Source organism: Pseudomonas sp. B26(2017) (assembly GCF_002113045.1).
Taxonomy (GTDB): Bacteria; Pseudomonadota; Gammaproteobacteria; order Pseudomonadales; family Pseudomonadaceae; genus Aquipseudomonas.
The window spans coordinates 170365-226023 of sequence record NZ_NEJJ01000010.1 but is presented as its reverse complement, the minus strand read 5'-3'; the positions used below and the strand labels follow the sequence as shown (position 1 = coordinate 226023).

Genomic DNA, 55659 nt, shown 5'->3' with positions numbered 1-55659 from the left:
TCACCCTGCTGGGGCTGGTGGTGAAACTGATCGGCGACCTCACCTACACCCTCGTCGATCCGCGCATCGACTTTGCCAGCCGGGAGCATTGAGATGAACCTGTCCCCTCTCAACCGCCGGCGCTTCGAACTGTTCAAGGCCAACAAGCGTGGCTGGTGGTCGCTGTGGCTGTTTCTGATCCTGTTCGGCCTGAGCCTCGGTGCCGAACTGATCGCCAACGACAAGCCGCTGGTGGTGCACTACGACAACAACTGGTACTTCCCGGCGATCAAGCGTTACCCGGAAACCACCTTCGGCGGCGAGTTCCCGCTGGAGGCCAACTACAAGAGCCCGTACATCCGCGAACTGCTCAAGGCCAAGGACGCGTGGGTGCTGTGGGCGCCGATTCCGTTCAGCTACCAGAGCATCAACTACGACCTGAAAGTCCCGGCCCCCGCCCCGCCATCGGCGGACAACCTGCTGGGCACCGACGATCAGGGCCGCGATGTGCTGGCGCGGGTGATCTACGGCTTCCGTATCTCCGTGCTGTTCGCCCTGACCCTGACCGTGCTCAGCTCGATCATCGGCGTCATTGCCGGCGCCTTGCAGGGTTTCTATGGTGGCTGGGTCGATCTGGCCGGCCAGCGCTTCCTGGAGATCTGGTCGGGCTTGCCGGTGCTGTATCTGCTGATCATTCTCGCCAGTTTCGTCCAGCCGAACTTCTGGTGGCTGCTGGGGATCATGCTGTTATTCTCGTGGATGAGCCTGGTGGACGTGGTGCGCGCCGAGTTCCTGCGCGGGCGCAACCTCGAGTACGTGCGCGCGGCCCGAGCGCTGGGCATGCAGAACGGCGCGATCATGTTCCGCCACATCCTGCCCAACGCCATGGTCTCGACCATGACTTTCATGCCGTTCATCCTGACCGGCGCCATCGGCACCCTCACCGCCCTGGACTTCCTCGGTTTCGGCTTGCCGGCCGGCAGTCCGTCGCTCGGTGAACTGGTAGCCCAGGGCAAATCCAACCTGCAGGCGCCATGGCTGGGCATGAGTGCGTTTGCGGTGCTGGCGCTGATGTTGAGTTTACTGGTGTTCATCGGCGAGTCCGCTCGCGATGCCTTCGACCCGAGGAAGTGACATGAATCAGGACAATCTGATCGAAATCCGCGACCTCGCCGTCGAATTCGGCCTCGGCGATCGCGTGCAACGGGTGGTCGAGGGCGTGAGTTTCGACATCAAGCGCGGCGAAACCCTGGCGCTGGTCGGCGAGTCTGGCTCGGGCAAGTCGGTGACGGCGCATTCGATCCTGCGCCTGCTACCCTACCCGCTGGCGCGACATCCGTCCGGCAGCATCAACTATTCCGGGCAAAACCTGTTGGGGCTGAGCGAAAAGACCATCCGTCACATTCGCGGCAACCGGATCGCAATGATCTTTCAGGAGCCGATGACCTCGCTCAACCCGCTGCACTCGATCGAAAAGCAGATCAACGAGGTGCTGGGCATCCACAAGGGCCTGACCGGCAAGGTCGCGACCAAGCGCACGCTCGAGCTGCTGGAAATGGTCGGCATCCCCGAGCCACACAAGCGTCTCAAGGCCCTGCCCCACGAATTGTCCGGCGGCCAGCGCCAGCGGGTGATGATCGCCATGGCGCTGGCCAACGAGCCGGAACTGCTGATCGCCGACGAACCGACCACCGCGCTGGACGTGACCGTTCAGCTGAAAATCCTCGACCTGCTCAAGCAATTGCAGGCCCGATTGGGCATGGCGCTGTTACTGATCAGTCACGATTTGAACCTCGTGCGAAGAATTGCGCATCGTGTATGTGTCATGCAGCGCGGTTGCATCGTCGAACAGGCATCGTGCGAAGAGCTGTTCCGTTCGCCGCAGCATCCGTACACTCGGGAACTGCTTGGCGCGGAGCCCAGCGGAGGCCCGGCAAGCAATAAAATCGGGGCGCCGCTGCTTGAGGTCGAGGACTTGAAAGTCTGGTTCCCGATCAGGAAAGGCCTGCTCAAGCGCACGGTGGATCACGTCAAGGCAGTGGACGGCATCAATTTCAGCTTGCCTCAGGGTCAGACCCTGGGGATTGTGGGAGAAAGCGGTTCTGGTAAATCCACCCTGGGTCTGGCGATCCTGCGGTTGATCGGCAGCCAGGGTGCGATCCGTTTTGAGGGCAAACAGCTGGATTGCCTGACGCAAAGCGAAGTCCGGCCGTTGCGCCGGGAGATGCAGGTGGTGTTTCAGGACCCGTTTGGCAGCCTGAGCCCGCGGATGTGCGTGAGCGACATCGTTGGCGAGGGTTTGCGGATCCACAGGATGGGCACCGCCGCCGAGCAGGAAGCGGCAATTATTGCGGCTTTGAAGGAGGTAGGTCTGGATCCGGAAACCCGGCACCGCTACCCCCACGAATTTTCCGGTGGGCAACGGCAGCGAATTGCCATAGCCCGGGCCTTGGTGCTCAAACCGGCGCTGATCCTGCTGGACGAGCCGACTTCGGCCCTCGACCGGACGGTGCAGCGGCAAGTGGTGGAGTTGTTGCGTTCACTGCAAGCCAAGTACAACCTGACGTATTTGTTCATCAGCCATGACCTGGCTGTTGTGAAAGCGCTGAGCCACCAGTTGATGGTGGTCAAGCATGGCCAAGTGGTCGAACAGGGAGACGCGCAAAGTATCTTTGCCGCCCCCCAACATCCGTATACACAGCAGTTGCTGGAGGCCGCTTTCCTGGCACCAGCCACTGCGCAATAACCTGAAAGAGGAGCAACACATGGGTTTTCTCGCCGGTAAGCGCGTACTGATCGTCGGTGTCGCCAGCAAGCTGTCCATCGCATCCGGCATCGCTGCCGCCATGCATCGCGAGGGCGCTGAGCTTGCCTTCACTTATCAGAACGAAAAACTGAAAGGTCGCGTGGAAGAGTTCGCACAGGGCTGGGGTTCGAGCCCTGAGCTGTGCTTCCCGTGCGACGTAGCCAGCGATGAAGAAATCGCCAAGGTCTTCGAAGAGCTGAGCAAGAAGTGGGACGGCCTGGACTGCATCGTGCACTCCGTCGGCTTCGCCCCGGGCGACCAACTGGACGGCGACTTCACCGAAGTCACCACCCGTGAAGGCTATCGCATCTCCCACGACATCAGCGCCTACAGCTTCGTCGCGCTGGCCAAGGCTGGTCGCGAAATGATGAAGGGCCGCAACGGCAGCCTGCTGACCCTGTCCTACCTGGGCGCCGAGCGCACCATGCCGAACTACAACGTCATGGGCATGGCCAAGGCTTCGCTGGAAGCCGGCGTGCGCTACCTGGCCGGCTCCCTGGGCCCGGAAGGCACTCGCGTCAACTGCGTATCGGCCGGCCCGATCCGCACCCTGGCCGCTTCCGGCATCAAGAGCTTCCGCAAGATGCTGGCCGCCAACGAAGCGCAGACCCCGCTGCGTCGCAACGTCACCATCGAAGAAGTCGGCAACGTCGGCGCCTTCCTGTGCTCGGACCTGGCGTCGGGCATCAGCGGTGAAATCACCTACGTGGACGGCGGCTTCAACACCACCGCCATGGGCAACATCGAAGAGTAATCTTCGCGCTGCCGATAAAAAGCCCGCCTGTTCAGGCGGGCTTTTTCATGCCTGCGATTCCAGGCAACGGGCAAACATCTGTTGAATCGGTTGAGAACGCTGACTGTAGCGCTGCAAAACCACCATCTCCCGATGAAACGTCAGTTCTCCCAGTTCGATCACCCTCACCTTCAGCGGATGCTCCAGCCATAGCCCGGCTCTGGGCAGCAACGAAACCCCGAGCCCGCACTCGACCATCTTCACGATCGCTTCCAGCTCATCCAGCTCCAGCGCTACGTGAACGTCTATCCGCTGCTCTCGCAGAAATCGCGTCACCAGCCTTCCGCCAAACGAATTACGGTCATAGCGGACGTGCGGCTGTTCTGCGAGCAATTGCAGCGGATCGTCGCCCTCGACGTCGGGCGGCACGATCAGCACAAACGGCTCGCGCCGGATCACCTGCGCCGACAACTCCTTGGGCAATTCGAACGGTGGCTTGATCATGATCGCCAGATCGACTTCCCCGGCATCCACCTGGCTCAACAGGTTCAACGACACACCCGGCACCAGCTTCGGCTCCACGCCCGGCGCCTGCTGGCGTAAACGCAGCAAGGCCTCAGGCAACAACCCGGTCTGCGCGGTGGCCACGGCACCGATTTTCAGCTCACCGCGAAACTCGCTGGCGTCTTCACTGATCGCCATGCGGCTGAAAGTGGCGAGCATTTCCTGCGCCATCGGCACCGCGCGCTGTCCGGCCGGATTGAGGATCGCCTGCCGCCCGGTGCGATCGAACAGTTTTACGCCCAGCGCCTGTTCCAGATTGCGAATCTGCGCACTGACCGCCGATTGCGTCAGGCCGACATGCAGGCCCGCCGAGGCAAAGGTGCCGTGCTGCGCCACTGCCAGAAAGGTTCTTAATTCACGCAGCATGGACACCTCGATTGATCGAAATAATTTGAGCTCGGCGCAAAAACTATCGTCTTTCAATCGAAATGCACAGCGTTAGACTCAGCCCATCCCAAACGCTGATCGAGACCAGCCCCATGCCACTCAGCCCCTTCCATCTGGCCATTCCCGTATACGACCTCGAAGCCGCCCGGCACTTTTACTGTGAAGTGTTCGGCCTGGAGGAAGGTCGTTCCAGCGATCACTGGGTCGACTTCAATTTCTTCGGTCATCAACTGGTGATTCACCTGGCGCCGAAAAACGCCTCACAGGAAGCCGCCCACACCAACGCCGTGGACGGGCATGACGTGCCGGTGCCGCATTTCGGTGTGGTGCTGGGCATGGAAGAATGGCACGCCCTGGCCGAGCGTCTGAAATCACTGGGCACGCGGTTCGTGATTGAGCCCGGCATTCGCTTTCAGGGTCAGGTGGGAGAACAGGCGACGATGTTTCTGTTTGACCCATGCGGCAATGCGCTGGAGTTCAAGGCGTTCAGGGATATCGGGCAGTTGTTTGCCAAATAGCAGCGTCTTCAAAGACGCTTCGCCAGCAGGCTTGCTCCCACAATCCGGGTGGCAGCGAGCCGGCTGGCGAAGAGGCCCGCACTAACAACGCTTCAATGCCTGCTTGTGCTCATACATCGCTGCATCCGCATCCGCCAGCAACTTGTCTACCGTTTCATGCCGTCGCGGGTCGTATTCGATCTGGCCGACACTGAAGCGAATCGCGTAACCCCGGTGCAATGTGGCATTGCGCTCTTCGAGAATGTCCTTGAGCCGCGCCATGATCCGGGTGGTTTCCACGTGACTTGAGCCAGTCAGCAGCGCCACGAATTCATCGCCACCCAGGCGCCCGACCACATCACTCTCGCGAAAGGCGATGCGCAGCACATCGGCGAAGTTCTTCAGCGCGCTGTCGCCCTCGGCATGCCCATAAAGATCGTTGATCTGTTTGAAGTCATTGAGATCGAAAAACAGCAGCGTCGCCGGTTTTTCCAGACGTGCGCAGGCGTCGAGCGCATGCTGGGCCAGCATCTTGAAGCCACGACGGTTGGACAGCAGCGTCAGCTCATCCATGCTCGCCATCTGCACGGCCATCAGTTCCTGTTCGGCCATGCCGGCCAGATCGCGCAACAAGGCGCGTTCCTCATCGTCAAGATCGCGGGGTTTGGTGTCGATCAGGCACAAGGTGCCCATCTTGTTGCCGTTGGGCACGGTCAGCGGATAACCGGCGTAGAACCGGATGTTTGGTTCCCCGGTAACCAACGGGTTGTCGTGGAAACGGTCGTCCTCTCGGGCGTCAGGCACCAGCATGAGCTCGTCCCTGAGAATCGCATGACCGCAGAATGAAACCGAGCGCGGCGTTTCGGTCGTGTCCAGACCCACGCAGGACTTGAACCATTGCCGCTCCTTATCCACCAGCGTGACCAGTGCGATCGGCACATTGAACAGGCGCTTGGCCAGTCGCGTCAGCCGGTCGAAGCGCTCTTCCGGTGCGGTGTCGAGCAGTTTCAGGTCCTGCAACGCTTGAATACGGACAGCTTCATTGGCGGGTTTGCCGGGTACCAGCATCACACACTCCTTTGACGTCGATGCAGTTGAGAGTAGCCCGAATCAGCGATCACTCAACCTCTCACCCGCCGACCACCGGACACGGCCCGCCCGCATCGGCCCACAGTTTGAACTGGGTCACGAAGATATCGTGCGGCACCGGAACCGGCGCGCGCCCTGCTCCGGGATTCCAGCCCCAGAGCACCAGTTTGTCCTCGCTGACGTGTTTGATCAGTGCGGCGAAATCCCGGTCGCCGTTGCTGGCGCGGTCCTTGATCATTGCGCACAAGCGGTCCGGCGGCAGACCGATCCAGGCCATTTTGTGGGCGGCGGGCGGCAGGCTCCAGTGCGGCGCGCCGGGTGGCGCGTGAGGACCGTAACTGGCCGGCGGATTGCTCTCGGCGTGGCAGGTGGCGCAAGGCAAACCAGCCGCGCCCTTGCCGTCCATGCCGCGCACCACGCTCATGGCGTGGGGAATGCCGGCGTCGAACTGCAACGGTGAATCGCCGGGAATGTGGCAGTTCTGGCAACGCGGGCTCTGGAAGACTTTCTGCACCGTGCCGAAGGCTTTCAAGGCTTCCTGATCGTCGGCAAACAGGTCCGACGCGTAACCGCCCAGTCCGACCAGCACCACCGTGCCCAACAACAGATGTCGTTTCATCTCACACCCCCGACAGTTGCAGCGGCAGTTCCCGCAAACGCTGCCCGGTCAGGGCGAACACCGCGTTGGCCACCGCCGGCGCGGTCGGCGGCACACCGGCCTCGCCGATGCCGCCGGGTTTGTCGGTGCTCGGCACGATGTGCACCTCGACCACCGGCATTTCATTGAGCCGCAACACTTGATAGTCGTGATAGTTGGACTGCACGACCTGGCCGTCCTTGAGCGTCAGTTTGCTGTGCAGCGCCATGCCCAGGCCGAAAGTGATGCACGACTCCATCTGCGCCGCGATGCTCTGCGGGTTGACCGCGACTCCGCAGTCCACCGCGCAGACCACGCGATGCACGCGGATCGCCAGATTGTCCTGGGACACCTCGGCGACTTGCGCCACATAGCTGCCGAACGACTCATGCACCGCCACGCCCAGCGCATGGCCGTCCGGCAGCGGCGCTTTCCAGTTGGCCTTCTCCACCGCCAGGTTCAGCACGCCGAGATGCCGGGCGTGGTCCTTGAGCAGCGTTCGTCGGTACTCCACCGGATCCTTGCCCGCCGCCGTGGCCATTTCATCGATCAGCGATTCCACGACAAACGCGGTGTGGCTGTGGCCCACCGAACGCAGCCACAGCACGTTGATCCCGGTGGTCGGCGAATGCAGATCGACCTGATGATGGGCCAGGCCCTTGATGTACGGGCTGTCCGAAACGCCTTCGACCGACGTCTGGTCGACGCCATTCTTGACCATGGTTTTCTCGAGCATGGTGCCGGCCATGATCGACTGCCCGACCAGCACATGCTGCCAGGCCAGCGGCATGCCGTCGGGGCCGAGGCCGATCTTCGCCTGATGCAGGAACATCGAGCGGTAATAACCGCCACGAATATCATCCTCACGCGACCACACGGTTTTCACCGGCATCGCGGCAGCCTTGGCCACTTGCACCGCTTCGGCGACAAAGTCCGAGGTCGGGTTGGCCCGGCGACCGAAACCGCCACCGAGGAACTCGGTGTGGATCTCGACCTGCTCCGGTTTAAGCCCGGTAATTTTGCCGGCGACCATCTGATCCAGCGTCTGGAACTGGGTGCCGGTCCAGATCTCGCACTTGTCGGCACTGATCTTCACCGTGCAGTTCAGCGGTTCCATCGGTGCATGGGCCAGGTACGGCACGCTGTATTCGACGTCGATTTTCTTCGCAGCCTTGCCGAAGTTGCCTTTGGCATCGCCAGCCTGCGCCGCCGAGGTGCCCGGCGTGGCCGCCAGTTTGCGGAAACTCGCCAACAGCTTTTCACTGCTCAGGTCAGCGCCAGGCCCAAGGTCCCAATCGACCTTCAGCGCATCGCGCCCGAGTTTCGCCGCCCAGTAATGCTCGGCGACTACCGCCACACCGGTCGGCACCTGCACCACTTTGTGCACGCCGGGGATCGCCAGCGCTTCAGCGCCTTCAAAGGATTTCACCGCGGCGCCAAACGCCGGGGCACGCGCGACCATCGCCGTCATCAATCCCTCAAACTGCACGTCCATGCCGAACTTCGCGCGGCCAGTGATTTTCTCCGGGGTGTCGAGGCGTTTGGTGGGTTTGCCGATGACCTTCCAGTCCTTGGCTTCCTTGAACGTGATCGACTTCGGATCCGGCACCGGCAGTTGCCCGGCGGCGTCCGCCAGTTCACCGTAGGTGGCGCGGTTGTCACCGGCAATCACCACGCCGGACTCGGTGCGGATCGTCGAGGGTGCCACGTTGAAACGCTTGGCCGCGGCCTCGATCAACATCTGCCGCGCCGTAGCGCCCGCGAGTCGGTAGCGGTCGAACTCCATCCAGGTCGAGGTCGACCCACCGGTGATCTGCATCCCGCCAAACGCGGGCATGCCGTAATCGGCTGCCGACGCCGGAGAGTGCTCGACACGAATCTTCGACCAATCGGCGTCCAGTTCTTCGGCGATCAACATGGTCAGGCCGGTCCAGATACCCTGACCCATTTCCGAATGGCCGAGCAGCACCGTGACGCTGTTGTCCGGGGCAATCCGCAGGAATGCGTTCGGCGCAAAGGCCTTGCCTTCATTTTCCGCTGCCGTGGCAAAGCGGTTGCCGCCGGGCACCACGAACACCACCACCAGACCACCGCCAAGCACGGCGCTGCCCTTGAGAAATCCGCGACGGGATACAGGACTGTTCATCACTCACTTCCCCTCGCTCAACCGATGTCGGCGGCGCGTTTGACCGCCACACGGATTCTTGGATACGTGCCGCAGCGGCAGATGTTGCCGGAGAGCGCCTGATCGATATCGCTGTCGGTGGGTTTGGGGATTTTCGCCAGCAACGCGGCGGCGGACATGATCTGCCCGGACTGGCAATAGCCGCACTGCACCACGTCCAGCTCGGCCCAGGCCTGCTGCACCGGGTGCGAACCGTCACTGGACAAACCTTCGATGGTGAGGATTTTCTGGCCGTGGGCCACGGCGGTGGCCGGCGTGATGCACGAGCGCAGCGGTGCGCCATCGACATGCACGGTGCAAGCACCGCACTGGGCCATGCCGCAACCGAATTTGGTACCGGTCAGGTGCGCGACATCGCGCAGAACCCAGAGCAACGGCATGTCCGCAGGGACATCGAGCTCCTGATCCTTGCCATTGATATTCAAGGTCAGCATCGGGGATTTCCTCAGACTCACGGTGTTCTGAAGGGCGCGGCTACAGCTTTCGATGGCTGCGCGCGCCTCGGCTTATCCCTTTGAGCTAAGCGCATTTTGACTCGACGACCAGTTGCCGCGACCACCGGTCATGGATCTACAGCATCGCGGCAACACGTTGCGCCGTAGCCTTGGCCGATTGCGGGTTCTGCCCGGTTACCAGTTTGCCGTCGGTCACCACATTCGACGTGAACGGCAGAAACGCCTTTTCGTAGCGTGCCCCGCGATCTTTCATCTGTTGTTCCGAGTCGTACGGTACTTTTTTCGCGACACCAGCCAACACTTCTTCCATCCACGAGTAACCGGTGACCTTGCGCCCCGCCACCAGCAGGCTGCCGTCCGATAGTCGCGTGTTGAGCAACCCGCAATAACCATGGCAGACCGACGAAACGATCCCGCCGCGCTCGAAGATCTCCCGGGTCAGCCGTTGCAGACCGGGGTCATCGGGAAAGTCCCACATCACCGCATGGCCACCGGTGAAGTAGATGGCGTCGAAATCCGCGCTGTCGATCTGTTCCGGGCTGGCGGTATTCGCCAGTAGCGCCATGCTGGCGGGGTCGTTCAGCCAGGCCTTCGCCGAGCGGTCGAGCATCGGCCACTTCAGCGCCCGTGGCTCCAACGGACTTTGCCCGCCCTTGGGGCTGACCAGTTGCTGCTCAAAGCCTTTTTCCGCGAACACCTGCCAGGCATGGGTCAACTCCCCCAACCACAGCCCGGTGGGTTCGGTCGGATCGGCATAGTGAGCGACATTGGTCACGACATGCAGGATACGGTGGGTCATTTGGCAGCCTCTCTCTGGGTAACACCGGCCTGACCGAACGCCGTCAGCGGCACCGGCAGGTTCAGCACGATCTGCGCGTCCTTGATCACGTCCAGCCGCAGGATCCGCGTAGCCCCGAGGCCATCGAGCAACTGGCTCAGCGGGCCGCCGTTGCGATCCAGCTGCACATCGCGGGGAAACAGGCGTTGGGCAAAGGATAGTGTGTTGCTCTGCACCACGCTCTGGTGCCACAGGCCATCGACCTGATGAATCATGGTGGCGGTGCTCATGCGCGATTGCGGCGTGACGTTTTTCAGGGTTGGCAACGGCGCTTTCAGCACCAGGTCCGGCAAGCCCTTGGGCCCGTCGATGTGGGCACTGACGCTGGTGCCGATGTTCACGTTGATGTCGGCGCGCCACTTGGGCAATTGATAGCCGTGCACGCCGCGCACCCGGGCGATTTCGGTGTTCACCGGCAGCGCCAGCACATGGGCGGTGAAACTGCGTCGGCGCATGGCGTCCATCAGTTCCCGCGCATGGGAGCCGCGGGCGCCGGGGCGACGCACGACAATCGCCACGGAGACTTCGTCGTACGGGTCGTTGTCGCAAACCGAATAGGAGAAAAACGTCAGCGCCACCAGTCCGTAACCGGGAAATGCCCGCAGCGGTTCAAGCGGCGCAGGCAAGGTGGCGCGCAGACGGTCCAGCGGCGCCAGGAACAGCAACTGCACGCTGCCGGAACGGTAATAGAAGTTCGGCGCCCAGGTCGGCCCGACTCTCGACGCGACCTGTAGCTTGGGAATGCGCCGGAAGAAGTCGATGTTGCCGGCTGCATTGTCCCGGGCCACTTCGTCGAGGTTGGGGTTCATCCGGAATCGGTCGTAGTAGCCGCCCTCCAGCACTTCAACCTTGTGCGTTCCGAATTCCACCTCTGTAAAGCGCTTGTTCATGTTCGCTGACCCTCTCGCTGATTGACCCGGCGAATGGCCGGTGAGCAAGAACTCTAAGGTTCAACCAAACTTTAAGGTCAAGCGCACAACGCCTATGACCCACCATTCACTCCAGCAATGACCGTTCGGAACTTGCTTGACCTTGAAGTGCACTTCAATCCTAGAGTTGATAACGCTTGTCATCACTCCCTTCGGGGTCACGTTCCGCATTTCCAGGAGTCGCAAACATGGGATTTGTCACAACGAAAGACGGCGTCGAAATCTTCTACAAGGACTGGGGCCCGAAAGACGCTCCGGTAATCCACTTCCACCACGGCTGGCCGCTGAGCGCGGATGACTGGGATGCGCAGATGCTGTTCTTCCTTGCTCAGGGCTTCCGGGTCGTGGCCCATGATCGACGGGGCCACGGGCGTTCGAGCCAGGTCTGGGACGGCCACGACATGGATCATTACGCCGACGACGTGGCAGCGGTGGTCAACCATCTGGGGACGCAGAAAGCCGTGCACGTCGGCCACTCCACCGGTGGTGGCGAAGTCATTCATTACATCGCCCGGCATGGCGAGGATCGGGTCTCCAAAGCCGCAATCATCAGTGCCGTGCCGCCGCTGATGGTGAAAACCGAGAGCAATCCCGGCGGCTTGCCGAAGTCGGTATTCGACGATCTTCAGGCGCAACTGGCAGCCAATCGCTCGCAGTTCTACCACGACGTGCCGGCCGGCCCGTTCTATGGCTACAACCGGCCCGGGGCCAAGGCTTCGGAAGCGGTGGTTCTCAACTGGTGGCGTCAGGGCATGATGGGCGGCGCCAAGGCTCACTACGACGGTATCGTCGCGTTCTCGCAGACCGACTTCACCGAAGACCTGAAAGGCATCTCGATCCCGGTGCTGGTGATGCACGGCGATGACGACCAGATCGTGCCGTACGAAAACGCCGGCGTACTCTCGGCGAAGCTGCTGAAGAACAGCACGCTGAAGATCTACCCGGGCTTCCCCCACGGCATGCCGACCACCGAGGCGCCGACGATCAACGCGGATCTGCTGGCCTTCATTCGCGGCTGATCATATCGGCCGGGGTCAGGCGCCCAGCCTGACCCCGCTTACTCTTCGGTTCGCCCCGTTCCCTCGCGATCACGCGCGTAGTGTCGGGCCAAAGGAAAGTCCGGCAGCCACGACTCGCGACGCACCGTCCAGAGTTCATAAGTCGGCTGCAACTGATCGGGCGCATCCAGCACACCCAGATTGACCTCGACTTCATCGCCACTGCGGCCGAACACCGAGGAGCCACAGCGCGGACAGAAATGTCGCCCCGCAAAGTCACGGGTTTCGCCGCTGATCGCCACCGCGTCCTCGGGAAAGATCGCCAACACGGCAAACAGCGCGCCATGGTGTTTGCGGCAATCCAGACAATGACAAACGCCAACCCTGTAGGGGCGCCCCGATGCCTCGATCCGCACTTCGCCGCACAGACAACCGCCGGTCACTCGGTCCATGGGACACCTCGTCTGAAAATGGAATATCCGGTGAGTGAAAATAGCAGCCCAATGGGGGGAACGCTTACAATCGTGGCCCATTAATACTACTCAGGCAGACCTGTTCTTTCATGGCGCTCGATCCTCTCACGATGCTCACCATTTCCACCGCCCTGGCCGCGGCGGCCGCCCTGTATCTGGCGGTCGAATGGCGCAGCATCCGCGAACCCTCCCTGCTGTTCTGGAGCGCCGGTTTCGCCACCATCACCGTCGGCTCGAGCCTGGCCCTGTTGCGCGCCAACGGTTATCCGCTGATCGGCATCTGGTTCGCCAACGGCTTGCTGGTGGTCGCGCACTGGCTGTTTCTGCTGGGGGTCGCGCGGTTTACCCAGCGCCGGTTGTCGCGAGCCTGGTACTTGATGTTCCTGCTGTGGCTGGCGTTGCTGCTGTTACCTGAAAGTCCATCGTGGTCAAAGATCATGCTGATGGCCAACTCGCTGCTGGTGGCCGCGTTGATGCTGCGGGCCAGCCTGTTACTGCGCCCGCATGGCAGTTCGCTGAGCATCGGCGCGGTGCAATTGCGTTATGTGCTGCTGATCCACGGCACGTTCTATTTCACCAAGGCGATCATCGCGGTAATTCCCGGCACGCTGATCGATCTGGCGTCGCTGCGCGGCGAGATCATTCAGATTTCCCTGGTCGAGGGCGCGATGGCGATCATGCTGATCGCGCTGTCGATGACCGGCACCGAGCGCTATCGTCGGGAAAAACAGATCGCCGAACTGGCCGCCCGGGATCCGCTGACCGCGCTGTACAACCGTCGCGCCCTGGAGGTCCGTGCACCGCGCCTGCTCGATGAAGTCTCCAACACCCGCCCCGGCGCCCTGCTGCTGATCGACATCGACAACTTCAAACTGATCAACGACCTGTATGGCCATACCGCCGGCGACCGGTTGCTCATTGCCCTCAGCGAAATGATCCGCGCGGTGCTGCCCAAAGGCGCGCTGGCGGCACGGCTGGGCGGTGACGAATTCGTGATGCTGCTGGGCGATGTATCCCACGCACAGATCATGCTGCTGGACAGTGCGCTGCGTGAGCAGTTTCAGCAGATGACGACCCAGACCTACACCACCCCGCAGGCCGTCACCCTGAGCATCGGCGCCAAGGTGTTCGATCAGCCGCCGGCCAGCCTCGCAGCGTTGATCGAGCAAGGTGACAGCGCGCTCTACGAATCCAAGCGCGCCGGGCGCAACCGCATTCAACTGGTCGACTACACCTGACCTATCCTTGCCTGCATCCCGCGATCCCGGAGTTTGTCATGTCCTCGCCTGAATCCACCCTCCTCCAGAGCTGGCACCACAACGCCCGGGCCTGGACAGAAGCCGTGCGCAGCGGCGCCATCGAGAGTCGCCGGCAAGTGACCGATCAGGCCATTCTGCTGGCGGTGATGGGACGCCAGCCCGAGCGCGTGCTCGATCTGGGATGCGGCGAAGGCTGGCTGTTGCGGGCGCTGGTCGAGCGAGGATTAGAGGCGGTCGGCGTGGACGGTGATGCGACACTGGTCGAGGCCGCGCAGTTGGCCGGTTCATCACCCGTGCATGTCGCCAGTTACGAAGATCTGGTTGAGGCGAAAGTCGAGATTGGCCGCGACTACGACCTGATCTGCGCCAACTTTTCCCTGCTACATCAGGACATCATCTCGCTGCTCGCGGCGATGAATGGCCTGCTCGCGCCGGGCGGTGCGCTGGTGATCCAGACGCTGCATCCATGGGCGGTGGCCGCCGGTGATTATCAGGATGGCTGGCGGGAAGAAACCTTCGACGGGTTCCAGGGCGAGTGGTCGCCGATGCCGTGGTATTTCCGCACCTTGTCCAGTTGGCTGAATGCGCTGGACATGGCCGGCCTGCAATTGACCGACCTGCGCGAGCCGCAGCATCCGCAAAGCCCGGTGCCGCAGTCATTGCTGATGATTGCCGAGCGTCGCGGGTAAAACGCTAGAGCCTTGGCTAGAGCAGGATCCCGGTGTAATGCCGTAAAAACAGCCCGAACCCCGCGCCCCAGAGCACCACGGACAAGCCGAGGCCAAGGCTGGAAAACGGCACCACCAACACCCGGCAACCCGCCGCGATCAACACCAGTGCAAACCCAAGCACCACGCCCGAGCAGCCAGACCGACACCAACGCGATCAATGCCCCGCCGCGTACGCCGGGAATGCCGGTCCAGTTGGGCACCGCAGTCAACAGGAATCCGCCAACAATCGCCGCCGCAAAACCAAACGGCATTTCATGCCGATGCCAGGCGAGCATGCCGCCCGTCGGTTGCAGATCGAACCAATGGCCGTAAAGCCACAGACCCCAGATCAGCACCGCCAGAGCGGCGAATCCGGCCCCGGCCAGAAACAGCGGCCGAAAGCCAAAGCTGAACACTGGCGCCGCCGCGAGTCTGCGCATCTCAGGCCACCGCCAGTGCGGGTGACTGGCCCAACCGATACTGCGACAGCAGGCGCATCACATAGCCAATCTTGATCAACGTCGGGCCGACGATGGTCATCGCATGCATCGCCACCAGCAACGCAATGGGCATGTGGCCCTGATACAGATAAGCGCCGTAGATTCCCGCCAGCAACATGACTAGACCGGCGACGAGCACTTTGCTCGACAGGTGCAGAACGTTCAGCGGATTCTCGAAGAAAGCGAACATGTTTTCGTACTCCTGAGCGGATCGGTTTGTACTCAAGACACTTCAACTTGCGTGCCAGATTATTCGCCCAGCAATATCAGTCAGTTGCGCAAACACGAGTCAATTTGACACAGACGAAAACAGTCGTTTTAACAAACAACAAGGTCAATACGACTACATCCCGTCCTCCTTGCATCCAACCATCGATCCGGGGCACAGCCAGCCGAGCACAGACTGGCTACGCTATTAATCCAGCGTGTCCAACCTGCCGAGGAAGACTGCCATGCAACGCTTTCAAAAACTCACGCCCTGCCTGTGGTTCGACGATCAGGCCGAAGCGGCGGCGAAGTTTTACTGCTCGATCTTCGACCACTCGAAAATCACCACCGTCACCCACTACGGCAAGGCCGGCCAGGAGTTTCACGGCCGCCCGGAAGGCTCGGTGATGACCGTCAGTTTCGAACTCGACGGCCAGACCTTCACCGGGCTCAATGGCGGGCCGATGTTCAAGTTCAATGAGGCGATTTCGTTTCAAGTCAATTGCCAGACCCAGGAAGAGGTCGACCATTTCTGGGGCAACCTCAGCGCCGGCGGGCCGGTGGAAGCGCAACAGTGCGGCTGGCTCAAGGACAAGTTCGGCGTGTCGTGGCAGATCGTGCCGGTAGCGTTGACGCACATGATGACCGATCCCGACCAGACCAAGGCGCAACGGGCGATGCAGGCCATGCTCGGAATGAAAAAACTCGACATCGCCGAACTGGAACGAGCCTTCGCCGGCAAGAGCTAATACACTCGGGCACTGGTCTGCCGAGAACCCCAACAATGAAAGCTGCCACCAAGAACCCCGAACAAGCCCCGCGCTTCTGGCGCGACGACGCCCTGCCCTTTATCGAAGCGCGGGCCATCGCCGACGGGCGTGAGGTCTGCTATTCACGGCACTCCCACGCGCACTTTTCCATCGGCGCGATCACCGCCGGGCGCAGCACCTATGTGCATGAGCAAGCCACGTTCGAAGTGGCGGCCGGTACCGTGGTGCTGATGAATCCGGGGGACGTGCACGCGTGTAATCCGATCGATGATCAGCCTTGGTCGTATTTGATGTTGTACGTGGAAACGCCGTGGCTGACTGATCTGCAGCATCAGTTGGGGTTCAGTGCGGAGCTTGAGTTTCGGCGGTTTTCCGATACCCACTTGAATGACGCCCGACTGTTTCGCGACCTGAATGCGTTGTACGCGGTACTGGTCGACGAGCAGCAAGACGTGCTGCGCAAACAGAGCGCGGCGGTGGAGTTTTTCAGTGACTTGCAACTGCGCCTGAACCCTGTCGAGCCATCGTTGCGCGAACCGAACTTCAAACTCGAACGCGCCGCCGACTTCATCCGTCAGCACTGCACCGATCTGCTCAGCCTCGACGACATTTGCGCCGCTGCCGAGCTGTCACCGTCCTATTTGATCCGCGCCTTCAAACAGCACTTCGGCATGACGCCCCATGCGTTTCTGGTCAACCAGCGTATTCAGTTTGCTCGCGAGTGTCTGCGTCGCGGGCAGTTGATTGCGGATGTTGCGCTGGAGGCAGGGTTTGCCGATCAGGCGCACTTTCAACGGGCGTTCAAGCAACATCTGGCGGCTACGCCGGGGCAGTATCGGGGATAACAACAAAACGGCCCGCGATGGGCCGTTTCGGTTTCAGCACTCAGACACGCGGCTCAGCCGCCACATCCAGATTATCCAGCACCCGGTTCACCGCCAGTTCCGCCAGCATGATCAGCTGCCCGATGCCCAACAGCACATGCCGCTGCGGCGCCTCGATCATCCCCGCGAAATCGCTGGCCATGGTTTTGGCCGAGGTCAGGGTTTCGCAGGCATCGGCCAGCAGTTCTTCGCTCGGGATGCCGGGGGCGATGAGGTAGCGAGTATTGGGTTTGAGGAGTGGTTTTCGGGGGAGCAGCGGATTGAGGTAATGATCGAGGGCGCGCTCGGCGGCTTCGTGGAATTTCTTGGAGTCGAGGGTTTCGTAGGGCGAGGTCGGGTCGGTTTCAGGCGGGTTTGGCGTTGGTTTGATCATGGTAAAACTCCTTGATTAATGGAGCTGCCAGGGTTCGCTGCGAAACGAAGAAAGGTGGCAGCTGTACGCGGGTTCGCAGACCGGGAATCAAGGAACCCGGCATACCCGAAGGTATCCCGCGCACAACCGCCATTACGCGATCAGCCAAATCAAGCTGAACGGAAACGGCGCGCTGGGCGCCTTGATTGATCCGGGCTGCGAAACCCGATCGCTGATTCGTCAGCGACCGACCCACAATAGAACCCGACCCCAAGGCCCACAAGCCGGCGGATTCTGGCGGATGCGTAGGCAAAGGCGCAAGGTTGCGTGGCTTTACGGACATAAACTTAAACACTCTTCAACGAGGGTTTCCGAAGGCCCGGAAACGACAAAACCCGCGCTCCCCGTTGCAAGGAGCTGCGGGTTTACATAGTGGGACTGGTAAATAAATGCGTCCCCTTTTTCCCCTCTTTTTCCTCCTTTTTCTCTCCTTTTTCTCTACTCAACTGTTTTGCCCAGCTGCCTTCCTGACTCTACACACCCGGAAAAATATACATATTTATCGCCCCCAACATCCCAGGCCTTTTAAATCAACCTTCCCCTCCAATCCGGACACCGTAAAGAAATACCTGGAACAGCAATCCCCACTAACTTTACGTTTTGTCGCCGTACTCTAAAAAGCCACTTTCACAAACACGACAATCAGAAAACGATCATCTATTTCTGTTTATTTCACTATTAGAGAATGGATTCCGAATCATGAAACCAACAGACAACTACGCTTACGATTCCACAGACTCACTTCAGAAAAAAAACGTAACCCAGACCATTACAAACTTTATCAGCGATGAATACGCCGCTGAACGCCTCGACTGGAAATGCAACGAAATCCTGGTTACGTGTATAGAAAACAGCGCACTCGACCGAGTTCATCGCAACGGTAAAGTGTCGCTTTCCATACTTCTGCGCCACGAGGATTTTCACTTTGTCCGCGCTCGGCGCCAGATTCCGGACAACGCGGTTTTTCTGCTGGATAAGCATGGGCGACTCTACTTCAGTTACCGAAACATGGTCGCCAGCAACAACCGGCCCGCGACCGTCTTTGTTTTTCCCCGTGATATCACCGCGGATGTCGCAGGGCTGGCGAGCTTTGACGACAGCCTCGAACTTCTGGCCAAGGTCGCGGAACTCACTGGCGGGTGGATCATTACGGGAAACGAAGTCACGGTCGGCCAGTGGCTGCGATTCAACGGGCTGCAAGTGCCGGATACCGAACAAGACACCCGCAACTTGCTCGATCTGTTGAACTTCTCGACATTGCCTGAGCCTCCGAAGTTCGGAAACTATTGGCAACTTCTGGACGCGCCCGACGAGTCGCCGTTCAAACTTGTGGGAAACAAGCGGGTCATGATTCTTGATCTGACACAAAGTTGCAGGCAGGGTTCTGAAGCCATCATCAATGGCCTCGGCAGACGTGTGCTGATTGAAAGCGTACCGGGCGACGGCGCTACAACCAGCACGGACTATCGCCTGCAGCAAGTGCTCGAAAGTGCGGCGTCCCGGCACGGGCAATATTACTTGTCGAAATTGGGCTGGCTTGATGAACCAGCAGCAACAAACCAAACGACTGAGCTGGCAGAACAACTGGCGGCTGCCGTGATCTTGCTGGACCTCGACCCGGGGCTCAATATCGCCAATACCCACTTCGCCGGCTTCGATCTGTATTCAAAAAGCTACTTCAAACAGCACCCCTCCCGGATTCGGGTCGACCTGGAAGCGCATCTGATCAAGAACCTGCACGTCGCCCCCCCACTCGCGCCGCTGGTGGCACAAATGATTTTGGCAGGCATGGCCCCCGAGTACCTTTTTCCAGACTGGCCGCCCAGCCTGCAGATGGGGACACCGGCCTGCGTGATCGCTACGCAGGCTATACATCTGGTTGAAGCGCTGGTTCCCGGCGCCAGCCGCAAAATGACCTATCAACATTTGATGGGGTTCAGCCAGTCGACTAAATCACTCGCGCCACTGGCGTCATTGCAGGCCGAGGGATCAGTGGATCCGGTGGTGACCTGGGCCTGGATGAACGGCCTCATCACACGCGATGCGCAAGGCAATCTCAAGCCCGATGACATCGAGCACGCCATACGCGAGTACGACCAGTACGTCGCCATAATGCTGGAAGCCACCGAACGTTTTTCCAGGCCATTGCCCGATCGCCGACAGCTCGCACTGCAAGAACTGAAGTCCCGCGAACCGGAATGCGACCCCAATGAACTGCTGGTCAAACATCGTGGCAGTGGCGGTGGCGCCGGTCGCAAAGTATCGGTGCTGGATCTCTACTTGGGTGACGAACTGCACACCCGGGACTGGGATCGCATCAAAGGCACCAGTATCTACAAGTCCTTTCCGAGGTTGCCCGATCTGTTTCCCGTTGCCGAGCTTTACGAAACGGCGACCGCCAGTCATTTCGACGCCGTCCTCGAAGGTCTGACGCGCAACATCCAGATCGCCATTTCACAGCTGTTTCCGGAAGATGCAGCGTCTATTGAAGATGGAGCGATCGGTATCTATTGCGTTCAGCAGATGAACTACAAACCGGCGAGAGTCACCGGTCGTTATGGCTTCAGCCCTGCCACTTACATCCCGGGAGAAACCGGCCGTTATGGCGTCATTCTCTGTGTACAGCATGGCTACGCCATCAAGTGTTTTGAGCTGTTTCCTCTGCGGATGGAGTGTCGGCACAACCCTGATCTGGAAACACTCTTCAATCCGCTGGTTTCCGGAAGCGTCTTCCAGCTCGACACTCGATTCACCGATCAGAAGCAACTCGAAAGAGCCCCCGTTGATCTACAGGCCTACCTGCAAAACGTCACCCCCAGGGCCAACGTCAAATCCAGAATCCAGGTGCGCAAGATTGGTGCGTTTGAAGCCCCCGACCCGTATAAAAACCGGGACGATCAAACACCCCTGTACCGATCCGCACGCGTGAAAGACCTGGGTTCACTGATCGCCAGAAAAAATCCGTATATCACCGAGCAGGAAATCCACCAACTGGGTCTGCAACAAACGGTACGGGAGAAGGCGATCGAGAAGACCGAGGCCATCTTCAACATGATTCTTAACCTGATCATCCCCTTCAAGAGCTGCGTCGAAGGACTGACGTCAGGGGATCCGAAGAAACAGGGTGGTGCAATTTTCGACTGCATTGTCGATGCCGCCGTTCTCGCAATGACCCTCTTCGCTGCGCCAGCGGCAATCGCTGCCGCCGCCAGTAAAGCCGCGAGCATCGCCGGCAAACTACTGTCGGCTTCGCGGGTTCTGGCCAGCACGGCCCTCAGTCTGTTCAACCCGTTATCCGGTTTGCCGCAACTGCTTAAGGTCGGTGGAAAACTGCTCGGCCGAGGTGTTGCGAAATTGAGCGGAAGTGCCCGCTCACTTGCGCACCAGGCGAAACAGCAACTGAGATACCTGACCGGCGCCAACAGTTATGACCTGCTCAAAGTCATTGATCACAGCGGCTCGGCAGCGCACGCGCGGATGTCGCTGGACACGGTTTCTCATGCTCGGGCACTGCTCAAAAGCGATGCCATCGAAACGGTACAACACGTCGTTACGCGTTTGAGCGACAAGAATTTCAAGCTGCCCAAAGGGGCAACTGAAACAGAATGGCGCCACCTCGCGAACAACGCCGTGAAGGAATCCGCTTACCAGTCGAAACAGGCAGGCGATCTGGAGTCGCTGATCGGTCGAGGGGCTTTGGAAGAACTGACAGAAGCATTCATCAAGGGCCACCCCGTCCAGCTCAACGATGCGCGCAGCACGGTGCAGGGTTACACCGAAACACTGGCTGTCCTCTACGAACTCGAGAGCAGAAAAGCCCGATACATGAAGGGCTATCAGCAAGACATTCTGAAACTGGATCTGGGCAAATCGCCGTACAACGACGTGATGCCGGAAGCGAGCTTCAATCCCCTTGGCTATACCGATCCTTCACAACGAGCCACCGCGTGGATGTTGAACGGCTCGAGCTCCAGCGGTAACGACTTCGACAATATCCTTGGGGTATTGCGCGATTACACCGCGAACAAGGCCCCCCTGAACGACCCGAACGTGATCAGGGAGATTCATCGAAAACTGGTACCGGATGCTTTCGGCAAAGTGCGCGATGCTGGTGCCCCTACCAGGTACGGCAGCAGCCCTACCGGGTTCGCGCTGCTCGAACAGCATCTGAAAAACCTGAACCCAAGCCATCCGCACTTCGATAAACAGGTATTGGGCGCGGTAGTCGGCTTTCAGGGCTTCGGTGACGGCAACGGTCGTACGGCCAGCGCGCTGTATTCGATCAGCCAACTGCGAAATAACCGATTTACGGCCATGCCGCCCCACGTTTTCCGGGAACTCAACGGCATTTTCTGACGATGCCCGATTGATCTGACTACAAGCTGATCCGTACTCCACTTGCCGGAGTACGGATCAGGGCAGCAGCAAATACCCCGCACTGACCGCCAACAGCAACGCCATCACCCGGTTGAACAAGCGCATCCCCGCCGGGTTGTGCAGATAGCCGCGCAAAAACGTCCCGGCGTACACCCAGCAACCCACCGACAGATAGCAGATCACCAGATACACCGCCGCAAACTGCCACACCAGCCGCGCCTCGCCATCGGCGACAAACGCGCCCATCCCCGCCACGCAGGCCAGCCAGGCCTTGGGATTGAGCCATTGCATCACTGCGCCGTAGAGCATCGATGGTGCTCTGCCTGATTCCCCGGCATTCAACTGTCCGTCATCGGTGGCCAGTTTCCAGGCCATGAACAGCAGAAACGCCACCCCGGCCAGTTGCACCACGCGGGTCAGCGACGGCCACAGCGCAAGCACTTCATGCAGCCCAAGCCCCATCAACACCAGCAACAGCACAAACCCCAGCGTCGCTCCGACTACATGCCGTTGACTGGCACGAAAGCCGAACTGCGCCCCCGAGCTCAACGCCACGATATTCACCGGCCCCGGAGTAATGGACGCGGCCAGGGCAAACGCCGCCATCGACACAATCAGACTCATCGCACACCTGCTTCAAATCGAGGAACAAGGCGCTCACGGTAGCCGGCGCACAGCAGGCGGTATTGAAGGAAATTACCCCCCCGCTCGCGCAGACCCACTACGCTCTGGCTATGCGATTACTCACGACCTGGAAGTCTGTCCTCGATGATTCTGATTCTGTTGCCCTGCGCCGATTACGACCCCACCGAAAGCAGCGTGCCCTGGCAGGTGATGCGTGATGCAGGCATTGAGGTGCGTTTTGCCACGCCCCAAGGCTTGCCTGCCCACGCCGACCCACGGTTGGTGGATGTCGGCTTCGGCCCGTTGAGTTCGCTGCTGATGACGCGCAAGGCCGATCTGGACAGTTACGCGAAAATGATCGAATCCGAAGCGTTCAGGCAGCCGCTGGCGTATGCCGATGTCGACACGAGCCGGTTCGATGGTCTGCTGATTCCCGGCGGACATGCCAAAGGGATGCGCACACTGCTGGAATCCAAACAGGCCCAGCAAATCACACTGCAATTTTTCAAAGCCGAAAAACCCGTGGCGGCGGTGTGTCATGGCGTGCTGTTGCTGGCGCGCACGCTCGACCCCGATACCGGGCGTTCGGTGTTGTTCGGGCGCAAGGTCACGGCGTTGCTCGCGGCAACCATGGAGTTGCCGGCGTGGCTGATGACCGCTGCCTGGCTGGGGCGCTACTACCGCACCTACAAGCAGACCGTCGAAGCGGAAGTGAAAACCGCGCTGGCCAGCAAATCCGACTTTGTACGCGGGCCGCTGGTCGCCAAACGAGATTGCGCGCAGGCACCACAAACGGGATTTGTGGTGCGCGACGGGCAACTGCTGACGGCGCGCTGGCCCGGCGATTGCCATCGATTCGCCGCCGAGTGGGTGGCCATGTTGCAGCCCCCCAAACGCCGATCCGCTTGATTAGTCCAGACGCGGCACGGTGAAACGGAACTCACTGCCCTGCCCCGGCTCGCTCTCGGCAACGATCTGCCCGCCATGGGCCTCGACGATGCCCTGCGTGATGTACAGCCCCAGCCCGGTGCCGGTCGGATTGCCTTCCTTTACCGTCCAGTAACGGTCGAACACGTGCGGCAAGTGATCCTTGGGGATGCCTTCGCCGCTGTCGCGTACCGTGAAGACGATATCGTCGCCGACCGATTTGGCATATACATCGACGGTGCCCAGGCGCGGGGTGAATTTGATCGCGTTGCCGACCAGATTCGACAACACCTGAAACAGCCGCTCGGGGTCGGCATGAATGCTCAGGTCGGGATCAGCCTCGAACGAGATGCTGATGTCTTTGTCCAGCGCCAGCGGCGCAAGCAGTGATTGAGCCTCTTCAAACATCTGCGCGACATCGAGTTTCTGCGGCGCGATGGTGTAGCGCCCGGCGTCGATTTTCGAGGTGTCGAGCAAGTCTTCCAGCAGCGTGTTCATGCGCCCGGCGGCTTGCTGCATGGTGTCGATCGCGGTCGAGATGCGCCGCGAAGTGTGCGGCCCGTCGGAGCTGAAGGCCTTTTGCATCATGCCGCACAGCATCGAAATGACCGTCATCGGGTTGCGCAGATCGTGGGACACCACCGCCACCAGCTCGTCGCGCGCACGCACCGCCTCCTGCTCGCGGCACACCTGGCGGGCCAGGTCGTTTTCCAGTGCCGAGCGACGCAGGTCGTTGGCCGCAAACAAATCGCCATGGCTCCACTTGGTGGAGATTCCGGCCATCTCGACCTTCCAGATTTCGAACGAGGTACGCGGCCGCAGGCGCAGGCCGGCGTCGGAGTTTTCCAGGTCCAGCGGCTTGCGTGGATCACCACTCCAGTTGATGTTCTCTTTGACTTCCGGACGGAACCACAGCACGCCGTTGTCCACCGGTTTTGGCAGGCTCATGGCCAGCACGCCGCTGGCGACCTGCTGATAGTGCGCGGCCGGCGGATAGACACTGGCCAGGTGATGACTGGCAAACACCGGCTCGCCGCGCTCCTGCAACCATTTGTGCAGCGCACGAATCTCTTCCGGCTCCGGGCAATTGCCGTAACGGTGCAATTGCTTGTCTTCGATGATCGCGATGCCGCCGGCATTGGCCAGCGCCATCAGGACCTGCGGCTGGTTGGCCAGGCCATCGAAGACATTTTGTGGCGAGTCGATCATCGCCTGATTGAGCAGCGCCAGCGCTTCGACCTTTTCCTCGCGTTGCCGGCTGACTTCCAGCGCTTCCATCGCACTGATCTGCAACGACAGCACCTGACCGATGGTCTGGCACGCGGTGCGCAACTCGTGCGGCACATGCAGCGGCTGGCGATTGCCGCAACTGATCAGGCCCCAGAGCTTGTCGCCCTTGAGCAGGGAAATGCTCATTGACGACAGCACGCCCATGTTCTTCATGTACTGGCAGTGGATCGGCGACACGCTGCGCAAGGTGGCGAAGCTCAGGTCCAGCGGGGTCTGGGTGTCCGGGCGCAGCTTGGGGACCAGCGGCACGGGTTGGTAATCAGCGTTCGGGATGATCCGCAACCAGTTGGTGCGATACAGCTCCCGAGCCTGCTCGGGGATGTCCGAGGCCGGGAAGAACAACCCGTTGAAAACTTCCATCGACGGATCGGACGCTTCGGCGATGACCTGGCCGTGGCCCTCCTCTTCGAAGCGATAGATCAGCACCCGGTCGTAACCGGTCATGGCCTGGATTTCCTTGACGCTGATGTCGTACAGCGCCTGCAGGCTCTGGGCTTTTTGCAAACGTGCGAGCATCCGCCCCAGGTGGGTTTCAGTACCGGCGACGTTGCGCGGCTGGAAGTTTTCGACGTGGATTTCCAGCTCCAGGATCAGCACATCCTGATGCCGGTGCAGCAAACCTTCGAACGCCGTGCCATTAAGGCGAAAGTGCAGCGGCGGCGCATCGGCCCAGGCCGGTTGCTGCAACGCTTCGCGAACCTGCGCGGCGTGGGCATCACCGATCAGGCTTTGCAATGGCTGGCCGATCAGCTCTTGCGCCGGGCGCGCGAGCAAGGTCTCGACGTTGGCGCTGATCTGGATGATCGAAAGCTCCGGCTCGCTCAGGGTCAGCAGCAGACCGTGCGGCTGGATCGCGCCGGGAAAGCGGATCGGCTCGTCGGCGCAGTTGGCCAGCAACTCTTCAAAGGCTTCTTTGTCTTGCGGGGTCATACCAGAACCTCCTGGCTTTCGAGCCAGCGCTCGAAACAGCTGAATGTCGTGTGGGCAGCCGCTACAACGGCTTCACGCTCGTCGGCGTCCATCGGGCGGCTGCCCAGGTATTCGATGAAGTTGCGCCAGCGTCGGCCGGTGGCAGCGCCGTAGATATCCAGAAACGCCGCGCCGTTGTTCGCGCCCAGATTAAGCCGTGTGGCGATTTCCCGGCGCAGAATCTGACCGCCGAGCGTCGCGCCTTCCAGCACGTACAGCACGCCCAGGCAGGCGGCGGTGGAGTCGATGGCGGGCAACTGGCGGCACAGCGAAAAGTCCCCGTCACTTGCGCCCAGCGCGTGCAGATCGCGTTTCAGGGTCGGCGTTTTGAGGCGCGAAACCAGATCGAAATCGGCGGGAAGTTGGCCACTGTCCTGCAATGCGCTTTCCAGTGGCTGGTAGAAGCCGTAATAGGCACGCATCAATCGCTCGAAAGCTTGCAGATCAAGGGTGTCGGAGAAAAAAGGAAGGCGTTTTTCCAGCGCAATGTGCAGTTCGGCCGTGCCAGCGCGCAGATCTTGCAACACCGGTGGCACATGAACCTCGCGAGCCTTTGCTTGCATGTAGTCGCTCGTACAGTGGGCCGCCTGCGGCCATGGGGGAATGGAAAAGCTTGGCGTGAAAGCTTACACGGCAATTGTCCTTTCTGACCCATCAGATGGTTTTTTCTGGCAGATTTATCACCCTGTAACGGTTTCAGAGTTGACGGTACGGTAGAAAGTTCGAATGGATTCACGCCCGTCCATCGCCAGTTTCGGACGGGCCTTTGAGTTCAACCTGATTGCCGTCCGGGTCGAAGCAGTAAAGCGACAGGCCGTTGCCCTCGGCACCAAAACGGGTGGCGGCCTTGTCGACGGTCAGGCCACAGGCTTGCAAATGGCTGATCAGCGCCGCTTCATCGAACGGTTCGATACGCAGGCAGAAGTGATCGACATTGCGCCGTTCACTGCCGGCAGCGGCGCCGCCCTTGCGGCCGATTTCGCCGTCGAGGTCGACCAGATCGATCATCGACGTGCCGGCACGAAGGTGCACCAGACCGAACTTTTCGTTGCGCTTGACCACTTCGGCACCGAAGACCCGGTCGTAGAAATCAATGCTGCGTTGCAGATCGGCGACGCGCAGCACGATGTGATCGATGTGTTTAATCGTGAACGGTGGCATACCTTTTTTCCCCCGAGTTGTAACGACCCGGACACTGTAGTGCAGCGGCCCGAAAATTCACTGTCGATTTTTCGGTGGAGCCATCGAATAACCGGTTTTATCCTCGGCCCATGAACATACAGACCGCTGTCCTGCCCCCTCACGCCGAAATGGTTCGCGCCATGCTCGAACGCGACACTGCCTATGAAGGCGTGTTCTTCACGGCCGTGAAAACCACCGGGATCTTTTGCCGCCCGACCTGCACGGCGCGCAAGCCGAAACCGGAAAACGTCGAATTCTTCGCCCACGCTGACGACTGCCTGTCCGCCGGTTATCGCGCCTGCCTGCGCTGCAAACCGCTGGACGCTGCCGCCATCGCCCCGGACTGGGTACAACGGCTGTTGAAAGCCGTCGACGCCGATCCGGAACTGCGCTGGAGCGATGCGCAATTGCTTGCCGAGGGCATCGAACCGCTGAAGCTGCGGCGCTGGTTCAAGCAGCATTTCGGCATGACCTTCCATGCGTGGCTGCGCACCCGCCGGCTCGGCATGGCGTTGGGCGGGATCAGGCAAGGCACGTCCATCGACCACGCCGCGTTCGATTCCGGCTATGAATCCCTCAGCGGTTTTCGCGATGCGTTTCAGAAGTCGTTCCACATCACGCCGGGCCGTGCAGCGGCCAGCGAACCACTGCTGTTCACCCGTCTGACCACGCCGTTGGGCCCGATGATCGCCATGGCCGAGCGGCGTGGGCTGGTGTTGCTGGAGTTTCTCGACCGCCCGGCGCTGACGAGGGAAGTCGAGGAGTTGCAGAACCGCTACGGCTACGTGGTCGCACCGGGACACAACGCGCATTTGCAGCAGATCGAAAACGAACTGGCGCTGTACTTCGCCGGCAAGCTGAACGAATTCAGCGTGCCCTTGCACCTGCCCGGCAGCGAGTTTGCCCGTCAGGTCTGGGCCCAACTGCGACTAATCCCCTACGGCCACACCAGTACCTACGGTGCCATCGCCGCCCGGCTGGGCAAGCCCGGCGCCAGTCGCGCCGTGAGCCTGGCCAACGGGCACAATCGGCTGTCGATCGTGGTGCCATGCCACCGGGTGATCGGTGCGGACGGCTCGTTGACCGGTTATGGTGGCGGGCAACCGCGCAAGGCGTTTCTGCTCCGGCTGGAGAATGCCGCCGTGCAACTGACGCAACCTTTGGCGTTCTGACACACCGACACTCACGCCTTCCCGGCTTTCAAATCAATGGATCACTGACGTTGCCGATACCCGATCCCTACCAACCGGCCAGCGCGTTTCTGGCCAGCCTCGACGCCGACTGGCAACGCCATATCGCTGCGGTCGGCCCATGTCTGCATCGGCCGCATCCGGCGCGTGATCCCTATGAATCGCTGGTGCGGGCCATCGCCTATCAGCAACTGCACGCCAAGGCCGGGGATGCAATTGTCGGTCGGCTGGTGGGGTTGTTTCCCGAACAGACGTTTCCACGTCCCGAGCAGATTCTGGCGACAGACTTCGAACGGCTGCGCAGTTGCGGGTTTTCGGCGGGCAAGATTGCGACGATTCAGGGGATTGCTCAGGCGACCCTGGACGGCGTGGTGCCGGATTACGCCACGGCACTGGTGATGGAGGATGAAGCGCTGATCGAGCGCTTGGTCAACCTGCGCGGGGTTGGGCGCTGGACGGTAGAAATGCTGTTGATCTACAGCCTGGAGCGACCGGATATTCTGCCGGCCGATGACTTTGGCGTGCGCGAGGGCTATCGGCGATTGAAGGGGCTGGAGGTGCAGCCGACGCGCAAGCAGATGATCGATATCGGGTTGGCGTGGCGCCCGTTTCGCACAGTGGCGGCCTGGTATTTGTGGCGGGTGCCAAAAGCGGTTTCAGCCTGATCCTCCCGCAATCTCGGGAAGGCTGGACAAGCGTATTCAGGTGCAATCCCCCGCCAGTTCTTACGGGAAAATCATTTTTATCTCCTTGTCCGAGTAGCTGTAGTTCCAACGCAACTCGGTTCCTGCCGGAATATCCTGTGAGGCAAACATCGCGTTCAGGACGTATGGCCGGTTGACCAGCCGGTCACCGATCAGAATGTCCGCTTCGACCTTGAAACCGACGGTCTGAACGTTGTAGCCGTCCGGCGATTGACGAACCGGCTTGCCCGAGGCGTCGTATTCAAAGTTCGTGTTGATTCGCGAAATGATGTTGTCGCCGATGACCACTACCGGCTCTTCAATGAACTTGCCCGGTCCGTAACGCAAGTACACGCCCGCCAGCATGGTGAATGTCTGCTCTTCGCGCCTTATCAGGCGCAGCGGGCTGAGTGTTCCGCCATAAAGGCCCAGCGCTTCGCCTTTGGCGATGCGCCGGTTGGCGACCACCATGTTTTGTCCGATGAGGGCTTTTTCGCCCGGAACCTTCACGTCGACCTCGGTAAAAATGCGCAGTTCGAGATTTTCTTCATAGAGCCTGGCCACGTTTTCATAGCCTTCAAACTGGATGTAAGGCTTGATCGGCCCCGAGCGAAATCGCTCACCCGTGGTCAGCGTGGCCAGGGTTTCCAGTTTGCGGATCCGCACCGGCCTGCCAAAGGTATCGCGCAACGGGTATTTACCATTGTTGGCGCGGTCGTAGGTACCGAGGCGATTTCCCCGCAACGAATAGCAAACCTCCTGGCGCATGGTGTCGAGTTCCTTTTCGGAGAAGGGCTTGATCGGCATGGATTCCGAAGCCAGCTCGAACTCGTCATCGGAAGAGTCATGGCGCGGCCGTCCTTCATCGCCCTCCGGGCGAGAAACGTTTTCCAGCGTCGCGTCGGCATCAGTGCGCGGATCGGGGATGCGGTAGCGCTCCGTGGCAAACTCCTCAAGCGGGTGCCAGACCCGGCCGTCGCTGTCGCGCTCCAGAACCGGGCCGGAGGGGTTGGTTTCGCTGGGCAGTCTGGCCCGGAACAGACCGGTCTGCGGATCGGCGCCCACCAGGACAATGCCCTGTCCTGGCAATTCGGCAAACTGACGCCCCTTGAAAGACCTGAAGCCTTCGGCATCGATGTCGGTCAGCCGGCCTGCTGCCGGGACGTGATACGCGTCCAACGATCGTTGACCTAGCTCGGGGCCCGGGCCGGAATCGATGACTGGCATTGCATCGCGCAAGCTGACCGATGGCACCGGGCTGACTCGCCCTCCACCACTGACATTCGGCGTGCTGACGACATCGGGGTGCACAGGCGGCGCGGGCGGGGTGACAGAGACCCCGGGCCTGATGGCCGGGCCCGGCGTAGCGGCATCGAGGGAAGGTTTCAGGTGTACATCACCCGGGCCGTTGCCCTTGGTTGGCGGTTTGATTGGCATGTTTTCTTCCTTGAATGATGGCCATCTCAGAGCCTGATATCAGCAACTGACAGGGCGTCCGGCGTCATTGCCGGTTCAAATCCATGGCGAAAAACCTATCAGACTGCCCGCAGCACACCCACGCCCAAACCGCTTCAAGATGATTCCAGGCGTCCGCTCACAGCCCTGACTTCAATCGGCCGAAGGCCCGGATCAACGCCCGGTTGAACGCCTTGCCATTGTCGTTCTTGCTGTACAGCGAAGCCTTCACCGCCGCCGGCGGATAAGTCCCCGGATCGTTGCGAATCGCCGGATCGACCAAGCCGTCCGCTGCCGTGATCGCGTTGGCGTAGTGAATGGTGTCAGTAATCGGCGCAATCACTTCAGGCGTCATCAAGTAATCCATCAGTGCCAGCCCGGCCTCCGGATGCGGTGCATCCTTGGGAATGACCATGGCATCGAACCAGATCAGCGTGCCCTCCTTCGGGATCCGGTAATTCAACTTGAAGGGTTTTTTCGCCGCTTCAGCCTGACCCGCCGCGATGGCAACGTTGCCGTTCCACGACATCGCCACGCAGGTGTTGCCGTTGGCCAGGTCGCTGATGTTCAGGTCGTTGTCGAAGTAGCGGATGTACGGGCGGATCTTCGCCAGTTGCTGCTCGGCGAGTTTCAGGTCATCCAGACTCTGGCGGTTGATGTCCAGACCCATGTACTTCATGACCGCGGCGAACACTTCGTTCGGATCATTGAGCAGGCTCACTCCGCAATCGGCGAATTTCGACACCACTGCCGGATCGAACAGCATCGCCCAGCTGTCCCGTGGTGCCTGCGGCAGGCGCTGCTGCACGGCCTCTTCCTGATAGCCGACGCCGGTGGTGCCCCAGGCGTAGATGCCGGCGTAGCGGTTGCCCGGATCGAACACCGCCATGTGTTGACGGAACTCATCGCCGACCCCGGCAAAGTGCGGGAGCTGCTGCTTGTTCAAGGTCTGGATCGCGCCGCTCTCGATAGCCCGTGACAGGTGCTGGCCGGCGGTCAGCACCAGGTCGTAGCCACTGCGGCCGGTGAGCAGTTTGGTCTCGACGGTTTCCAGCGAATCGAAGTGATCGGCGACCACCCGAATCCCGGTTTTCGCCTCGAAATTCTTCAGGGTATCCGGGGCCAGGTACTCGCCCCAGATGTACAGGTTGACCACCGGCTTCGCCGTTTCGGCGGCCTGCACACACAGGGGTGCAAGCACCAGCAATAACGCTTTACTCAGGTTGTGCAGGCCCATGCTCAGGCTCCTCTTTTCTGGCCGGCGTATTGCGGCATGGTGATGCACGCGACGTTACCGCCACCGAGCAGGATTTCCCGGGAGTTTTCGATGCCGACGATCTTGTGCTGCGGGAACAGTTCGGCGAGGGTTGCCAGCGCCACCTGATCGTTGCGATCACCGAACAACGGCACCACGATCGAGCTGTTGCCTGCGTAATAGTTGATGTACGACGCACAGATTCTGGTGCCGGCCTGACGGGTGTGGGTGCTGTCCTGCTGGTCGAGGCCTTCGGCTTCTTCGGCGGTCCACTCCAGCACATCCGGTTGCGGCAGTTTGTGCACGATCAGCTCGCGGCCCCGGCTGTCGCGGGTGCTGCGCAGGATGTCGTAGGCCTCCTGATAGATTTCCCATTGTGGGTCGTCGCGGTTGTCGGTCCATTGCAGCACCACTTCGCCGGGGCGCACGAAGCACGCGAGGTCGTCGACATGGCCGTCGGTTTCGTCGAACTTGCAACCGCGCGGCAGCCAGATCACTTGCTCGGCGCCGAGATAGTCGGTCAGGCGGCGGGTCACCTCGTCCTTGCCCAGGTGCTGGTTGCGATTGCGATTGAGCAGGCATTGCTCGGTGGTGAGGAGGCTGCCCTGGCCGTCGCTCTGAATGCCGCCAAGTTCGGCAATCAACGGCGCGCGATAACGATCGAAGCGTTCGATCTCGAGGATCTTGCTGGCGATCTGATCGTCCTTGTCCCACGGGTAGTAGAGCCCGCCATCGAGGCCGCCGTAGGCATTGAATTCGAAGTCGACACCACGCACTTCACCGCTCTGGTCGTTGACCACAAAGCACGGGCCACTGTCGCGGAACCAGGTGTCGTTGCAGGTCATCTCCACCACCCGCACCTGCGGCGGCAACTGGCGGCGGGCGGTGGCGAACTGGGCCGCCGAGGCGCACACCGTCACCGGTTCGCTGTGGGAGATCGCCGTCACGATCTGCACCCAGACTTTCTGCGCAGGCTTGGCGCCGTTGCGCCAGACATCGGTGCGCTCCGGCCAGCCGAGCCAGCAACCGGACTTGGCTTCAAACTCGCCGGGCAGACGGAAACCGTCCTGTTTCGGGGTGGTGTCGAGCAAACGTGCCATGGTCAAACCTCGTCATCGGGATGGGAATGACCTCAGGCTACGGTCGCGGGCCGTCACGTCGCCAACGATGATTATTTCGGAACAGTTGAATTCAACTCATCAATCCGCCAGCTGATCGTTGAACCACTCCAGCATCTGCGCCACCGCCGGACGCTCGAGCCGCACCCGCTCGCAAACCAGCGCGTATTGGCCCAGCGCGGTCATGCTGGAGGTGAACGGTCGCACCAGACGCCCGCTCTGCAAGTCTTCCTGCGCCGTGAGATTGTCGCCCATCGCCACGCCCTGCCCTTGTGCCGCCGCCTCCAGCGCCAGCCCGGCGTGGGCGAAATACAACTGACGCTCCGGACGCAAGTCGCCAGCATGGCTGGTAAGCCACGCGGTCCAGGTCTTGCCGTCCTGATCGTCGTGCAGCAGGCAATGGCGGGCCAGGTCCTTCGGGGTTTTCAGAGTGCCCTGGTTGAACAGGCCGGGGCTGCACACCGGGAAGAACTGCAACGCCGGCAACGGGCGGACGAAGTACGCGCTGCTGTCCACCGGGCCGGTGCCGTAAGTGATCGCCAGATCAATGTCCTCACCGGGCGCGGTGGCGTCGATCGGTTGTTCGTAAAGGTGCAAGGTGATGTGCGGATAACGCGCGTAGAAATCGGTGAGACGGTTCATCAGCCACTTCTGCGCCAGCTCCGCCGTGACCGCCAGCCGCAACACGGCGAGCGAGGACGGATCGCGCAATTCATCGCAGGCATCGCCGATCAGCTCAAAGGCCTGTTGCAGGCTCTGCATCAAGCGCCCGGCGGCGATGGTCGGGCGAATCTGCCGGCCTTCGCGGATGAACAGCGACACGCCCAGTTGCTCTTCGAGCTGGCGGATCTGGTGGCTGACGGCGCTGTCGGTGACGCACAGTTCGGCGGCGGCACGGCCGAAATGCGCGTGGCGGGCGGCGCATTCGAAGGTCCGCAGGGCGGCCAGGGAAGGTAGTCGGCGCATGGGTTGGGGTCCCTTTTTTTGCGGACATGCTGACCTTCGGATTCGTGGGCGTCCAGTTGTACCGCTTTATCGTTCATCGTGAGCAAGCTCGCTCCCACAGGTTTTGCGGTGTGCCCTCAATCTTTCAAACTCTGAATAACCCTGTGGGAGCGAGCTTGCTCGCGATAGCGGCGGCACAGGCGCGACATCTCTTCTAGGCTGAACCGCACCGACAAAAAATCCGGAGGCCACTCATGCACCTCGAAGGCTCCTGCCACTGCGGCGCGGTTTCATTCACCCTCGACAGCGCCCACCCCTACCCTTATCAACGCTGCTACTGCTCGATCTGCCGCAAGACCCAGGGCGGTGGCGGCTTTGCCATCAACCTCGGCGGCGACGCGGCCAGCCTCAAGGTGCGCGGGCGCAAACACATCACGATTTACCACGCAAAAATGAAAGACGAAGGCGATGCCCGCGCCCACCGCAGCACCGCCGAACGGCACTTCTGCTCGCTGTGCGGCAGCGGTCTATGGCTGTTCAGCCCGGAGTGGCCGGAGCTGATCCACCCGTTCGCCTCGGCCATCGACACGCCATTGCCGGTACCGCCGGAACACACTCATCTGATGCTCGGCTCGAAAGCGCCGTGGGTCGAAGTGCAGGCCAGCGCGAAGGATCAGCAATTCGAGGTCTACCCGGAAGAATCCATCGCCCAGTGGCACGAACGACTGAAATTGACCCGATAGCCGCCCCAGTCTCCGACAGATTGTTGATCGCGCTCAGAACAGCTCGCTGAAAGGAATGAAACGCAACGGATCACCCATCTGCAAGGTGCTGTTTTCGGGGATTTCCACCAGTCCGTCGGCCCAGGTTGCGCCGAGCAAAACCCCGGAACTCTGGTTCGGATACAGCGCCGCCCGCCCGCCTTCCAGGCGCACCCGCAGGTATTCGCGGCGGCTGCCGGGTTTCGGCCAGTCGAAGCCGGCGTTGACCGTGAAGCTCAGCGGCATCACCTCCTCCACGCCTTGAATGCGCAGCAGATACGGGCGCGCCAGCAGGCCGAAGGTCACCAGTGCCGAAGTCGGATTGCCCGGCAAACCGATCACCGGCACCGTGCCGAAATGGCCGACCGTCAGCGGTTTGCCAGGTTTGATCGCCAGTTTCCACAGCAGCGGCTTGCCGTTGTCGCGCAGCACCTGGCCGAGGCAATCGGCGTCACCGGCAGATACGCCGCCGGTGGTCAGAATCAAATCGGCCGCCACTTGCAGTTGCTCGAGTTTGAGCCGGGTCTGCGCCGGGCGATCGGGAAGAATGCCGGCGTCGATCACTTCGCAACCCAGTTCGCGCAACCAGTGGTCGAGCAAGGTGCGGTTGCTGTTGTAGAGGCTGCCGGGACGCAGCGGCTGCCCCGGCTCCACCAGCTCATCACCGGTCGACAGCAATGCCACGCGCGGGCGACGCACCAGCGGCAGATGAGTCATGCCCTGCCCCGCGGCGACAGCCAGTTCGAACGGGCCGAGGCGTTTGCCGGCGCGCAGCAGGGTGTCGCCAACGCGGTTTTCCTGGCCTTGGGCGCGGATGTTCTGACCGACCTTCAGCGGTTGCAGGAAACGTACGCGGCCGTCTTCCAGCACCTCGACGTTTTCCTGCATCTCCACGCAATTGGCGCCATTGGGCAAGGGCGCGCCGGTGAAGATTCGTGCGCAGGTGCCAGGCAACAGAGTGTCCGGCGCCAGCCCGGCGTAGACCCGCTGCGACACGCTCAACGGCTGGCGATGCAGGTCGGCGAGGTTCAACGCGTAGCCGTCCATGGCGCTGTTCGGCCATGGCGGCAGGTCGAGGGTGGCGACCAGATCGCTGGCCAGCACACGTCCGCGCGCGTCATTGAACGGCACGGATTCGCTGTCCGGCAGGCGTCGTTCATCGGCCATCGCCAACAGTTGGTCGAGGGCCTCCTCGACCGGCATCAATCCCGGCTTGCTCATCCGCGCGGCCCGCAGGCTTGCACCGGTTTGAGGTGCGGAACGAAGTTGCAGGGGCGGTGACGGTTATCCAGCTGTTCGGCGAGGATGCCTTCCCACGCGGTGCGGCACGCGCCGGTGGAGCCCGGCAGACAGCACACCAGCGTGCCGTTGGACAGCCCGGCCAGCGCACGGCTTTGCACGGTCGAGGTGCCGATGTCGAGAATCGAGATGGCGCGAAACAGCTCGCCGAAGCCGTCGATCTGCTTGTCCAGCAGGCAAGCCACGGCTTCCGGAGTGCTGTCACGTCCCGTGAAACCGGTGCCGCCGGTGATCAGCACCACTTGAATGGTGTCGTCGGCGATCCACTGCGCAACCTGGGCGCGGATTTTGTACAGGTCGTCCTTGAGCAGGTTGCGTTCACTCAAGGTGTGGCCGGCTTCCAGCAGGCGGCTGACCAGCAACTGGCCGGAGGTGTCGCTGGCGTAGTCGCGGGTATCGCTGACCGTCAGTACGGCAATATTCAGGGGAAGGAACAAGGCATCCGATTTAACACTCATGGCACTCTCCGACCGTCGTCAATTCAATGGATGACGAGCCTAAGTGCCGCTTGTGAGGACTGTCTAATCACTCTGGCCAACCACACTATCGACCTGCTCTATCGGTGATTTTTTTCAGCACTTCATTCCCTGTCCGGCCCAATGAAACCGGGCGTCATCGAAGCCCTCGATAAGCTCTTAAACACGGCCGATTGGACGAAAAAAGCCGTCGATGGGATCGTCGCTCCCTGCGCTTTCCGTGCGCCGTACGCATCTGCGTCAATACTCAATCAAAATTCCTTATCGAGCAGGTGCCGTCGTGGACATCAAACAACTCAAGTTCCTGATCGCGCTGGACGAAACCCGCCACTTCGGCCAGGCCGCCGCGCGCTGTCACATCACTCAGCCGACCCTGTCGATGCGCCTGCGCAATCTGGAAGACGAGCTGGATCTGGTGCTGGTCAATCGCGGTCAGCGCTTCGAAGGTTTCACCCAGGCCGGCGAACGCGTACTGGCCTGGGCCCGCACGCTGCTGGCGGCCCACGACGGGTTGTTCGCCGAAGCCGCCGCCTGCCGGGGGCAACTGGTCGGTAGCCTGCGTCTGGGTCTGGTGCCGCTGAGCAACTTCAATCCGGTCAATTACATTCAGGGTTTGTCCGGGACTTATCCGGAGCTGAAGTACAGCCTGTCGTCGCTGAGTTCGGACGAGATCATCGAAGGCCTGGGCAACAATCAGCTGGATTTGGGCGTGTGTTATCTGGACCACGTCAACCCGAACTATTTCGACTTTTTCGAGATTGGCGAAACCCGCGTCGGCCTGCTCTACGACACTCGCCACTTCCATTTCGAAGGCCCGGAAATGAGCTGGGAAGACGCCGCCGAGCTGCCGCTGGGAATGATCACCACCGGCATGCACTACCGCAAATCCATCGACCTGAGTTTTCGCAGTCGCGGGCTGAATCCACAGCCGATCATGGAAAGCGATTCGACCTATCAGCTGTTGCAGGCGATTCACCAGGGTTTCTGCTGCTCGATCATGCCGCTGGACAGCGGTCTGCAAGAGCCGATCGAACACCTGGCTTTCATCAATCTGCCGGACGCCAGCGTGCTCGCGCCGCTGGGGCTGGTGATGCGCAAGACCGAACCGCGTTCGGCGATTGCCGAGAAGTGTTTTGCCGAGGCGCGCAAGATGTTCGGGATCGAGGCGCCTGCCGATTAACGCCTCCAGTGATCGACCAATCCAATCACTGCATCGGAACAAGCGATTGGACGCCTTTTTCCCTGCCCCGTAGCCTGAAACCACTTCAGCGCTTCGGGGACTTTTCAGGATGCTGTGCCAAGTTGAACAACCCATCGAACCGGGCGACGCCAACGCCCCCGCGCCCCAACCGGCGCAAGTGGCGTACCGCGAATACCTCGACAACGCGCCGGTGTCCCACGCGGCGCTGGCGGCCGAAATCGCACTGGCCATCAGCTACAACGGCCTGAATCAAGCCGTGATGATGGTCTCGCCAGGCAACATCGAGGACTTCATTCGCGGCTTCAGCCTGAGCAATGCGATCGTCGACCGCCTCGACGATATCCATGACATTCGCCTGACCCACTTCGACCAGGCCTGCCAGGCCGACGTGCAGATTTCAAGCCGTGCATTCTGGGCCCTGAAGGATCACCGGCGGCAGATGGCAGGCACCAGCGGCTGCGGCCTCTGCGGCGTGGAAGCCCTGGAGCAGGCGCTGCCGCAACTGGAAATCCTGCCCCCGACACCGCTGCCACCGGCCGTGCATTTCGACGGTATCCGCCAGCGCATCGAACAGGCCCAGCAACTGGCCCGCAGCAGCGGTGCCCTGCACGCGGCGTTGTACTTCGACGCCGCTGGCGAAGCGCTGCTGTGTCGCGAAGACATCGGCCGCCACAACGCCCTCGACAAGCTGATTGGCGCCCTGCAATTCGAAGGCCTCGATGCGCGTCAGGGCTTCGTCGTGGTCACCAGCCGTTGCAGCCTCGAGCTGATCCACAAAGCCGTGCGCGCTCGCCTCGGCACCCTCGTCAGCCTGTCCGCCCCGACTGCGCTGACCGTGCGCTGGGCGCTCAAGCACCGCTTGAACCTGATCCACGTCCCGCACCGCAACGCCCCGCGAATCTACAGCCCGATCCAGGAGCCCACCCCATGAGCGACACCCTCACCCACCTCGATGATCAGGGCCGCGCCAACATGGTCGACGTCAGCGACAAAGCGGCGACCCGCCGCGAAGCCACCGCGCAAGCCTGGGTGCAGATGCGCCCCGAAACCCTGCAAATGATCCAGTCCAACGGCCACCCCAAGGGCGACGTGTTCGCCGTGGCGCGGATCGCCGGGATTCAGGCGGCCAAGCGCACCCACGAGTTGATTCCGCTGTGTCATGCGCTGCTGCTCAGTTCGATCCACGTCGAGCTCAAGGCCTGCGAACCGGACCGCGTGCAGATCACCAGCACCTGCCGCCTCACCGGCCAGACCGGCGTCGAACTCGAGGCCCTGACTGCTGCCAGCGTTGCCGCCCTGACCATTTACGACATGTGCAAAGCGGTGGACCGGGCGATGGTCATCGGCGACATCCGTCTGCTGAGCAAACAGGGCGGCCGCTCCGGCCACTTTCAATGGGAGAACCCGCAATGATTCTGATCAACTACTTCGCCAGCTACCGTGACCGCCTCAATCTGGGCGGTGAAAAAATCCCGGCCAGCGACACCCTCATTTGTGTCGAGGACGTGCGGCAAATGCTGATGCAGCGCGGCGATCTGTGGCGTGAAGTGCTCGGCGCCGGCAACCTGATGTGCGCGGTCAATCAGGAGCTGTGCCAGCCGGATCAGGCGATCGAGGATTTCGACGAAATTGCGTTTTTCCCACCGGTTACGGGGGGTTGAGGCATGGGCATTCATCATGGATGTGCTGAAGACCCGTGCGCCGTTCTGGAAGCGTGAGACTACGCCGCAGGGTTCACATTGGGTCGAGGCGCGGCAGAGTGATCGGAATGCGGCGGCTCGCTGGAGTTTGGCGCATGCCTGACGGGTCACTGTCGGCTGCAACAAAAGCCTGATTAGATAGCGGCTCCTGCCAACTCGACCGTGGAGCCGCATTTGAGCACAACGCCCCCCGAGGACTTGCCCCGCCCCCAGCCTGTCAGCCTGCGTCAGGCCTGGCCTTTCTGGCTCAAACTCGGCTGCATCGGCTTCGGCGGCCCCGCCGGGCAGATCGCGATCATGCATCAGGAACTGGTAGAGCGCCGGCGCTGGATCTCCGAGCGGCGCTTCCTGCACGCACTCAATTACTGCATGTTGCTGCCCGGCCCGGAAGCCCAGCAACTGGCGACCTATATCGGCTGGCTGCTGCATCGAAGCCGTGGCGGCGTGCTGGCCGGGGCGCTGTTTGTGCTGCCTTCGCTGCTGATTCTGATTGCCCTGTCCTGGGTGTACATCGCGTTTGGCGACGTGCCGGCGGTGGCCGGGGTGTTTTACGGGATCAAACCGGCGGTGACCGCGATCGTGCTGCACGCGGCCCATCGCATCGGTTCGCGAGCCTTGAAAAACAGCTGGCTGTGGGCGATTGCCGGAGCGGCGTTCGTGGCGATCTTCGCCTTCAACGTGCCGTTTCCGCTGATCGTGCTCGGCGCAGCGTTGATCGGTTATGTCGGCGGACGCTGGGCCCCGCAGCGCTTCAGCAACGGCGGTCATCGTGGTAGCGAAAAATCCTTCGGCCCGGCGCTGATCGATGACGACACGGCCCCGCCCGAGCATGTGCGGTTCAGCCTGCCGCGACTGTTGCGCCTGGTACTGATCGGCGCGCTGCTGTGGTGCCTGCCGATGGCATTGCTGACCGCGCTGTTCGGCTGGAACGGCACCTTCACGCAGATGGGCTGGTTCTTCACCAAAGCGGCGCTGCTCACCTTCGGTGGCGCTTACGCCGTGCTGCCTTACGTGTACCAGGGCGCGGTGGGGCATTACGGCTGGCTGACGCCGACGCAGATGATCGACGGCCTGGCGCTGGGCGAAACCACGCCGGGGCCGCTGATCATGGTGGTCGCGTTTGTCGGGTTCGTCGGCGCTTACGTGCAGCCGACGTTCGGCCCGCAACACGCGTTCGCCGCCGGTGCACTGGCCGCGACGCTGGTGACCTGGTTCACCTTCCTGCCTTCGTTCCTGTTCATCCTCGCCGGCGGGCCACTGGTGGAGTCGACCCACAACGAACTGAAATTCACCGCACCGCTGACCGCGATCACGGCAGCGGTGGTCGGGGTGATCCTGAATCTGGCGTGTTTCTTTGCTTACCACGTGTTCTTTCCCAAGGGTTTTGCCGCACAGCCTGATTTTTTTGTGCTGTTACTTGCGCTCGGCGCCACCCTCGCGCTGTTTGTTTTCAAGCGCGGCGTGATCGAGGTGTTGATCGTTTGCGCCCTCGTCGGGCTGGGGTTTCATCTGTTGCGCTGAGCCGGTGGCTTGCCGCGCCCATCGGAATCAGGCGTTTACTTATCCCGGACTTCCCCCTTACTATCCAGCCACACCGGCATGGCGGGACACTCCCGCCGCCGACGTTTTCCGCCAACGGAAACACGCGTCATGAGCACGTCACTACAACAATCGGAATCGCTGAACGTCTCTGCACTGTGCGCCCTCCTTCACAGGGGCCGCGCATGAATCGCATCGTCAATCTCCCCATGGCCCTGAGCCGTTCCAAGCTGCGTCACTCCGCACGCCCGCCGGATATCTGCCTGCACGTCTGATCGCGCCGCTAAAAATCGCGACAGCTTCCCCTCTTTTTTCGATATCCCTGCCAGGACGCCCGAGCCTTTTGCCGCGCTGCGTCCGGCCCGAATCTGCGCGCCTGTGCGGCGCCATCGTGAGTGATTGATTATGAAATTCGCAGCCATTGAAGACGCCCGTAACTTCCTCAAGCAGAACCCCGACATCGACATGATCGAGCTGTTCATCCTCGACGCCAACGGCGTGCCCCGCGGCAAGTTGTTGCACCGCGAAGAACTGCTCGCCGTGTACGAAAGCGGCCGCCCGCTGCCGAGCACCATCCTCGGTCTGACCGTCCATGGCGAAGACGTCGAGAACTCCGCTCTGGTGTGGGATGTCGGCGACATCGATTGTCGCGCCTACCCGCTGGAAGGCAGTCTGGTGCGCCTGCCGTGGCGGCAGATTCCGACTGCGGCAGTGCAGGTCAGCATGCACCCGGAACAAGGCATGCCGGCGAGCATCGCCGACCCGCGTCATCTGTTGATCAAGGTCATCGACCGCTTGCAGGCCGAGGGTTACCACCCGGTGATGGCCTGCGAGCTGGAGTTCTACCTGCTCGACGCCAAACGCGATCTCAACGGTCGCCCGCAACCGGCGCTGGATGCCGACGGTGGTCGACCGAGACACACCCAGGTCTACGGTTTGCGTGAGCTGGAGCAGATCGAACCGTTCCTCGCCGACCTCTACAGCGCCTGCAAACTGCACGGCATTCCGGCGCGCACGGCGATCTCGGAATACGCGCCGGGCCAGGTGGAAATCACCCTCGAACACGGCGATGCGCTGGAGGCGATGGATCAGGCCGTGCGCTACAAACGACTGGTCAAAGCCGTGGCGCACAAGCACGGGATGCAGGCGACGTTCATGGCCAAGCCGTTCGATCATCTGGCCGGCACCGGCATGCACATGCACGTCAGCCTCGCCGATGCCGAGGGACGCAATCTGTTTGCCTCCGAAGACCCGGCCGGCACCCCGCTGCTGCGCACGGCGATTGGCGGGATGCTCGCCTCGCTGCTCGATTCGCTGCTGCTGTTCTGCCCGAACGCCAACTCCTACCGCCGTTTCCAGGCCAACAGCTACGCGCCACTGGCGCCGACCTGGGGCGTCGACAACCGCACCGTCAGCCTGCGTGTGCCCGGCGGCCCGGCCCACACCCGGCACATCGAACACCGCATCTGCGGCGCCGATGCTAACCCGTATCTGGCAGCGGCCGCGATCCTGGCAGGCATTCATCGCGGGATAAAAGAAGACATCGATCCGGGTGAGCCGGTGGAGGGCAACGGTTACGCGCAGGCGAAAGAACTGCTGCCGACCGACTGGCTGACCTCGCTCACGGCATTGGAAAATTCGGCGTGGGCACGGGATGCGCTGGGGCAGGAATTCCTCGGGGTGTATCTGGCAGTCAAACGGGCGGAGTACCGGCAGTTCATGGCCGAAGTGGGTGAGCAGGACTGGCGCTGGTACCTCACAGAAGCCTGATTAATCACTCCGCCCCTTGTGGGGGCGAGCTTGCTCGCGAAAGCGTCGTCACATTCAACATTTCAGGTGACTGACACAACGCATTTCGCGAGCAAGCTCGCTCCCACAGGGTCCGTGCACCGACTCCCGAATCTGGACACTGAAATGACTGAACGCAGCAATTCCTACTACACCGCCACCCTCAACCGCGACACCGACTACCCGACCCTGCAAGGCCGGCACAAGGTCGATGTGGTAATCATCGGCGGCGGTTTCACCGGCGTCGCCACGGCTGTCGAGCTGGCGGAAAAAGGCCTGAAAGTCGCCATCGTCGAAAGCCACAAGATCGGCTGGGGCGCCACCGGGCGCAATGGCGGTCAGGTGACCGGCAGCCTGTCCGGCGACGGCGCGATGCGCAAACAGATGCGCAACACCTTGGGCGATGAGGTCGACGACTTCATCTGGCACCTGCGCTGGCGCGGCCACGAAATCATCCAGCAACGGGTCGAGAAATACGGCATCGATTGCGACCTCAAGCACGGTCATTTGCATGCGGCGTACAAGCCGAGCCACATGGACGGCTTGCGCAACGACTACAACGAAGCCGTGCGTCGCGGCATGGGTGATGAGGTCAGCCTGCTCGACCGCAGCCAGGTGCGTGACCTGCTGCAAAGCGACCTCTATCACGGCGCAATCAAGAACACCCGCAACATGCACCTGCACCCGCTCAACCTGTGCATCGGTGAAGCGCGGGCGGCGGAAAGCCTTGGCGCGCTGATCTTCGAAAACAGCGAAGTGCTGGAGATCATCCACGGCGTCAGCCCCGGCGTACGCACCGCTCACGGGCAGATCGACGCCAATCAGGTCCTGCTGGCCGGCGACGTCTACCACAAGCTCGAACCGGGCCAGCTCAAGGGCAAGATCTTCCCGGCCATGGGCGGCATCGTCACCACCGAACCGCTGGGGGATCTGGCCAAGCAGATCAACCCCGAAGACCTCGCCGTTTACGACTGCCGCTTCGTCCTCGACTACTACCGCCTCACCGCCGACGGTCGCCTGTTGTTCGGCGGCGGCGCCAACTACAGCGGCAAGGACTCACGGGACATCGCCGGCGAACTGCGGCCGTGCATCGAACAGACTTTCCCGGCGCTCAAAGGGGTGAAGATCGACTACCAGTGGAGCTGCGCGATGGGCATCGTCATCAACCGCATCCCGCAACTGGGCAAGCTCTCGAACAACGTCTGGTATTGCCAGGGCTACTCCGGCCACGGCATCGCCACAACCCACATCATGGGCGAGATCATGAGCCGGGCGATCACCGGGCAGATGCAGCAGTTCGACACGTTTGCCGCGTGCTCGCACATTCGCGTGCCGATGGGCGATCTGCTGGGCAATCCGATGCTGGCGGCGGGCATGTGGTACTACCAGATGCTGGAAAAACTGCGCTGACCGAACAGGCCCCATCGCCAGTGATGGGGCCTTTTTTTGCCGCAAAACCTCAGTCAGGCAACTGCTCCACCTCAATCCCCAACCGCTGATAATCCTCGACACTTCCTGACGCAACATGTCGTTCGGTGATCAGCGTGTGCAAGCGCTCGCACGGCGCCACCACAAACGGTTCCACCGCGCCGAGCTTGTCCGCCGTGGTCACGGCAATGACCCGCGCCGCACAGTCGAGCAGCGCCTGCTTGACCGGCACTTCATCGAAATGCAGCGAGGTGATGCCCACCTCCGGATGAATCGCGCAGACCCCGGTGATTGCCAGATCCGCCTTGATCCCCGACAGCAGCCGCAGCGCCTCATGACCACCGGCGGACATGGTTTTCGGATTCAACTGCCCGCCCGCCAGAATCACCTTGATGCCCGGATATTCGGACAACGCAATCGCCGTCATCGGCGATGCCGTGACCGCCGTAAGGTTGATATCCCTGGGCAACGAGCGCGCCACCTGCAACGCAGTGGAACCAGAGTCGAACACCACCGTTTGCCCGTTCCTGACCTGCTGCGCCGCCAATCGCGCCAGACGAATCTTCACCTCGTCGATCTCGTCCAGCCGGGTGAAGTAATCCTTGCCGGTGTCCTTGGGCCTCGGCAGCGCGCCGCCGTGCACCCGCTGCACCAGCCCGGCACTGTCCAGCTCGGCCAGATCACGGCGGATGGTGTCTTCCGACACCGCAAAATGCTGGCTCAAATCGGACGCCATGACCTTGCCGTCACGTTCGAGGATCAGGAGGATTTTCTGTCGGCGCAGGGAAGGAAGCTCGGAAGCGGAATGATCGTGCATGGTTTTGCCTGTTTGTGCTTGTCATTGCAGGTTTTTGCGAGCTTAGCCAAGCAAACAGGCAAACACAACGCCGGTATCAATGGCTTCGATCATTGGAATCACGAAGCCGAATTTTTTCTTTTGACCCGCCCCCGGCAGAATGGCCGCACTTTCAAAAGGACCAGGATGAACACCCCATGAACCTCAATTTCGCTTTTGCCTGCATGGTCGTCGTATCGTTTGCCATTGCGCTTGGGCATGCCTGATCGAAGGCGATTGCTGAAAAGTGCACTTTTATTCCGTAAACACCCGTGCCTTGCGCACGAACAACGCGTGCACCTTGTCCCAGAAATTGCCGCCCAGCACGAAAAAGCTGCCGACAAACATCAAGTCGCCCAGCGCCTGCATCTGCCAGAGGTTGGGCCGCACGCCTGGAAAGAAGTTGTCGAAATACGGTTCCAGGAAAGACGACAGCAGCGGCAGGCAGAACATCACCACGCCGATCTTGTGGCGCATCGGGCTGACTTCGGCCACCGGGGTCGGAATCACGCCGGAGATATAGCGGCCAATCGTGCGCTTGAGCTCGGCGAACCCGGCCTTGCCCATCACCGCAATCACCAGCAGCAACAGCACTTTATTGCTGATGAACAACACCCCGGTCAGCGCCGCGACTTTCGAGCCCGGTACATCGAGGGCGGCGGCAAGCGGCACCATCAACCACGAACCGAGCATCAGGCAGAGGATTGCCACGCCGACCTTGAAACGCCAATTGGCGCTGGCGGGGGCAAGCGGTTCTTGAGCAGTGTCCATGGTGTTTCCTACCTTTTCGTCGGGGGCGGTTCAGTGAAGTTCGCCTGAAAAAGCGTAGCAGCTGATTGCTTCGATCAACCTGCAATCTGCGGTCTATGCTCCAGTGACAATTCCCGTTGGGGCCACCCGGTATGCCTGCAACGCCAGCCCTGCTGATCCGTCCCGGCCACCTGTTGCTGCTCGGTGCGCTGAGCCTTGGTGGCTGCCTGCGGCTGGGCCCGGATTTCCAGCCACCGGCCGAGGCCTGGAGCAAGCAGTGGCAAAGTCCGGCGCTGGAACAGGCCAGCGAACGCGGGGCGGTACCGGACCTGCGTCAGTGGTGGCAGGTGTTTGCCGATCCGGTGCTCGACCGCTTGATCAGTGACGCCGAAGCCCGCAACAGCAGCCTGAAGATCGCCGGTCTGCGGGTGCTCGAAGCCCGCGCGCAACTGGGCATCGCCAACAGCGGTCGCTACCCGCAATTGCAACAGGCCAGCGCCGACAGCCTGTACATCGACCGCCACCAATCCGGTGGCAACAATCCGCAGGACTTGCACTTCTGGCAGCACAGCGCCGCATTCGATGTCGGCTGGGAACTGGATTTCTGGGGCCGTTTCAGCCGCGCCATCGAGTCCGCCGACGCCAGCTACTTCGCCGCCCAGGCCAACTACGAAGACGCCCTCGTTCTGTTACGCGCTCAGGTGGCCGACACCTACTTTGCCCTGCGCACCACCGAAGCCCGGCTGCGAGTCGCCCGAGAAAACGCCGCCCAGCAAAAGCGCAATTTCGAAATCACCGAAAAACTCTTTCGCAGCGGCCAGACCGCCGAACTCGACCTGCAACAAGCCAGAACCCAATACCTCGGCACCCTGAGCAGTATTCCAGCGTTCGAAGACCAGTTGCTGCGCACCCGTAATGCGCTGGCGGTGCTGGTCGACCAGCCGCCCGGTGGCGCGGCGTTTCTGGCGGAACAATCGGGGCTGATTCCGCTGGTGGATCGCGCCGTGCTGCAGGATGTCCCGGCCAACTTGCTGCTGCGCCGTCCCGATGTGCGTGCGGCAGAGCTGAACGTTGCCGCGCAATCGGCGCTGGTCGGCGTAGCTGAAACTGATCTTTATCCGTCGCTGACGCTGCTCGGCAGCATCGTCTGGTCCAGCGACACCCTCGGCGCCACCCCGCGCAGCCTCGACCTGATCGGTGGCCCGAGCCTGCGCTGGAACCTGTTCGACTACGGTCGCATCCACAACAACATCCGCGTGCAGGATGCGCGCTTGCAGCAACTGATCGAAGCCTATCGCGACAAGGTCCGCCAGGCTGCCCGTGAGGCCGACGATGCCGCCAGCGGCCTGACCAAAGCGCTGGAACGCGAGCGCATTCTCGGCGAGGCCGAACGTGCGGCGCGACGTTCGCTGGTGCTGGCCAACACCCAATATCGTGAAGGCTATTCGGACTTTCAGCGGGTGCTCGACGCCCAGCGCGCATTGCTGGAGCTACAGGACAATTATCTGGTCAGCCGCAGCAACGCCGTGAGCAACCTGATCGCTTTGTACCGCGCCGTCGGCGGTGGCTGGCAAAGCGCCGGGCCGCAGATTGATTCAGCGACCCGGCAGCAAATGCAGCAACGCACCGACTGGGGCGATCTGCTGAGCGCCCCGCCGCCCCAACCGACCTATCCGATTCCCTCGCAGGTAGACCGCCATGAGTGATGAAGCGCCGCCGGATCCGGCGAAAAAAGGCATCCGCTGGGTGCTGCTGGTGATTGTGCTGAGCCTGGTCTGGTATCTGCTGGCCGACCGTTCTACGCCCTACACCCAGCAGGCGCGGGTCGGTGCGTTTGTGATCCCGGTGGCGGCGGAAGTCGCGGGGCGGGTGATCAAGGTCAACGTGCGCAACAATCAGGACGTGCAGGCCGGCGACATACTCTTCGAGCTTGATCCGCAACCGCTGCAAATCGCCGTCGACCGGGCCCGCGCCGATCTGGAAAACACCCGTCGCACGGTCGGCGCCAGCACCGCCGGCATCGCGTCGGCCCAGGCGTCATTACGTGCGGCCCAGGCCAACGAGCTCAAGGCGCGCCAGGACAATCGACGGCTGGAAGGCTTGTATAAAGAAGATCCGGGCACGGTGTCCGTAAGGCTTCTGGAAGTGTCCCGGGCCAACCACGAAGCGGCGGTCAGCCAGGTTGCCGCCGCCCGGGCCGAAGTGCTGCGCGCCCAGGAGCAGGAAGGCGGCAACACCGACACCAACGCCAAACTGCTCAGCGCCGCCGCCACGCTGGCCAAGGCTGAACTGGATCTGGCCAACACCCGCATCGGCGCGCGCTCGGCGGGACTGATCACCGACCTGCGCACCGACGTCGGCCAGTTCGCCGCTGCCGGCAGTCCGGTGATGACGCTGATCACGATCCAGGACGTGTGGGTCAGCGCCGACCTCACCGAGAACAACCTCGGCCGGATCAAGCCCGGCACGCCAGTATCGATCATCCTCGACGCCCTGCCCGGCGAAGTGCTCGACGGCCGGGTGCGCAGCGTCGGTTATGGCGTCAGCGTCGGCCAGACGCCGCCGCCCGGCACCCTGCCGACGATCCAGAACAGCCGCGACTGGCTGCGTCCGGCCCAGCGCTTTCCGGTGATCATCGAGTTCAGCGAAGAGGCGAAAAAGCGCCTGTTCGAGAGTCGCTCGATTCGTGCCGGTGGGCAGGCGGAAGTCATGGCGTTTCCCAGCGAGGGCAGTCTGCTCAATCCGCTGGGTCGGGTGTTTGTCTGGCTGATGAGCTGGCTGTCGTATGCCTATTGAGCGCAGCGTGCCGGCGCAACGGGCCTTGCGCCTGGCTTGCGGCACGGCGTTGTGTACTGCCGCCAGTTATGGCCTCGCCTTGCCGCTGTCGTTTCTGTCGCCGGTGCTTGCGGTGTTGCTGCTGGCCAGCATGCCCCGGCCATTGCCAGTCAAAACTGCGTTGGTGTTGACCCTCGTCGCCGCGTTCACCACCAGTCTCGGTCTGTTGCTGGTGCCGTTGCTGCGGTATTACCCGGTATGCGGCGTGCTGCTGATCGGCGTCGGTCTGTTTCTGGTGTTCACCTACGGCTTGCGCGGCGGCAACGTGCTGATCATGACGTTCCTGGTGATCGGCATGACCATGATCTCCGCCGCCGGCTTCGCCTCATTCGAGCTGGCCATGGCGGTGATCGGCGCGCTGGTCAAAGGCCTGTTGCTGGCCGTCGTCATCGTTGGGCTGAGCCACGTCCTGTTCCCGGTACCGGCCAACAGCCCCGCGCCACCACCTGCTCCCGCTCTGCCCGCCGAAGACGTACCCCGCGTGGCACTGCGCGCAACATTGATCGTGCTGCCAACCTTCCTGCTGGTGCTGATCGACCCGGCCAGCTACCTGCCGATCATCCTCAAAGCCGTCAGCCTCGGCCAGCAGAGCACCATCACCCGCACCCACCACGCCGGGCGCGAACTGCTCGGCTCAACCTTGCTCGGCGGACTGCTCGCGGTGCTGTTCTGGTGCGCGTTGAGCCTGTTCGTGCACCTGTGGATGTTCTTTCTGTGGATGCTGCTGTTCGGGCTGCTTGTAGCGCGCAAACTCTATCGGCTGCACTCGACGCAACTGACGCCGGGGTTCTGGCTCAATACGCTGATCACCATGATTATCTTGCTCGGGCAATCGGTGGAGGACAGTGCGGCGGGTAAGGATGTTTACACCGCGTTTGCGGTGCGCATGGGGTTGTTCATTCTGGTGACGCTTTACAGTGGTGTGATGATGCATTTGCTTGTCGCGCACCGGGAAAGCCGTCAGGGCGTGACCTGATAACCACGCCCTTGCAGGCAACCGGTATAGGCGCTTGAACTGGCCGAAGCATCGGTCCGCCGCTGCTCACGCCGATCCTGCCGCTGCCGCGTACCACCGACTACCGCACCGGCGGCAGCCGTCTCTTTGGCGCGGTTCTGGCGGTAATCCTGCTTGCGGTCATCGTCCACGGCTTCGTAGAACTCGTCGTGCTGACGGCCGCGCACTTCAGCTGCGGTGGCGCCGGCAGCGGCACCCACGGCAGCGCCCTTCAACCGACCACCGGCCTGGGGTGTCGACGTGGTGGAGGTGGACGCGATGGAGTGGCAATCGTTGATGTCGATCTGGGTTTGCTGGGAAGTCTGGCCCTTGAGCGGGACGACGGATTCGGCTGAGGCTTGAGTAGTCGCAAGTGTTGCGAAGATGAAAAGGCTAAATATTGGTAAACGGTTCATGATGACCTCCCACAGGGCCTTTACCACAACAGACGGGGCTGCCCACCAGTGTAGTTCGCGTATCTTTTTCAAGCTTCCGCGTCCAAAATTCAAGAAATCAGAACCAGGTCAAAATCGCATGAAGTGGTTTAAACACTGAAGACATCTTTACACTCGACGAGACCAGCCAGACAGCTCCGCCACCAGCAATGAACAGGGACGCCAAAGCCACCCCTAATCGCCGACTACGAATGACATATTTCTGTTTATCTGTGTTAAGAGCACCGTAAGCTGCCTTCAGCCTGGTGAGGGCTTCCAGAATTTTTCTATGTTCGCCGTCCTTTTTTTCCAATGCATTTGAAAGACTCTCGATGTCACTTTTGAGTTTCAGATTAGCAACCTCTGCCTCAACAAGAAAATTCCTAACTATCACTAGTTTCCGCGAGGCCGTTTCGTGAGCATTACCGAGTGCATTCAACTGAAATTTCAAGTTTACGCCATTGGCTTCAGATGACTTGAATGCATCGCCAACTGCATCCAATCTCTTCGAAAGATCTGCGCGAAGCCCTTCCAACTCTTCATTTCGCTTTCGCAGTTCACTCAGGCTCCGCTGCTGAAGAACAACCTGCTCCTCCAAATAAGCCTTAGAACTAGGATTACTTAAAATCACACACTTCAGAAAACCATTCACCCCTTCAAGAACGTTCCTAACAAAAACTTTATGTGCAGCCTCGCGCTCATCAGTTGTATTCTCATCAGAAAACTTATAAATAAACACATCTGGAATATCAACCTCCACTACTGGCACTGAAAGGGCCCTGAGCTCAGTCTGTTTCTCCGCATCTACAGCATGAGCACTGTGTATTTCCAGATAAAGTTCACCCTCCCACTTACGCCCAATATGGCTATCCGTTTCAAATTTTAGATACACATCAACGGATCTATGACCCTGCGAGGGAATGATCACTCTTTTTTCTGATTCCGCCTGAATGATTTTAACAACAATATTTTCTTGCCGTTGAGCTCTGGTTCCGGCATTGAAAATCAGACTTAGCCTGGTAGTTTCGATCTTCAGCAACGCTTCCTTGAACAACTGATGATTTAGAGACTCACCACCCTCACCTCCTCCGCCACCGCTACTATTTATGTACGCAAAAAAACTTGTGCCCCCTTTCATCACATGCTTTACCGCCTTTCGACTACCAGGCTTATGAGTACTATAAAAACTTTGCCCCGTTGGCTGCCCATTAAACTCATCTCTGCGACAACTTTCTATTTGCTTCGCCGTCACTTTGTCAGAGTGCCCGCCCCATTGCGACGTGTACGCAAAACTCTTTGCCATTTAGCAACAACCCATGAAGAAAAATGCATTTAACTTTCTGCTTTCAACAGCAGTTGAGCCTTAACTATTTCAGACGAAACTGCAGAAACCATGGAACCCATAATTGCAACAAGCCCTTCCGTTCGCATTGCTTGACGTTTGCTGCGCTCATTAGATGACAAATACTTTCCATCAAAAGGATTGACTAACTTCACCCTTTCCATACCGACAATCAACGACTGCACCTCTTTATTCAACCATCGTTCCAGCTCATTAACTTTGTCGATGCACCCACGCCGCCATTTTTTATCCTCAAGATAGTCATCAATATGTTCAAACACATAGGTGTAGTCACGATCTTCATGATCAGTGATTTTATTACGAATCTGGCTGTGAATTTTATTATACGAAAAGTGATTACCACATCGCGATATCAAGGGATTACAGCCCTCCCTATTATCCCCAACCTTCCCGACGTACAACTGTATATCCTCCGCCCCCGCCGCCACTACTACATAGATAGAATATTTACGCTTCAGACTTTCACGATGCAATGTAAATATATACGGCACTAAATAATTCCTACGCAAGATTAGTGGAATATACCGAAGCCAATTACAACAAAATCAAACACAAGCAAAAGAGGCATTCAACGATAATAAAATCCAACTAGACCATCTCCTTAACTCTCCGCAACTGCACCAGCAACGCCGGCGCAAAGTGCAGCACCACCATCCGCGCCAGATGGTGAGTCAGGATAAACACCACATTCAACCCGCCGGCGAACGCCACAATCGCGATGGTTTCAATCGCCCCCGGCATGTAGGCGAGCCACAGCGACAACGCATCGCTGCCCAGCACCCGTGCCGCCGCCAATGCAATAACCGCCGCGACCAGAATCATCAAACCGACCGATACCAACGCCGTGCGGCCATGACGTCCCAGTTCCGCGAGGCCAAGTCCCTGGAATCGCGAACCGATCCGCACACCCAGAATCAGCGCCGCCAGATTCAAACTCCAGTCCGGCATGTGAAAGCCCTGCAGCCACCCTGATTTCACAAACACGGCGGTGATGATGATTGCCGTCAACATGAACGGCGCCGGCACGCCAACGGCCAGCAGCAAACGCCCGACCACCACGCTCAAACCGATCACCGACAGCACGGTCAGCGCCATGCCCGTGGACAACGGATCGACCTCGGCCACGGCAACCGGCGCCGTTCCGGGAATCAGCAAACTCACCAGCACCGTGATCAGCAGCAGCCGCATCAAGTGCACGATGATCACCTTGCTCGACGCCTGATGCGATTCCAGCAAATCAAATACCGCCGCCAGCGCCCCCGGATACACGGCCAGCAAGGCATCCGTGCGATTCCACCCTGCCCCGCGCGACAGCCACCATGCGGCCAGCGCCACTTGCACTGCCAGGCACAGCAGCAACACGCCGAGGCTCGGCAACATCGTCGAGACGGTCGCGCTGTCCCACGCTTCGAACATTAGCCCGGTAGCGATGCCCAGCGTGACCTGGATGTAGCCCAGACCATAAGGCGTCGCCGGTGCGATGCCAAATTTAGTGACGACAAGTGCGGTGACAAGAATCGAGCCCAGCAGTAAACCGTGGGGCACGCCTTCGAACTGCAACAGCGCGCCGAAGCCGGCAGCAATCAACAAACACAGAATGGATTTCATGGTCGCCTTCCTGGCTATTCAAGGTGCTTTTCAGCTAAGTCAGGCGCGCAACCGTCCAATCGCCCGCCGATATTTTTCGATCCGCTCCAGATCCTCCCAACTCGGCGAGGCAATCCGCGACAGGTCGCTGTTTTCCTCCAGATCCGCCAGTTTCACCACCCGCCCGATCGGGTTCTGCGCCGCCCGCTCGACGAAGTCCTCGTAGGATTCGCCCGGCACTTTGGTCACCGATTCGATGGCGGACAAAACGGCTTCGCTGAAACCTTCCTTGCGCAAATCCTCCAGGCTGATGCCGCAGTCCTCGACCACATCATGCAGCACCGCGACGATGCGTTCTTCCAGGCTACTCATGCGCAACATGACCTTCAGCGGATGCAAAATATACGGCGCACCGCCCTTGTCCACCTGCCCCGCGTGGGCCGTGGCGGCAATGGCGATGGCGCGTTCCAGTGTCTGAGTCATGGGGGTTTCCTCGGGTCAGACGCCGTACCGGCCGCCAATATAGAAGTGACGCTTGAACCAGCGCCCAATCGCCTGCAAACGCCCGGTTGGCTGCGCCGGCTCGGCGTAGCGCTGAAGGATCAGCGAGACCAGATCAGCCTGACTCTCCCCCGAATGCGCATCCATCAATTCGGCCACCCAGGCGCATCCAGCCTTCTTCAAATGCTCCCGCCATTCGCCGGGCCAGCCATCCAGCTCATCCAACGCCAACCACCGTGCACCGCCCTGCTCGACATGCCCGCCGCCGATCGATTGCTCAAAGCAGAACGGCGTCGCCGGGCGGGACAGGTCGATGCTGAAGATGTAGATGTCCTGGGTTTTGTGCTGCGGCGTGGGGGCGTTGTTGCGGCTGCCGATGTGAATCATGCGCGGTTCCGTCCGTGGGAGAGGCGTTACAACTCGTTTCGCAGTCTACGACGTGGTGCTGATGGGGGGAACCTTTGGCGATGAGCCGGGTTGTGGCAAGTGAAAGGTTTGACTGGGTAGTCCGGAAAATCCGTTTCACTCGCCCACAAAAAAGGGACACCGTTGGGTGTCCCTTTTGCGTATGGAGTCAGGCCGATGGATCAGCGCTTCATGGCTTCGCACTGATTGCGTAGATCCGAATTATTGATCCCTGCGCAGGTGCTGCCCTTCTTGGCCTCGCAGAATGCTCGCTGATCGTGGTCATTGATGGACGCACATGTACTGCCTTTTTCAGCCTCACACGCTGCGCGTAAATCCGAATTATTGATACTCCCGCAAGTGCTTCCCTTCATGGCCTCACAATAGTTGCGCAAATCATGATCATAGATGCCACCGCAAGTACTGCCCTTCTGCGCCTCGCAGGAGGCCTTCAGGTCACGATCGTGAATGGCCCCGCACGTGCTGCCCTCCTGCAAAGCCTGGCAATAGTTGCGCTGATCGGAATCCTGAATACCGGAGCAACTGGCAAACGTGTAACCGCTGAACATCAACAACATCGCAAGAATCAGTTTCATCTCACACTTCCTTGAGCTTGCCGGGAAACAGCCTGGCCTGGGTGATTCGAGTCACACACAAATCATCGCTTCATGGCTTCGCACTGGTTGCGCAGATCCATGTTGTTGATACTTCCGCAGCTCCCGCCCTTCCTGGCCTCGCACAGTGCGCGTTGGTCCATGTCATTGATAGTTCCGCAAGTGCCGCCGTGCGTCTCCGCATCGCATGCCGCGCGCATATCCATGTTGTTGATCGTCCCGCAACTGCCACCCCGGGCTCTGGCTTCGCAATAAGCGCGCATGTCCATATCGTTAATGGTGCCGCAGCTGCCACCGCTCCTCTGCGATTCGCAGGACGCACGCAGATCCATATTGCTGATCCGCCCACAAGTACCGCCGTTCGTACCCTCGCAATACGCCCGCTGATCAGGATCACTGATGCTGCCGCAACCGGCGAACGCGTAACCGCTGAACATCAACAACATCGCAAGAAACAGTTTCATCTCACACTTCCTTGGCTTGCCAGGAAACAGCCTGGTACTGGTTGATCCGTTCAAATGAGCGTCGCGACACGCCATCAAATTGACATCGTTTTTGAGGAAAGTTCCGGGGCGGGATGGGTGCTGGATTTTGGGATCTGAAAACATCGTAGGAAATGACCGCGCGTGGTGAGGGAGTTCGGTCTCGATGGGATGCGAAGCAGGCCGAGATTCGATGAGTCATTTTCCCTGACACTCCGTAACCCTTGATTTACGCCGGCTGCGCGGCGAAACGGGAGTCAACTCTCTGACCAGACATGGCTATTTTGCGTCCTACAGGCTGATTGCGACGAGAGGAATCGATGCCTAGAGTGGATCTGTCGCTGAACGAATTTGGCGATAGGGTTTCGCAGCCCGAAGGAAAATTGACCAACACCGTCAAACTACAATTCTGGCAAAATTCGCCGGCATTACGTTTTACGGCAGTTGTGTGCGGGAGACTTACGGGTCTGCCGGGTTTGGTCTCTTCCTCGGTCTGCGAACCCGCACACATCTGCCACCCATTTTGTTTCGCAGCAGAAAGGTGGCTCATCTTTACCAAGAGACCTTTCCATATGACGATCAAAACACCGCTCCACCGTTACGCGAAAATGTCCCATCCCGCTACTGACTGCCCTGTCCTTCTCATCGACGCCGACGCCCCACTGAGCGATCTTCACGCCTGCCTCAGGGAGCGGCTCAATGCTGTTCTGAAATACTTGGATCTGATGGCCTGCATCCACTTGTCCGATCACGCCGAACATGACATCAACACCGTTACCACCATCGCCAGGATCATGGTGCAAGACGTAAGTGATGTATTTCGGGCGATTGAAAACCAAAGCTCTGCTTGTCTAGCCTGACAACATCCACTCACATCTAAAAAAACCGCAGCATTGCGGTTTTTTTGCTAGGCTCAATAGAAAATTTAGTATTTTATTTTTGCCGTCCAATCAAACTAGGGCACAAAAATGAGTTTCGATATTGACGTTATCGCAAAGCTGCTGGCACCGACCATCTCAGCAATTGCATTTATCGTAAAGCGCCTTTTAGAAAAAAAGCCGAAGCTTATAACTTATTTAGTTCACTCTTCAGAAGTGCCTTTAGGAGACGAACAAAAATCAAAGGTAAACTTTCATAGCATAGTGGTCCGCAACGCAGGCAAAAAGACGGCCAACAACATTAGAATAGGCCATCAATTTCTTCCCGCATTCCAAATAAATCCACAACTTGCACATGAAATCATCAAAGGCTCAAATAACGCTGCCGAAATACTAATTCCAACATTGGTACCCGGAGAGCAAATAAACATCTCCTACCTATACTTCCCTCCCATCTTATGG

Annotated in this window: 58 protein-coding genes and 2 pseudogenes (2 of these 60 cut by a window edge); 28 read left to right on the top strand and 32 right to left on the bottom strand. The window is 60.5% G+C overall.

Annotation, left to right across the window (positions count from 1 at the left end; genetic code table 11):
• The 4 genes in view from CAF79_RS16995 to fabI are tightly spaced (at most 19 nt apart) and all read left to right on the top strand, a layout consistent with a single transcriptional unit that may run on beyond the window.
• Positions 1-92 carry the 3' portion of a microcin C ABC transporter permease YejB gene (locus CAF79_RS16995; RefSeq protein WP_085686478.1) on the top strand. The gene continues 982 nt to the left of window position 1, outside the view, so the window shows 92 of its 1074 coding nt (coding positions 983-1074); the start codon falls outside the window, past its left edge; its stop codon occupies positions 90-92.
• Between the two features lies 1 nt (position 93).
• On the top strand, positions 94-1113 hold the full coding sequence (locus tag CAF79_RS16990; protein ID WP_085698849.1) for an ABC transporter permease: 1020 nt from the start codon (positions 94-96) through the stop codon (positions 1111-1113).
• Position 1114: 1 nt separating this feature from the next.
• On the top strand, positions 1115-2725 hold the full coding sequence (locus CAF79_RS16985) for an ABC transporter ATP-binding protein (protein ID WP_085698847.1): 1611 nt from the start codon (positions 1115-1117) through the stop codon (positions 2723-2725).
• A 19-nt stretch (positions 2726-2744) separates the two neighbouring features.
• Positions 2745-3539 (top strand): enoyl-ACP reductase FabI, encoded by a 795-nt coding sequence (gene fabI, locus CAF79_RS16980; RefSeq protein ID WP_085698845.1) that lies wholly within the window; start codon positions 2745-2747, stop codon positions 3537-3539.
• Positions 3540-3584: 45 nt separating this feature from the next.
• On the opposite strand, the gene CAF79_RS16975 is transcribed toward fabI, so the two are convergent.
• Positions 3585-4448, bottom strand: coding sequence for a LysR family transcriptional regulator (locus tag CAF79_RS16975; RefSeq protein ID WP_085698843.1), 864 nt, complete (start codon positions 4446-4448; stop codon positions 3585-3587).
• Between the two features lie 113 nt (positions 4449-4561).
• On the opposite strand from CAF79_RS16975, the gene CAF79_RS16970 reads away from it, so the two are divergent.
• A complete protein-coding gene (locus tag CAF79_RS16970; RefSeq protein ID WP_085698841.1) occupies positions 4562-4987 on the top strand; it encodes a VOC family protein in 426 nt (141 codons plus the stop codon).
• A gap of 81 nt (positions 4988-5068) precedes the next feature.
• On the opposite strand, the gene CAF79_RS16965 is transcribed toward CAF79_RS16970, so the two are convergent.
• The 6 genes from CAF79_RS16965 to CAF79_RS16940 form a co-directional block, all read right to left on the bottom strand.
• Positions 5069-6034: a sensor domain-containing diguanylate cyclase gene (locus CAF79_RS16965; protein WP_085698839.1), complete on the bottom strand. Its 966-nt coding sequence runs from the start codon at positions 6032-6034 to the stop codon at positions 5069-5071.
• A gap of 61 nt (positions 6035-6095) precedes the next feature.
• Positions 6096-6674 (bottom strand): hypothetical protein, encoded by a 579-nt coding sequence (locus CAF79_RS16960; RefSeq protein WP_085698837.1) that lies wholly within the window; start codon positions 6672-6674, stop codon positions 6096-6098.
• A gap of 1 nt (position 6675) precedes the next feature.
• Positions 6676-8838 (bottom strand): xanthine dehydrogenase family protein molybdopterin-binding subunit, encoded by a 2163-nt coding sequence (locus CAF79_RS16955; protein WP_085698835.1) that lies wholly within the window; start codon positions 8836-8838, stop codon positions 6676-6678.
• 17 nt (positions 8839-8855) lie between these two features.
• On the bottom strand, positions 8856-9311 hold the full coding sequence (locus CAF79_RS16950) for a (2Fe-2S)-binding protein (protein WP_085698833.1): 456 nt from the start codon (positions 9309-9311) through the stop codon (positions 8856-8858).
• A gap of 136 nt (positions 9312-9447) precedes the next feature.
• Positions 9448-10131, bottom strand: a complete 684-nt coding sequence (locus CAF79_RS16945; protein WP_085698831.1) for a type 1 glutamine amidotransferase domain-containing protein — start codon at positions 10129-10131, stop codon at positions 9448-9450.
• Positions 10128-11060, bottom strand: a complete 933-nt coding sequence (locus CAF79_RS16940; protein ID WP_085698829.1) for an acetoacetate decarboxylase — start codon at positions 11058-11060, stop codon at positions 10128-10130. The genes CAF79_RS16945 and CAF79_RS16940 overlap by 4 nt, the downstream gene beginning before the upstream one ends.
• Positions 11061-11287: 227 nt before the next feature.
• Between CAF79_RS16940 and CAF79_RS16935 the strand changes: the two genes are divergently transcribed.
• On the top strand, positions 11288-12118 hold the full coding sequence (locus CAF79_RS16935; protein WP_085698827.1) for an alpha/beta fold hydrolase: 831 nt from the start codon (positions 11288-11290) through the stop codon (positions 12116-12118).
• 38 nt (positions 12119-12156) lie between these two features.
• Here the strand turns inward: CAF79_RS16935 and CAF79_RS16930 are convergent, their stop codons facing one another.
• Positions 12157-12549 (bottom strand): GFA family protein, encoded by a 393-nt coding sequence (locus CAF79_RS16930; protein ID WP_085698825.1) that lies wholly within the window; start codon positions 12547-12549, stop codon positions 12157-12159.
• Positions 12550-12659: 110 nt separating this feature from the next.
• Between CAF79_RS16930 and CAF79_RS16925 the strand changes: the two genes are divergently transcribed.
• A complete protein-coding gene (locus tag CAF79_RS16925; RefSeq protein WP_085698823.1) occupies positions 12660-13808 on the top strand; it encodes a GGDEF domain-containing protein in 1149 nt (382 codons plus the stop codon).
• 38 nt (positions 13809-13846) lie between these two features.
• Positions 13847-14518, top strand: coding sequence for a bifunctional 2-polyprenyl-6-hydroxyphenol methylase/3-demethylubiquinol 3-O-methyltransferase UbiG (locus CAF79_RS16920; protein ID WP_085698821.1), 672 nt, complete (start codon positions 13847-13849; stop codon positions 14516-14518).
• A gap of 16 nt (positions 14519-14534) precedes the next feature.
• Here the strand turns inward: CAF79_RS16920 and CAF79_RS29170 are convergent, their stop codons facing one another.
• From CAF79_RS29170 to CAF79_RS16910, 3 genes and pseudogenes are all read right to left on the bottom strand, one after another.
• The gene (locus CAF79_RS29170) at positions 14535-14684 is read right to left on the bottom strand and encodes a hypothetical protein (RefSeq protein WP_170929737.1); all 150 of its coding nucleotides are present in this window, start codon (positions 14682-14684) and stop codon (positions 14535-14537) included.
• Positions 14674-14979: pseudogene (locus CAF79_RS16915) on the bottom strand (NnrS family protein); the annotation flags it as partial. The pseudogene CAF79_RS16915 and the gene CAF79_RS29170, both read right to left, overlap by 11 nt.
• Position 14980: 1 nt before the next feature.
• Positions 14981-15229: a transmembrane sensor/regulator PpyR gene (locus tag CAF79_RS16910; protein WP_085698819.1), complete on the bottom strand. Its 249-nt coding sequence runs from the start codon at positions 15227-15229 to the stop codon at positions 14981-14983.
• 262 nt (positions 15230-15491) lie between these two features.
• On the opposite strand from CAF79_RS16910, the gene CAF79_RS16905 reads away from it, so the two are divergent.
• Both CAF79_RS16905 and CAF79_RS16900 read left to right on the top strand, forming a co-directional pair.
• Positions 15492-15995 carry a VOC family protein gene (locus CAF79_RS16905; protein ID WP_085698816.1) on the top strand — a complete coding sequence of 168 codons (504 nt, stop codon included), beginning with the start codon at positions 15492-15494 and terminating at the stop codon, positions 15993-15995.
• A 35-nt stretch (positions 15996-16030) separates the two neighbouring features.
• The gene (locus CAF79_RS16900) at positions 16031-16861 is read left to right on the top strand and encodes an AraC family transcriptional regulator (RefSeq protein WP_085698814.1); all 831 of its coding nucleotides are present in this window, start codon (positions 16031-16033) and stop codon (positions 16859-16861) included.
• Positions 16862-16901: 40 nt separating this feature from the next.
• Here the strand turns inward: CAF79_RS16900 and CAF79_RS16895 are convergent, their stop codons facing one another.
• On the bottom strand, positions 16902-17273 hold the full coding sequence (locus CAF79_RS16895) for a DUF6124 family protein (RefSeq protein ID WP_085698812.1): 372 nt from the start codon (positions 17271-17273) through the stop codon (positions 16902-16904).
• A gap of 738 nt (positions 17274-18011) precedes the next feature.
• Between CAF79_RS16895 and CAF79_RS16890 the strand changes: the two genes are divergently transcribed.
• The gene (locus CAF79_RS16890) at positions 18012-21668 is read left to right on the top strand and encodes a hypothetical protein (RefSeq protein WP_085698810.1); all 3657 of its coding nucleotides are present in this window, start codon (positions 18012-18014) and stop codon (positions 21666-21668) included.
• Positions 21669-21725: 57 nt separating this feature from the next.
• On the opposite strand, the gene CAF79_RS16885 is transcribed toward CAF79_RS16890, so the two are convergent.
• Positions 21726-22313: a LysE family translocator gene (locus CAF79_RS16885; protein ID WP_085698809.1), complete on the bottom strand. Its 588-nt coding sequence runs from the start codon at positions 22311-22313 to the stop codon at positions 21726-21728.
• A gap of 144 nt (positions 22314-22457) precedes the next feature.
• Between CAF79_RS16885 and CAF79_RS16880 the strand changes: the two genes are divergently transcribed.
• A complete protein-coding gene (locus tag CAF79_RS16880; protein WP_085698807.1) occupies positions 22458-23222 on the top strand; it encodes a type 1 glutamine amidotransferase domain-containing protein in 765 nt (254 codons plus the stop codon).
• Here the strand turns inward: CAF79_RS16880 and CAF79_RS16875 are convergent, their stop codons facing one another.
• The 3 genes from CAF79_RS16875 to CAF79_RS16865 all read right to left on the bottom strand — a co-directional run bounded on the left by CAF79_RS16875 (position 23223) and on the right by CAF79_RS16865 (position 26660).
• On the bottom strand, positions 23223-25460 hold the full coding sequence (locus CAF79_RS16875) for an ATP-binding protein (protein ID WP_085698806.1): 2238 nt from the start codon (positions 25458-25460) through the stop codon (positions 23223-23225).
• Complete coding sequence (locus CAF79_RS16870) at positions 25457-26062, bottom strand: biliverdin-producing heme oxygenase (protein WP_085698804.1); 606 nt, start codon at positions 26060-26062, stop codon at positions 25457-25459. The genes CAF79_RS16875 and CAF79_RS16870 overlap by 4 nt, the downstream gene beginning before the upstream one ends.
• Positions 26063-26231: 169 nt before the next feature.
• Positions 26232-26660 carry a VOC family protein gene (locus tag CAF79_RS16865; RefSeq protein ID WP_085698802.1) on the bottom strand — a complete coding sequence of 143 codons (429 nt, stop codon included), beginning with the start codon at positions 26658-26660 and terminating at the stop codon, positions 26232-26234.
• A gap of 110 nt (positions 26661-26770) precedes the next feature.
• On the opposite strand from CAF79_RS16865, the gene CAF79_RS16860 reads away from it, so the two are divergent.
• Both CAF79_RS16860 and CAF79_RS16855 read left to right on the top strand, forming a co-directional pair.
• The gene (locus CAF79_RS16860) at positions 26771-27853 is read left to right on the top strand and encodes a bifunctional transcriptional activator/DNA repair enzyme AdaA (protein WP_085698800.1); all 1083 of its coding nucleotides are present in this window, start codon (positions 26771-26773) and stop codon (positions 27851-27853) included.
• A gap of 56 nt (positions 27854-27909) precedes the next feature.
• Entirely contained in the window at positions 27910-28536 is a 627-nt protein-coding gene (locus tag CAF79_RS16855; RefSeq protein ID WP_085698912.1) for a DNA-3-methyladenine glycosylase, read from the top strand.
• A gap of 60 nt (positions 28537-28596) precedes the next feature.
• Here the strand turns inward: CAF79_RS16855 and CAF79_RS16850 are convergent, their stop codons facing one another.
• The 4 genes from CAF79_RS16850 to CAF79_RS16835 form a co-directional block, all read right to left on the bottom strand.
• Positions 28597-29991, bottom strand: a complete 1395-nt coding sequence (locus CAF79_RS16850; protein WP_085698798.1) for a hypothetical protein — start codon at positions 29989-29991, stop codon at positions 28597-28599.
• A gap of 157 nt (positions 29992-30148) precedes the next feature.
• On the bottom strand, positions 30149-31246 hold the full coding sequence (locus CAF79_RS16845; protein ID WP_085698796.1) for an extracellular solute-binding protein: 1098 nt from the start codon (positions 31244-31246) through the stop codon (positions 30149-30151).
• Positions 31247-31248: 2 nt separating this feature from the next.
• Positions 31249-32364: an agmatine deiminase gene (gene aguA, locus CAF79_RS16840; protein WP_085698794.1), complete on the bottom strand. Its 1116-nt coding sequence runs from the start codon at positions 32362-32364 to the stop codon at positions 31249-31251.
• 99 nt (positions 32365-32463) lie between these two features.
• The gene (locus tag CAF79_RS16835) at positions 32464-33348 is read right to left on the bottom strand and encodes a LysR substrate-binding domain-containing protein (RefSeq protein WP_085698792.1); all 885 of its coding nucleotides are present in this window, start codon (positions 33346-33348) and stop codon (positions 32464-32466) included.
• Positions 33349-33581: 233 nt separating this feature from the next.
• On the opposite strand from CAF79_RS16835, the gene CAF79_RS16830 reads away from it, so the two are divergent.
• Positions 33582-34070, top strand: coding sequence for a GFA family protein (locus tag CAF79_RS16830; protein WP_085698790.1), 489 nt, complete (start codon positions 33582-33584; stop codon positions 34068-34070).
• Between the two features lie 33 nt (positions 34071-34103).
• Here CAF79_RS16830 and glp read toward each other — a convergent pair whose 3' ends face one another.
• Both glp and moaB read right to left on the bottom strand, forming a co-directional pair.
• A complete protein-coding gene (gene glp / locus CAF79_RS16825; protein ID WP_085698788.1) occupies positions 34104-35309 on the bottom strand; it encodes a gephyrin-like molybdotransferase Glp in 1206 nt (401 codons plus the stop codon).
• The gene (moaB, locus tag CAF79_RS16820; RefSeq protein ID WP_085698786.1) at positions 35306-35845 is read right to left on the bottom strand and encodes a molybdenum cofactor biosynthesis protein B; all 540 of its coding nucleotides are present in this window, start codon (positions 35843-35845) and stop codon (positions 35306-35308) included. The genes glp and moaB overlap by 4 nt, the downstream gene beginning before the upstream one ends.
• Positions 35846-36143: 298 nt before the next feature.
• Between moaB and CAF79_RS16815 the strand changes: the two genes are divergently transcribed.
• The 8 genes and pseudogenes from CAF79_RS16815 to CAF79_RS16780 all read left to right on the top strand — a co-directional run bounded on the left by CAF79_RS16815 (position 36144) and on the right by CAF79_RS16780 (position 43501).
• Positions 36144-37043, top strand: a complete 900-nt coding sequence (locus CAF79_RS16815) for a LysR family transcriptional regulator (RefSeq protein ID WP_085698784.1) — start codon at positions 36144-36146, stop codon at positions 37041-37043.
• A gap of 109 nt (positions 37044-37152) precedes the next feature.
• Positions 37153-37995 (top strand): formate dehydrogenase accessory sulfurtransferase FdhD, encoded by an 843-nt coding sequence (fdhD, locus tag CAF79_RS16810; protein WP_085698782.1) that lies wholly within the window; start codon positions 37153-37155, stop codon positions 37993-37995.
• On the top strand, positions 37992-38477 hold the full coding sequence (moaC, locus tag CAF79_RS16805) for a cyclic pyranopterin monophosphate synthase MoaC (RefSeq protein WP_085698780.1): 486 nt from the start codon (positions 37992-37994) through the stop codon (positions 38475-38477). Before fdhD ends, moaC begins: the two co-directional genes overlap by 4 nt.
• Complete coding sequence (locus CAF79_RS16800; RefSeq protein ID WP_085698778.1) at positions 38474-38725, top strand: MoaD/ThiS family protein; 252 nt, start codon at positions 38474-38476, stop codon at positions 38723-38725. The genes moaC and CAF79_RS16800 overlap by 4 nt, the downstream gene beginning before the upstream one ends.
• Positions 38724-38867: pseudogene (locus CAF79_RS29480) on the top strand (molybdenum cofactor biosynthesis protein MoaE); the annotation flags it as partial. The gene CAF79_RS16800 and the pseudogene CAF79_RS29480, both read left to right, overlap by 2 nt.
• Positions 38868-38938: 71 nt before the next feature.
• Positions 38939-40285, top strand: a complete 1347-nt coding sequence (chrA, locus tag CAF79_RS16790) for a chromate efflux transporter (protein ID WP_085698776.1) — start codon at positions 38939-38941, stop codon at positions 40283-40285.
• Between the two features lie 423 nt (positions 40286-40708).
• Entirely contained in the window at positions 40709-42073 is a 1365-nt protein-coding gene (locus tag CAF79_RS16785) for a glutamine synthetase family protein (RefSeq protein WP_085698773.1), read from the top strand.
• Between the two features lie 144 nt (positions 42074-42217).
• The gene (locus CAF79_RS16780) at positions 42218-43501 is read left to right on the top strand and encodes an FAD-binding oxidoreductase (protein ID WP_085698771.1); all 1284 of its coding nucleotides are present in this window, start codon (positions 42218-42220) and stop codon (positions 43499-43501) included.
• Positions 43502-43550: 49 nt separating this feature from the next.
• Here CAF79_RS16780 and CAF79_RS16775 read toward each other — a convergent pair whose 3' ends face one another.
• Complete coding sequence (locus tag CAF79_RS16775) at positions 43551-44336, bottom strand: DeoR/GlpR family DNA-binding transcription regulator (protein ID WP_085698768.1); 786 nt, start codon at positions 44334-44336, stop codon at positions 43551-43553.
• Positions 44337-44609: 273 nt separating this feature from the next.
• Entirely contained in the window at positions 44610-45125 is a 516-nt protein-coding gene (locus CAF79_RS16770; RefSeq protein WP_085698766.1) for a transporter suffix domain-containing protein, read from the bottom strand.
• A 131-nt stretch (positions 45126-45256) separates the two neighbouring features.
• On the opposite strand from CAF79_RS16770, the gene CAF79_RS16765 reads away from it, so the two are divergent.
• From CAF79_RS16765 to CAF79_RS16755, 3 genes are read left to right on the top strand one after another with little or no spacing between them, the layout of a single operon-like run.
• On the top strand, positions 45257-46810 hold the full coding sequence (locus tag CAF79_RS16765; protein ID WP_085698764.1) for an efflux transporter outer membrane subunit: 1554 nt from the start codon (positions 45257-45259) through the stop codon (positions 46808-46810).
• Positions 46803-47900 (top strand): HlyD family secretion protein, encoded by a 1098-nt coding sequence (locus tag CAF79_RS16760; RefSeq protein WP_085698762.1) that lies wholly within the window; start codon positions 46803-46805, stop codon positions 47898-47900. The genes CAF79_RS16765 and CAF79_RS16760 overlap by 8 nt, the downstream gene beginning before the upstream one ends.
• On the top strand, positions 47890-48915 hold the full coding sequence (locus CAF79_RS16755) for a DUF2955 domain-containing protein (protein WP_085698760.1): 1026 nt from the start codon (positions 47890-47892) through the stop codon (positions 48913-48915). Before CAF79_RS16760 ends, CAF79_RS16755 begins: the two co-directional genes overlap by 11 nt.
• On the opposite strand, the gene CAF79_RS16750 is transcribed toward CAF79_RS16755, so the two are convergent.
• From CAF79_RS16750 to CAF79_RS16715, 8 genes are all read right to left on the bottom strand, one after another.
• Complete coding sequence (locus CAF79_RS16750; RefSeq protein WP_170929739.1) at positions 48900-49349, bottom strand: YMGG-like glycine zipper-containing protein; 450 nt, start codon at positions 49347-49349, stop codon at positions 48900-48902. The two genes, CAF79_RS16755 and CAF79_RS16750, sit on opposite strands and share 16 nt — an antisense overlap.
• A 97-nt stretch (positions 49350-49446) precedes the next feature.
• Positions 49447-50670, bottom strand: a complete 1224-nt coding sequence (locus CAF79_RS16745; RefSeq protein WP_139832606.1) for a hypothetical protein — start codon at positions 50668-50670, stop codon at positions 49447-49449.
• 29 nt (positions 50671-50699) lie between these two features.
• Entirely contained in the window at positions 50700-51221 is a 522-nt protein-coding gene (locus tag CAF79_RS16740) for a hypothetical protein (protein ID WP_085698756.1), read from the bottom strand.
• 97 nt (positions 51222-51318) lie between these two features.
• Complete coding sequence (locus CAF79_RS16735) at positions 51319-52338, bottom strand: AbrB family transcriptional regulator (protein ID WP_085698754.1); 1020 nt, start codon at positions 52336-52338, stop codon at positions 51319-51321.
• 39 nt (positions 52339-52377) lie between these two features.
• Positions 52378-52800, bottom strand: coding sequence for an HD domain-containing protein (locus CAF79_RS16730; protein ID WP_064382327.1), 423 nt, complete (start codon positions 52798-52800; stop codon positions 52378-52380).
• Between the two features lie 15 nt (positions 52801-52815).
• Positions 52816-53205 (bottom strand): hypothetical protein, encoded by a 390-nt coding sequence (locus CAF79_RS16725; protein ID WP_085698752.1) that lies wholly within the window; start codon positions 53203-53205, stop codon positions 52816-52818.
• A 200-nt stretch (positions 53206-53405) separates the two neighbouring features.
• Positions 53406-53819, bottom strand: coding sequence for a hypothetical protein (locus CAF79_RS16720; RefSeq protein WP_085698749.1), 414 nt, complete (start codon positions 53817-53819; stop codon positions 53406-53408).
• A gap of 62 nt (positions 53820-53881) precedes the next feature.
• The gene (locus tag CAF79_RS16715) at positions 53882-54301 is read right to left on the bottom strand and encodes a hypothetical protein (protein ID WP_085698747.1); all 420 of its coding nucleotides are present in this window, start codon (positions 54299-54301) and stop codon (positions 53882-53884) included.
• A gap of 590 nt (positions 54302-54891) precedes the next feature.
• On the opposite strand from CAF79_RS16715, the gene CAF79_RS16710 reads away from it, so the two are divergent.
• Complete coding sequence (locus CAF79_RS16710; RefSeq protein WP_085698746.1) at positions 54892-55179, top strand: fructose-bisphosphate aldolase; 288 nt, start codon at positions 54892-54894, stop codon at positions 55177-55179.
• 108 nt (positions 55180-55287) lie between these two features.
• A protein-coding gene (locus tag CAF79_RS16705; protein ID WP_085698744.1) for a hypothetical protein crosses the window boundary here: on the top strand, positions 55288-55659 show its 5' portion. The gene runs 183 nt beyond the window's last position; 372 of the gene's 555 nt are visible here — the first part of the coding sequence; the start codon lies at positions 55288-55290; the stop codon falls past the right edge of the window.

Bases quoted from the DNA above. Each gene is read 5' to 3' on its own strand.
- CAF79_RS16745 (WP_139832606.1), bottom strand. From the start codon at position 50,670: ATGGCAAAGAGTTTTGCGTACACGTCGCAATGGGGCGGGCACTCTGAC.
- CAF79_RS16875 (WP_085698806.1), bottom strand. From the start codon at position 25,460: ATGACCCCGCAAGACAAAGAAGCCTTTGAAGAGTTGCTGGCCAACTGC.
- CAF79_RS16985 (WP_085698847.1), top strand. From the start codon at position 1,115: ATGAATCAGGACAATCTGATCGAAATCCGCGACCTCGCCGTCGAATTC.
- CAF79_RS16955 (WP_085698835.1), bottom strand. From the start codon at position 8,838: ATGAACAGTCCTGTATCCCGTCGCGGATTTCTCAAGGGCAGCGCCGTG.
- CAF79_RS16900 (WP_085698814.1), top strand. From the start codon at position 16,031: ATGAAAGCTGCCACCAAGAACCCCGAACAAGCCCCGCGCTTCTGGCGC.
- CAF79_RS16765 (WP_085698764.1), top strand. From the start codon at position 45,257: ATGCCTGCAACGCCAGCCCTGCTGATCCGTCCCGGCCACCTGTTGCTG.
- CAF79_RS16975 (WP_085698843.1), bottom strand. From the start codon at position 4,448: ATGCTGCGTGAATTAAGAACCTTTCTGGCAGTGGCGCAGCACGGCACC.
- CAF79_RS16950 (WP_085698833.1), bottom strand. From the start codon at position 9,311: ATGCTGACCTTGAATATCAATGGCAAGGATCAGGAGCTCGATGTCCCT.
- CAF79_RS16890 (WP_085698810.1), top strand. From the start codon at position 18,012: ATGAAACCAACAGACAACTACGCTTACGATTCCACAGACTCACTTCAG.
- CAF79_RS16930 (WP_085698825.1), bottom strand. From the start codon at position 12,549: ATGGACCGAGTGACCGGCGGTTGTCTGTGCGGCGAAGTGCGGATCGAG.
- CAF79_RS16735 (WP_085698754.1), bottom strand. From the start codon at position 52,338: ATGAAATCCATTCTGTGTTTGTTGATTGCTGCCGGCTTCGGCGCGCTG.
- CAF79_RS16715 (WP_085698747.1), bottom strand. From the start codon at position 54,301: ATGAAACTGTTTCTTGCGATGTTGTTGATGTTCAGCGGTTACGCGTTC.
- CAF79_RS16750 (WP_170929739.1), bottom strand. From the start codon at position 49,349: ATGAACCGTTTACCAATATTTAGCCTTTTCATCTTCGCAACACTTGCG.
- CAF79_RS16730 (WP_064382327.1), bottom strand. From the start codon at position 52,800: ATGACTCAGACACTGGAACGCGCCATCGCCATTGCCGCCACGGCCCAC.
- CAF79_RS16755 (WP_085698760.1), top strand. From the start codon at position 47,890: ATGCCTATTGAGCGCAGCGTGCCGGCGCAACGGGCCTTGCGCCTGGCT.
- CAF79_RS16880 (WP_085698807.1), top strand. From the start codon at position 22,458: ATGATTCTGATTCTGTTGCCCTGCGCCGATTACGACCCCACCGAAAGC.
- CAF79_RS16845 (WP_085698796.1), bottom strand. From the start codon at position 31,246: ATGGGCCTGCACAACCTGAGTAAAGCGTTATTGCTGGTGCTTGCACCC.
- CAF79_RS16770 (WP_085698766.1), bottom strand. From the start codon at position 45,125: ATGGACACTGCTCAAGAACCGCTTGCCCCCGCCAGCGCCAATTGGCGT.
- CAF79_RS16725 (WP_085698752.1), bottom strand. From the start codon at position 53,205: ATGATTCACATCGGCAGCCGCAACAACGCCCCCACGCCGCAGCACAAA.
- CAF79_RS16910 (WP_085698819.1), bottom strand. From the start codon at position 15,229: ATGTTCGCTTTCTTCGAGAATCCGCTGAACGTTCTGCACCTGTCGAGC.
- fdhD (WP_085698782.1), top strand. From the start codon at position 37,153: ATGCTGTGCCAAGTTGAACAACCCATCGAACCGGGCGACGCCAACGCC.
- CAF79_RS16945 (WP_085698831.1), bottom strand. From the start codon at position 10,131: ATGACCCACCGTATCCTGCATGTCGTGACCAATGTCGCTCACTATGCC.
- CAF79_RS16895 (WP_085698812.1), bottom strand. From the start codon at position 17,273: ATGATCAAACCAACGCCAAACCCGCCTGAAACCGACCCGACCTCGCCC.
- moaC (WP_085698780.1), top strand. From the start codon at position 37,992: ATGAGCGACACCCTCACCCACCTCGATGATCAGGGCCGCGCCAACATG.
- CAF79_RS16965 (WP_085698839.1), bottom strand. From the start codon at position 6,034: ATGCTGGTACCCGGCAAACCCGCCAATGAAGCTGTCCGTATTCAAGCG.
- CAF79_RS16865 (WP_085698802.1), bottom strand. From the start codon at position 26,660: ATGCCACCGTTCACGATTAAACACATCGATCACATCGTGCTGCGCGTC.
- CAF79_RS16935 (WP_085698827.1), top strand. From the start codon at position 11,288: ATGGGATTTGTCACAACGAAAGACGGCGTCGAAATCTTCTACAAGGAC.
- CAF79_RS16990 (WP_085698849.1), top strand. From the start codon at position 94: ATGAACCTGTCCCCTCTCAACCGCCGGCGCTTCGAACTGTTCAAGGCC.
- CAF79_RS16860 (WP_085698800.1), top strand. From the start codon at position 26,771: ATGAACATACAGACCGCTGTCCTGCCCCCTCACGCCGAAATGGTTCGC.
- CAF79_RS16835 (WP_085698792.1), bottom strand. From the start codon at position 33,348: ATGCGCCGACTACCTTCCCTGGCCGCCCTGCGGACCTTCGAATGCGCC.
- CAF79_RS16710 (WP_085698746.1), top strand. From the start codon at position 54,892: ATGACGATCAAAACACCGCTCCACCGTTACGCGAAAATGTCCCATCCC.
- CAF79_RS16920 (WP_085698821.1), top strand. From the start codon at position 13,847: ATGTCCTCGCCTGAATCCACCCTCCTCCAGAGCTGGCACCACAACGCC.
- CAF79_RS16960 (WP_085698837.1), bottom strand. From the start codon at position 6,674: ATGAAACGACATCTGTTGTTGGGCACGGTGGTGCTGGTCGGACTGGGC.
- glp (WP_085698788.1), bottom strand. From the start codon at position 35,309: ATGAGCAAGCCGGGATTGATGCCGGTCGAGGAGGCCCTCGACCAACTG.
- CAF79_RS16970 (WP_085698841.1), top strand. From the start codon at position 4,562: ATGCCACTCAGCCCCTTCCATCTGGCCATTCCCGTATACGACCTCGAA.
- CAF79_RS16800 (WP_085698778.1), top strand. From the start codon at position 38,474: ATGATTCTGATCAACTACTTCGCCAGCTACCGTGACCGCCTCAATCTG.
- moaB (WP_085698786.1), bottom strand. From the start codon at position 35,845: ATGAGTGTTAAATCGGATGCCTTGTTCCTTCCCCTGAATATTGCCGTA.
- CAF79_RS16870 (WP_085698804.1), bottom strand. From the start codon at position 26,062: ATGCAAGCAAAGGCTCGCGAGGTTCATGTGCCACCGGTGTTGCAAGAT.
- CAF79_RS16780 (WP_085698771.1), top strand. From the start codon at position 42,218: ATGACTGAACGCAGCAATTCCTACTACACCGCCACCCTCAACCGCGAC.
- CAF79_RS16940 (WP_085698829.1), bottom strand. From the start codon at position 11,060: ATGAACAAGCGCTTTACAGAGGTGGAATTCGGAACGCACAAGGTTGAA.
- fabI (WP_085698845.1), top strand. From the start codon at position 2,745: ATGGGTTTTCTCGCCGGTAAGCGCGTACTGATCGTCGGTGTCGCCAGC.
- CAF79_RS16905 (WP_085698816.1), top strand. From the start codon at position 15,492: ATGCAACGCTTTCAAAAACTCACGCCCTGCCTGTGGTTCGACGATCAG.
- CAF79_RS16720 (WP_085698749.1), bottom strand. From the start codon at position 53,819: ATGAAACTGATTCTTGCGATGTTGTTGATGTTCAGCGGTTACACGTTT.
- CAF79_RS16830 (WP_085698790.1), top strand. From the start codon at position 33,582: ATGCACCTCGAAGGCTCCTGCCACTGCGGCGCGGTTTCATTCACCCTC.
- CAF79_RS16850 (WP_085698798.1), bottom strand. From the start codon at position 29,991: ATGCCAATCAAACCGCCAACCAAGGGCAACGGCCCGGGTGATGTACAC.
- CAF79_RS16785 (WP_085698773.1), top strand. From the start codon at position 40,709: ATGAAATTCGCAGCCATTGAAGACGCCCGTAACTTCCTCAAGCAGAAC.
- aguA (WP_085698794.1), bottom strand. From the start codon at position 32,364: ATGGCACGTTTGCTCGACACCACCCCGAAACAGGACGGTTTCCGTCTG.
- CAF79_RS16885 (WP_085698809.1), bottom strand. From the start codon at position 22,313: ATGAGTCTGATTGTGTCGATGGCGGCGTTTGCCCTGGCCGCGTCCATT.
- CAF79_RS16775 (WP_085698768.1), bottom strand. From the start codon at position 44,336: ATGCACGATCATTCCGCTTCCGAGCTTCCTTCCCTGCGCCGACAGAAA.
- CAF79_RS16925 (WP_085698823.1), top strand. From the start codon at position 12,660: ATGGCGCTCGATCCTCTCACGATGCTCACCATTTCCACCGCCCTGGCC.
- CAF79_RS16760 (WP_085698762.1), top strand. From the start codon at position 46,803: ATGAGTGATGAAGCGCCGCCGGATCCGGCGAAAAAAGGCATCCGCTGG.